Raw genomic sequence first — 49,015 nt, forward strand, 5'->3', positions numbered from 1 at the left:
GCGGGGTCGACGATCTTCGTGGACAGCGTGCCGATCCCGTCGATGGCGACCTCCACCTGGTCCCCGGACTTCAGGTAGACCTGCGGGTCCCGGGCACGGCCCACCCCGCCCGGGGTCCCGGTGAGGATGATGTCGCCCGGGCGCAGGGGCAGGATCGTGGAGAGGTAGGAGACCAGGAACGTCGGGGTGAACAGCAGGTCCCCGATGGAGTGCTCCTGCATCGTCTGCCCGTTGACCCGGGTGTGCAGGGTCGCCGTCGCCGGGTCGAACTCGTCGGCGGTGACCATGACCGGGCCCACCGGGGTGGAAGCCGCCCAGATCTTGCCCTGCAGCCACTCCTTGGTCCGGAACTGATACCCGCGCATGGAGATGTCGTTGGCGGCCGTGTACCCGGCGATGTGGCCGGCGGCGTCGGCCTCGGAGACCTTGTGGGCGGTCTTGCCGATGACCACGACGAGCTCGCCCTCCCAGTCCAGCTCCGGGTCCTCCGCCACGGCCTCCACCGGGTCGCCGGGCCCGGTGAGGGTGTCGGCGAACTTCGCGAACATCGTCGGATGGGAGGGCAGGTCCCGGCCCATCTCCTGGATGTGGCTCTTGTAGTTGAGCCCCACGCACAGCACCTTGGACGGGTTGGGCACCAGCGTCTCCAGCCGGGCGTGGGCGGCCTCGTGGCGCGGCCCGGAGGCGTCGGCCGCGATCTGCCGCCAGTTCTCCTGGGCCAGCAGCGCCCCCAGGTCGGGGTAGCCCTCGATCTCGGTGAAGACCTCACCGTCCAGACGGGCGGCGGTCGTGGACCGGTCGGTGCGCAGCGTTGCAAGCTTCATGGGTTCTGTTCTCCTGGATCGAGGTGTGCGGGTCGACGTACGGGGGTCGGGGAAACGCGGCCCGGGGAAAAGCGGGCCGGGGAACGGGGGTCCGGGGCCGGGGCCGGGGGTGCCGGGTGGAGCGTCACGGGTCCCGGTCGGGCGTGCGGCACGGGCCGTGCCGCGCGCCGGCGGGGTGGTGCTACTTCTCCTCGCCCTCCACGAAGGTGCGGTGGAAGTTCAGCTTCTCGACGATCGGCTGGTCGCCGAACCTGAACAGGTCGAAGTCGGTCTCGGCCTGGATCTGCCACGCGGTCCAGGAGGGCACGACCACCAGGTCGCCCTTCTCCACGTCGCGGACCTCACCGTTGAGGAGAAAACGGCCCCGGCCCTCGAAGACCTGGTAGACGCTGGAGCCGACCTCACGGGTGGTGCGGGTCTGCGTGCCGGGCCGGAAGCGGTGGAACTCGGCCCGGATCGTGGGCATGACGTCCCCACCGGTGGTCGGGTTGACGTAGCGCACCGCCGCGTGCCCGGGCTCCACCGTGGCCGGGTAGCCCTCGTCCTCGATCCGCAGCTGCTCGGACAGGGCCCGGTCGGTGTGCTCCCACCGGTAGGCCCCGATCGGCGAGGACACCGTGTTGCCCAGGCCCGAGAGCGGGCGCAGCCCCGGATGGCACCACAGCCGTTCCCCGCGGGAGAGCTCCGGGGTCGACTCGTCGGTCACCCGGTCGATGCCGAACTCGAAGAACGCCGTGTCCGTGTAGTGCACGAACGGGATGTCCAGCCCGTCGATCCACGCCATCGGCTGGTCGGTCTCGTTGTGGTGGCCGTGGAAGTTCCAGCCCGGGGTGAGCAGGAAGTCGCCCCTCGACATCCGCACCGGGTCGCCGTTGACCACGGTCCACACGCCCTCGCCCTCGACCACGAAGCGGAACGCGTTCTGGGAGTGCCGGTGCTCCGGGGCCACCTCGTGACCGCCCAGGTACTGGATCGCGCACCACAGGGTCGGCGTCGCGTACGGCCGCCCGCCCAGACCCGGATTGGCCAGCGCGATCGCACGGCGCTCCCCGCCACGGCCCACCGGCACGAGGTCCCCGGCGCGCTCGGCCAGCGGCAGGAGGTTCTTCCACTCCCACACGAACGGCACGGCCGCCGACCGCGGAGCCGCAGGCATCAGGTCGCCGATCTCCGTCCACAACGGGATCATGTGCCCCGCCTCGAAATCCCGGTAGAGGGCGTCGAGCTGGGTCTGCTCCTCCGGCGTCGGGGGCGGAACCGTCATCTGCTGGTCATGACTCATGGTGAGCTCCTCGGTACTCGACGTATCGACCGGGCGTCCTCGCCCGACGATGTGATGTGAGTTACCGACGACGCTACGGGACGCCCTCCGACCCCGAAAAAAGTTTCTGCACCCAGGAAACTGCGCCGCTCCCTGTGCCGCGTCCCTCAGCCGAGGTGCTCGGCGATGTCCTGCTCGAGGTCGGTGCGGATGTCGGCGAGCGCCCGCCGCACGCGGTGCTCCCCCAGCACGTCCGCGCGGGCGGCCGGCACGGAGACGGACAGCGCGGCGAGCCCGGTGCCGTCGGGAGCGAGGACGGGCACGGCGACCGCGGTGACCCCCTCCTCGGACTCCTCCCTGTTCACCGCGAACCCGACCTCCTTGACCAGCTGCAGGCTCCGCAGCAGCGCCTCGAACCGGTTGGCGTCCAGGTACTCCCCGACGGTCTTGGCGCTGGCCGTGCGGAAGAGCCGCTCCAGGTCCTCCCGGGAGAGCTGGGCGAGCAGCACCTTGCCGCCGGACGTGGACGCCGCGGGGAACACGGTGCCCCGGCGGTCCCCCACGGTGTCGACGACGGAACTCTCCACCGTGACCAGGAACCGGCTGGTGGTGCCCACCCGGACGATCAGGTTGGCGGTCTCCCCCACGCGCTGGGCCAGCATCTCCACGTAGGGCCGGGCGATCCGGCGCAGTCGTCCGTGCAAAGGGGTCCCCGCGACGGACGCCCCCAGGCCCGGGCCGGGCAGGTAGCGCCGCGAGTCGTCCTGGACCGCGAACCCCCGGTAGACGAGCATCGAGAGCAGCCGGTGGGCGGTGGACGGGGCGACCCCCAGGTCGGCGGCGACGTCCTTCAGCCGCACGCCTCCCGTGTCACGCAGCATCTGCATCAGACGCAGCACGTTGTCCACCGAGTGCAGGGTGTAGGCCGGCGGCGGCTGCTGATCCTGGTTCCGCATAGCAGAAGCCTATCGGGCGATCCTCGGCCCGGACCGCCCGCACCGCGCGCTGCGGGCTTCTTCCGGGGCTCGACACGGCCCCGGGTCGGTTCTGACCCGTGGAACTTTCTTCGTCCCATCGTGTGAGCGGCGTCAAGCTGGTGGTGTCCGTCACACCGGTGCTCGGCGCGGCCCGTCCCCGCCACGAGCTCTCACGACCACCCTGATCCCGCTCGAAAGGAACTGATCACCATGGCACAGTCCACCCAGGTTCTCGTCATCGGAGGCGGCATCGGCGGCTTCGGCAATGCGCTCGCCCTGCTCCGCCACGGCGCCGAGGTCGAGCTCGTCGAGCAGGCCCCGGAGTTCGGCGAGGTCGGCGCCGGCCTGCAGATGTCGCCCAACGCCACGCGTCTGCTGCGCGAGTGGGGGGTGCTCGACCGCGCCGTCGAGACCGGCGTCGCCCCGAGGTACATCGTCTTCAGGGACGCCCTCACGGGGGAGGAGCTGCTGCGCGAGGACGTCACCGGCGAGTACTACGAGCGCTACGGGGCGCCCTACATCGTGGCCCACCGCTCCGACCTGCACCGTCTGCTGATGGAGGAGTGCGAGAAGCTCGGCGTGCGCCTGCACAACAACGTGCGCGTCGAGAAGGTGGAGAACATCGAGGTCGACGGTCGCGCCGTCGCCCGGGCGACGGCTGTCGACGGGCGGGTCTTCGAGGCCGACGCGGTCGTGGCCGCCGACGGCATCAAGTCCGTGGTGCGCGCCCAGCTCTCCGACGACGAGCCCGTCGGCTCCGAGTACGTGGCCTACCGCGGGGCGCTGCCGATCTCGGAGATCAAGCACGCCGGGGACATGGAGGCCGTCGTGGTCTGGATGGGCCCGGAGTGCCACCTGGTGCAGTACCCGCTGCGCCAGGGAGAACTGTTCAACACCGTCGCGGTCTACCGCTCTCCGTCCTTCGCGGCCGGCCAGCTGGTCTACGAGGGTGACGCCGAGCTGCGTGAGGCCTACAAGGACTGTGTGCCCGAGGTCCAGGCCGCCCTCGACAACCTCAGCCACGTGCAGCGCTGGCCCATGTTCGACCGGGTCCCGATCGAGAACTGGGTCGACGGCAACATCGCCCTCGCCGGCGACGCCGCCCACCCGATGCTGCAGTACCTCGCCCAGGGTGCCTGCCAGGCGCTCGAGGACGCAGCCGCCCTCGAGGCGATCGCGGCGCAGTCCGTGTTCGCCGACGCGCAGCACCACGACCCGAGCAAGTGGCACGACGTCTTCACCCGGTACAACGCCGTGCGCCAGCCGCGAACCGCCCGGATCCAGACCACGGCCCGGATCTGGGGAGAGTCCTGGCACCTGACGGGCCCCGTCGAACGGACCGTGCGGAACATGCTGTGGAAGTCCGCGGACCGGCACGGCATCTGGGACTACACCGACTGGCTCTACGGCGAGCAGGACTACACGAGCGGAACCGTCACGACGGCGGACCCGGCCCCCGGCGGGGCCGGCCGGACGCCCTCTCAGTAGCAGGGCGCCGGACCCGCAGAACCGTGCCCGGCCGACGGTCCGACGACCTCGGGCGCCGGCCGCGGGCGCCTCCCGCGGCGCGGACGCGGCCGGACGCGCCGCCGGTCGGCTCAGGTGCCGGCGGGCTCCGCGAGGACGACGTCGGTCTCCACGACCGCGGCGACCCCGGCCGCCAGGAGGTTCTCCACGACGGCGGTGAGCGGATCCATCGCCTCGTCCACCTGGAACTGCACGGGATGGTGGTGGGCCACCAGGGAGAGCAGCTGCTCGAGGGCCCGGCCCGCAGCTGCCTCCCCCGGTGCCCAGCCGAGCATGATGTGGGCCGGGGCGTCCTCCGGCTCGCCGTCGGCGGCCGCGGCGCCGGACACCTCGTCCAGCTCGACCGGCCGGTAGCTCACGGCGAACGCGGAGATCCTTCCGCGCTCCCCCGGTCCCACACCGTCGCGGAGCACGACGGCCCCGAAGGCGTGGGCCGCGTCCGAGAGGAACATCCGGTTGACGCGCCCGACCGGCAGATCGGCCGGTTCGTCCCAGCGGTGGACCGCGCGGTAGAAGTCCCACAGGACGCGTGTGAGCTCCACCGAGCCGGTCGCGAGATCCTCGACGGACTGCGCGGGCGTTCCGTCGGCGTGCTCGCGCAGGGGCAGCGGCGGCAGCGCTCCGGCGTCGACGCGGACCACGCGCGAGACCTGGGCCGTCTCCAGCCCCGCCGCGCGGGCGAAACGCTCCCCCGGCGACCCGGGCGCCACCTTGGTGCGCAGTGCGCGGACACCCGACGGCGCCTGTGCGGCCAGCTCGCGCAGCCGCTCCAGCAGCATGCGGCCGATGCCCTCGCCGCGGCGGTCGGGGGCGACCTCCACCCAGAGCCACAGGCGCCGCGGGTGCAGCGGGGACTCGTAGACGGTCCCGGCCGCGACCGGGATCCCCGAGTCCTCCGCCACGACCGTGCGCGACCACGGGGCGTCGTCGTCGGGCCTCAGGGCGGCGCGGAACGCCGCCGCCTGGGGCGACTCCGGGGCCGGCCACACCTCGAGCAGCCGCAGGTCGTCGTCCTCCCGCCACGGGCGGACGGTGATCGCCCCGGGCATCAGCAGGCAAACTTCCCGGCGAGGTAGGACTTCACCCGGTCGAGGGCCACTCGTTCCTGGGTCATGGCGTCCCGCTCCCGGATGGTCACCGCCTGGTCCTCCAGCGTGTCGAAGTCCACCGTGATGCAGTACGGGGTGCCGATCTCGTCCTGGCGGCGGTAGCGGCGGCCGATCGCGCCGGCGTCGTCGAAGTCGATGTTCCAGCTCCGGCGCAGCTCGGCCGCCAGGTCCCGCGCCCGCGGCGAGAGGTCCTCGTTGCGGGACAGCGGCAGCACGGCGGCCTTGACGGGCGCCAGGCGCGGGTCCAGCTTGAGCACGGTGCGCTTGTCCACGCCGCCCTTGGCGTTGGGGGCCTCGTCCTCGGTGTAGGCGTCCACGAGGAAGGCCATCATGGAGCGGGTCAGCCCGAAGGAGGGCTCGATCACGTAGGGGACGTAGCGCTCGTTCGTCTGCTGGTCGAAGAAGCTGAGGTCGGTGTTGGAGTGCTCGTTGTGCACACCGAGGTCGTAGTCGGTCCGGTTCGCGATGCCCATCAGCTCGCCCCACGGGTTGCCCTGGAAGCCGAACTGGTACTCGATGTCGATCGTCCCGGCCGAGTAGTGGGCGCGCTCCTCCTCGGGCACGTCGAACCGGCGCATGTTGGCCGGGTCGATGCCCAGGTCCGTGAACCAGTTCCAGCACGCCTCGACCCACTCGTCGAACCAGCGTCCGGCCTCGGACGGGTGGGTGAAGTACTCGATCTCCATCTGCTCGAACTCGCGGGTGCGGAAGATGAAGTTGCCCGGCGTGATCTCGTTGCGGAAGGCCTTGCCGATCTGGCCGATGCCGAACGGCGGCTTCTTCCGGGCCGCGGTGACCACGTTGTTGAAGTTCACGAAGATGCCCTGTGCCGTCTCCGGCCGGAGATAGTGCAGGCCCTCCTGGTTGTCGACCGGGCCCAGGAACGTCTTGAGCAGGCCGGAGAACTGCTGCGGATCGGTCCACTGTCCCTTCGTGCCGCAGTTGGGGCAGGGGATCTCCGCCATGCCGTTCTCCGGCGCCCGGCCCTTCTTCTCCTCGAAGGCCTCGAGCAGGTGGTCCTGGCGGGCGCGCTTGTGACAGGACAGGCACTCCACGAGCGGGTCGGTGAAGGTCGCCACGTGTCCGGAGGCCTCCCAGACCGCCTTCGGCAGGATGATCGAGGAGTCCAGGCCGACCATGTCCTCCCGGCCCCGCACGAAGGTCTGCCACCACTCGTGCTTGATGTTCTCCTTGAGCTCGGCGCCCAGGGGTCCGTAGTCCCAGGCCGAGCGGGAGCCGCCGTAGATCTCACCCGCCTGGAACACGAAACCGCGGCGCTTGGCCAGCGTGATGACGTTGTCCAACGTGGTTCTGGGGGCCATGTGGGTTCACTCCGGGTTCTCGCCCGACCGCCGGCTGCGGACGCGCGTGGTGGGTTGGCTCGCTCGGCGGTCGGCCGCCGAGGGTGCGGCCGCCGTCGGCCGCCACGAACGAGGACGCCGCCTGCGACGTCCTCGCCCAGGGTAGTCAATTCCGGCCGGGCACGCCGACCGGCCCGGGGCCGGCCCGTCCCGGCCAGGAGGTCACGACCAGCCCGACCAGGGTGAGCGCCGTGCCGAGCACGGTCAACGGTGCGACGACGGTGCCCGGGGACGGCATCAGCACGTCGACCGCCAGCCCGCCCACCAGCATGCCGGTGACCACTCCGAGGCTGGTCTGCAGAACCCCGATCCACCGGGCGAGCAGCGCACCCGCGCCCACGGCGAGAACGCCGAGCGGCCCACCGGTCCACTGCCACCACGGCCCGGCCCAGGACCACGCGGGCGGATCCGCCGCCGCACGGTGGACGGCCGTCACGGCCCCGAGACCGGCGGCGGCCACGAGGAAGTTGGTGAGCGTCGGGGTGATCGGGGTGCCGGCCGCGGAGCCGATCCTTCCGTTCAGGGCCGTCTGCAGGGGCATCAGCGTTCCCGCGGCCAACGGCAGCAGGACCAGGACGGACAGTCCCTGACCGGCACCGCTCAGCCGGGGGCTCACCGCCACCAGCACCGCCCCGACGACGAGCACCGTGCCCAGCACCCGGCGCCCCGTCACGAGCCGCACCCCGCCGGGACCGACCCCCCACCGGTCCACCGCCAGCCCGCCCACGGACTGTCCCACCACCACCGCCAGGAGCAGCACGGAGACCCCGAGCGTCTCGACGGTGCGGGTCTGGGCGAACACGAACACCGCGCCGACGAGGCCCGCGAGCAGGAACCACCACCGCAGTCCGCCGTCCCGCAGCCCGTCCACGAGCCGCCGCGCACCGTTGCGGCCCCGTCGGGTGAGCACCCCGGCCGCGCTCACCACCACCAGGCCCACGACGACGGCGGTGAACGCCGCCGTGACGGGATCGCCCAGGGAGGTGCCGAGCACGCCGTTGATCCGGGACTGGACGGCCAGGAGCGAGCCGGCCAGCACGGCCAGGACCGGTCCGAGCACGGCGAGGATCCGGGGGACGGGAAGCTCGGGTGCGGGCACGGGCCCAGCCTAGATCGTGTCCCGGCGGTCGCGCCTGGGACAATGGGCCCATGACCCCTCCGCAGCAGCCCGATGCCCACGACGACCTGCCCATCCGCGACGACATGATCCGGCTCGGCCAGGCCCTCAAGCTGGCCAATCTCGCCGAGGACGGCGCCCACGCCCGCGGGCTCGTCGAGGGCGGCGAGGTCACGGTCAACGGCGAGGTCGAGACGCGCCGAGGGCGTCAGCTGCACCCCGGCGACGTCGTCGCCGCGGGCGGCGCCGCGGTCCGGATCACCGCCGGGGGCTGACCGCCCCGTCCCCGAGGACCACGTGGTCGAGGTACTCCCGCACGTGGCCGAGCTCCTGCTGGCTGATGCCGTGGCCCACGCCGGTGTACTGCACCTTCATGACGTCGGCGTGCTCGAGCATCCACTCCGCGGTGGCGTCCACCATCTCCTGCGGGATGACGGGGTCCTGCGGGTCCCGGCCCCAGAACATGCGCAGCGGGCGTTCCCGGAGCCGGTCGTCGGCGAAGAGCCGGTGCTCGCCGGGCACCACGAAGCCGGACAGGCCGACCACGGCGTCGATCTCCCCGGGCATGTGCCGGGCCAGGGAGGTGGCCATGGCCATGCCCTGCGAGAAGCCCAGCAGCGTCGTGCTCGAGTGCTGCGCGGCGATCTCCCGCAGCCACGCGGCCACGGGCTCGACGGCCTCCGCGACGCGGTCCAGGGAGAAGCTCAGGTCCGCGGCCAGGGGGAACCACTGGTAGCCCATCTGGGCCGGCTGCGGCGCACGCACGGACGCCACGCTGAACTCGCGCGGCAGCGAGGGCACGAGCGCCATCAGGTCGCGCTCGTGGGACCCGTACCCGTGCAGGAGCACGAGCAGCGGCGTGCCGGGACGGGCGTCGGCGTCGTTGCTCCAGACGGTGAAGGGGGCGGCGGGTCCGGTGGAGGTGGTGTCCTGGGTCATGGGTCCAGTCTGCCATCCGACCCGCCGGGGGCGGGCGCGCCGCCCGCACGGCCCCGGGCGCGGCCCGGCTGGAGGAGGCTCCGGCCGCGGTCCGACGGCCGTCGCCGTGCGGGCCGGGGGCGGGACCGCCTCAGTCGCCGCGCAGCACGGTCTCCCGCAGGAGCCTCCCCAGCTGCACCGACTCGATGAGGAAGCCGTCGTGCCCGGAGCGGGAGGACAGCGTGTGCCGGCGGACCGTGCCCGGCAGGGCCGCGGCCAGGAGGTCGGACTCGTGGGGCAGGTACAGCCGGTCCGAGTCGACCGCGGCCACCAGCCACTCGCACGAGGCCACCGAGAGGGCCTCCTCGACCGTGCCCCGGCCCCGCGCGACGTCGTGGGACATGAGCGCCTCGTTGACGGCCAGGTAGCTGTTGGCGTCGAAGCGGCCGGCGAGCTTGGACGCCTGGTGGTCGAGGTAGCTCTCCACCTGGTAGCGGCCGCGGCCGTCCGCGTGGGTGCCGATCACCTGCTCGTCCGTCTGGGGGGCCCGGCCGAACCTGTCGTGGAGCTCGGCGGCCGAGCGGTAGGTGATGTGCGCGATCCGCCGGGCGAGTCCCAGCCCGGCGATCGGCGGCGGACCGTCGTAGTAGTCCCCGCCACGGAAGTGGGGGTCCTGGCGGATCGCCAGGTTCTGCGCCTGGCCCCACGCGATCTGCTCCGCGCTGGACTGCGCGCACGCCGCGACCACGGCGCACGCCAGGACCCGGTCCGGGTGGGTCACGGCCCACTCCAGCGCACGGGCCCCGCCCATGGACCCGCCGAGCACCAGGCGCCAGGAGTCGATCCCGAGGACGTCCGCCAGGGCCGCCTCGGCGTGCACGGAGTCCCGCACCGTCACGAGGGGGAAGCGGGAACCCCAGGGCCGGCGCTCGGGGTCCACGCTCGCCGGCGCCGGGGTGGCCGGGCCCGTGGAGCCGTAGCAGCCCCCCACGATGTTGGCGCACACCACGAAGTACCGGTCGGTGTCCAGGGCGGCCCCGGGACCGATCAGCCCCTCCCACCAGCCGGGACTGAGCGCCGCGATGCGCTCGGCCTCCGTGGCGCCGGGGCGCGCCCGGCCGGCGGCCACGTGGGTGTCCCCGGTGAGGGCGTGCTCCACGAGCACGGCGTTGGAGCCGTCCGGGGCCAGGGTCCCCCACGTCTCGTAGGCGAGCCGGACCTCGGGCAGCCGGAAGCCCGACTCGAGCTCCAGCGTGCCGATCTCGGCGTGCCGGGGCACGCCGTCCTCCCGGACGTCGGACCCGGCGTCGGCGCCCCGCACCACCGTCACGCCCGCTCCTGCCCCCTGCACGCGGCCGCGGCCGCGAATCCCAGCTCGAGGTCCGCCAGGATGTCCTCGACGTTCTCGAGGCCCACGGAGAGCCGGACGAAGCCGGGCTCCACGCCGGCGGCCAGCTGCTCCTCCGGCAGCAGCTGGCTGTGGGTCGTGGACGCCGGGTGGATCACGAGCGAGCGGACGTCCCCGATGTTCGCCACGTTCGAGTGCAGCGACAGCGCGTCGACGAACGCGGCGCCGGCCTCGCGTCCGCCGTCGAGCACGAAGCCGACGATCGAGCCGGCCCCGCGGGGCGCGTACTTCCGCGCGCGCTCGTGCCACGGCGAGGACTCGAGGCCGGCCCAGGACACGGAGCGCACGTCCTCGCGCGCCTCGAGCCGGCGGGCCACCGTCCCGGCGTTGGCCACGTGGCGTTCCATGCGCAGGGACAGGGTCTCGATGCCCTGCTCGATGAGGAAGGCGTTGAACGGCGAGATCGCCGAGCCGAGGTCGCGCAGGAGCTGGACCCTGGCCTTGAGGACGTAGGAGAGGTTCACGCCGAACACGCCGTCGGCCCCGAGCGTCTCCGCGTAGACGAGGCCGCCGTAGGACTCGTCGGGCTCGTTGAAGCCGGGGAAGCGCTCCGGGTACCGGCCGTAGTCGAAGTTCCCGGAGTCCACGATCACGCCGCCGATGGCCGTGCCGTGCCCGCCCAGGAACTTGGTCGCCGAGTGCACCACGACGTCCGCTCCCCAGCGCAGCGGCTGGACGAGGTACGGGGTCGCGACCGTGTTGTCCACGATCAGCGGCACCTCGTTCTCGTGGGCGATCCCGGCGACCGTCTCGATGTCCAGGACGTCGTTTCGCGGGTTGGGGATGGTCTCCGCGTAGAAGGCCTTGGTGTTCGGCCGCACGGCGCGCCGCCACGCCTCGGGGTCGTCCGGGTCGTCCACGAAGGTCGTGTCGATGCCGAGCTTGGCCAGGGTGAACTTGAAGAGGTTGAAGGTCCCGCCGTAGAGGCTGGGGCTGGCCACCACGTGGTCCCCCGCTCCGGCGACATTGAGCACGGCGAACGTCGTGGCCGACTGCCCGGCGCTGAGCATGAGGGCCCCGACACCGCCCTCGAGCGCAGCGATGCGCTTCTCCACGACCTCCGTCGTGGGGTTCCCGATCCGGGTGTAGATCGGGCCGAGCTCCGCGAGCGCGAACCGGTCGGCGGCCGCCCGGGCGTCCGGGAAGACGAACGACGTCGTCTGGTGGATCGGCAGCGCCCGCGAGCCGGTGACGGGGTCGGGGCTCTGGCCCGCGTGGATCTGCTGGGTCTCGAACGCCCACCCGGACGGGTTCTCGGGAGTGGGGTGCTGCGCCGGGGAGGCGGTGGACTCGGGCATGCCGTGAGCTCCTTGCGGAAGGTCAGGGGTCCGGTCGCCGACCGTGGTGGTGCGGCCGTTCGACGGCCGGGCACCGGGGACCCGCGCTTGCTCGCTCGCCGGTCGCGAGGAGCCTGGTCTTCACCCAGGGCACCCCACCGCGGTGGAGGGTTGCCGGCCAGCTAGCTGGGGCTTGCACGCTGGCGCTCATGACCTGGACAGCATTCTCCGGATTCGGGCGACGCGGCGTCAAGCCGGGGCCGTTCCCGGCCGTGCGGACACGGCGCGGAACACCCGTCCCGTCGCCGGAACGGACGGCCCGCGACCGATTTGGAGACCAAACTCACACGGTGCCACGATGAGCCCATGAGAGTCGACCACGTGTCCTACGCCTGCCGCCCGGAGGGCCTGGAGGCGACCACCGAGGCCATCGCCGACCAGCTGGGCATCGAGCCCGTCAAGGGCGGTGTGCACCCACGGTTCGGCACCCGCAACATGATTCTCCCGCTCACCGGCCGCCAGTACGTCGAGGTCGTCGAGGCCCTCGAGCACCCGGCCGCCGAGAAGGCGCCCTTCGGACAGGCCGTGCGCGCCCGCTCCGCCGCGGGCGGCGGCTGGCTCGGCTGGGTCGTCGAGGTGGACGACCTCGCCCCCTTCGAGCGGCGGCTCGGTCGCCGGGCCGTGCCCGGCCAGCGCGTGTTCCCGGACGGCCGGGTCCTGGAGTGGCACCAGATCGGCGTGAAGGGCCTGATCGCCGACCCACAGCTGCCGTTCATGGTGCACTTCGACTCCGACCCGCAGATGCACCCCTCCCAGGCCCGGATCACGGACGTTTCGCTCCAGGGCATGTGCATCGCCGGCTCGCGGGACCGGGTCACGGAGTGGCTGGGCGCCCCCGTGGAGACCGCCCTGCAGGACCTCGACGTCGAGTGGCGCTATCCGGACGGGACGCCCGGCCTGCTCGCGGTCGCCTTCGACACCCCGGACGGCCGCGTGACCATCTGAGCGTCCGGGGCGGGCACGTGCGGCTCAGCCCAGGAACCAGGCGGTGCCGACGAACGCCGCGGCGTCGAGCAGGAAGTGCGCGACGACGAGCGGCATGACCCGCCCGGTGCGCCGGTAGAGCTCCGCGAACACGAGACCCATCACCACGTTGCCCAGGAACGGGCCGATCCCCTGGTAGAGGTGGTAGCTGCCCCGGAACAGGGCCGTGACCACCAGCACCACCGGCCAGCGCCACCCGATGCGGGTCAGCCGGTCGGTGAGGAAGACGACCACCACGACCTCCTCGAGGAGCGAGTGGCGCAGCGCCGAGAGCAGCAGCACCGGGACCGTCCACCAGTGCGCGTCGAGACCGGACGTGGTCACCGTGGCCGTGACGCCCAGGGCCCGGCCCGCACCGTAGAGGGCAAGTGTGCCCAGTCCCATGACCAGGAACAGCAGGGCCCCCAGCCCGAGGTCCGGGACCGGCATCCGGGCGTCCAGGCCGACCCGGCGGCGGACGCTGCGCACCGCGCCCGCCGAACCGGCGAGCAGGTACAGCGCGAGCAGGACCGGGACGAGGTCCAGCGCGATGCCCGTGAGCTGGCGGACCAGGTCGAACAGCGGCTGCAGGCTCAACGGCGGGTTCATGGTCGTCCGCGCCTCGGACAGGGGGCCCCGGGCCAGGTCCTCGGACAGCGAGATCACCGCGTACAGGGCCGAGGCGCCCAGCGACACGCCCAGCACCAGGAGGATCTGCACCCACAGGTCGGCGCGGGTCGAGGCGAAGGCGGGTGGACGCGGAGCCCGGTGGGAGGGGGTGCTCATGCCGCCATTCTGGCACCGGGCGCCCGTCGGGCCCGTCCCGGGGAGGAGTCCCGCCGCGCTTCCCTAGGATGGGACCCATGACTTCGCTTCCTCCCCCGACCCGCCGGCAGCCCGTCGAGCGGTCGTTCCACGGCCACGTGTTCTCCGACCCGTACGAGTGGATGCGGAACAAGGAGGACCCCGGGGTGCTGGCCCACCTCACGGCCGAGAACGACCACGCGGAGGCCAGGACCGCCCACCTCGCGGGACTGCGCGAGACGCTCTTCCAGGAGATCCGGGGCCGCACGCAGGAGACGGACCTGTCCGTGCCCAACCGCCGCGGGAACTGGTGGTACTTCTCCCGGACCGTCGAGGGCGGGGCGCACCAGGTCTTCTGCCGCGTGCCGGCGCCCGTCACGGGCGACGTCCTGAGCGACTGGACCCCGCCGGTCGTCGAGCCGGGCGCCACCATGGCCGGCGAGCAGGTGCTCCTCGACGCGAACGCCGAGTCCGCCGCGCACGAGTTCTACTCCCTCGGCAGCTTCGACGTCTCCGAGGACGGGCAGCTGCTCGCGTGGGCGGAGGACGTCACCGGCGACGAGCGCTTCACGCTGCGGATCCGCGACCTCACCACGGGGGTCCTGCTGGACGACGAGATCCCCGGCACGTTCTACGGCTCCTTCCTCTCCCCGGACTCGCGTGCCGTCTACTACGTCGTGGTGGACGAGACCTGGCGGCCCCACCAACTGCGCCGCCACGTCCTGGGCACCCCGGTGGCCGACGACGTCGTCGTGCACGAAGAACCGGACCCCGGGATGTGGCTGGGCGCGGGGCTGTCCGCCGACCGCCGCCGGCTCGTGGTGGAGGCCACCTGCTCCGAGTACTCCGAGGTGCTCCTCCAACCGCTCGAGGACCCCGCGGCCCCGCTGCAGGTGGTCCTGCCGCGCACCGACCGTGTGCTCTACGAGGCCGAGCCGCTGCTGCTCGAGGGCCGGGAGCAGATCCTGCTCACCCACGACCACGAGGCGCCCAACTCACGGGTCTCCCTCATGGACGCCGGGGAGCTGGGCCGCTCCGTCGCGGACGTGGCGCTGCGCGACGTCGTGCCGGCCTCGGACACGGTGCGCGTCAACGGGTGCGCCGTGACGGCCGGCCACCTGGTGGTCTCCGTCCGCGCGGACACGACGCTGCGGGTCCGGGTCCTGCCGTTGGACGGGCTCGGCACGCCCGCCCAGGCCGTCCCCGTGGAACCGGACTTCCCGGAGGAGCTCTACACCGCGGCCGTCACCGCCGCCGAGCACGACGCCCCCGTGGTCCGGCTCTCCTACACCTCCTTCACGACGCCCCCGCGCGTGTACGACCTCTTCGCCGCGGGGGCCGCGGGCGACGACGACGCCCTGCCCCGGGAGCCGCTGCTGCGGCGCGAGGCCACGGTGCTCGGCGGCTACGACCCCGCCGACTACACGGTCGAGCGGGACTGGGCCGCCGCCGCCGACGGCACCCGGATCCCCGTCTCCCTCGTGCGCCGCGCAGACCTCGACCCTGCCGTGCCGGCGCCCGTGCTGCAGTACGCCTACGGCTCCTACGAGCACTCCACCGACCCGGCCTTCTCCGTCTCCCGGCTGTCCCTGCTGGACCGGGGCATGATCTGGGCGGTGGCCCACGTGCGCGGCGGCGGCGAGCTGGGCCGCTCCTGGTACGAGCACGGCAAGAAGCTGCACAAGGCCAACACCTTCACCGACTTCGTGGCGGTCACCGACCACCTCGCGTCCCGCCCGGACGTCGACGAACGGCGGATCCTCGCGATGGGCGGCTCCGCCGGCGGGCTGCTCGTCGGCGCGGTGCTCAACCTGGCCCCCGAGAAGTACTGCGGCGCCCTCGCCGCCGTGCCCTTCGTGGACCCGCTGACCTCGATCCTCGACCCCTCCCTGCCCCTGACGGCGCTGGAGTGGGAGGAGTGGGGCAACCCCATCGAGGACCCGCACGTCTACCGGTACATGCGCGACTACTCTCCCTACGAGAACGTCCGCCCCCTCCCCTATCCGCCGGTCCTCGCGGTCACCAGCCTCAACGACACCCGCGTGCTCTACGTGGAGCCCGCCAAGTGGGTGGCCGCGCTGCGCGAGGCGACGACCGCCGAGCACCCGGTGCTGCTCCGCTGCGAGATGGCCGGGGGCCACGGCGGGGCCTCCGGGCGCTACGCCCAGTGGCGGGACACGGCCTGGGAGCACGCCTGGGTGCTCGACCGTGTGGGGCTGGCCGGTTCCTGACCCGAGCCGCCCGGACCGCCCCGTCCGAGGAGTCGCCAACACCCCACATCCCCACCGAGGGGTCTCGTCTGGATGCCGGGCGGCCCGGATCATGGCGAGACGGGACCCGCCGTGTCACTCGCGACGCGCAACGCGACCCCCGGCGGGCTCAGCGGCGGAAGCGGGCCGGATCCAGGGCGGCCGCGGTCCCCGGAGAGCACCACGGGCCGACGGCGTCCTCGAGCAGCAGGTCCGCGGCCGCGCGAGCCATGGCGCTGCTGGTCTGGAAACCGTAGCCGGACTGCCCCGCCAGCCACAGCAGGCCCGGGACGTCAGGGTCGAAGCCGCAGACGGGCACGCCGTCGGGGCTCTCGGTGCGCAGTCCCGTCCAGGCCCGCACGACCCCTGTGATCCCCAGGGACGTCACGGCGTTGAGGATGGCCACCAGGTCCTCGACGTCCTCGGCGACCGGCAGGGCATCGCACGGCTCGCTCGGCACGGCCTCGCACGGGGAGACCAGGGCCCCGTCCCCGTGGCGCCGGTAGTACCAGCGGTGGTCCGCCGCGACGACCATGGGGTGGTCCGGTGCCAGGGGCTTCGCGAGCCGCACGAGGGCCGCCGTGCGGCGCAGCGGCCGCAGGCCCAGCGGAGCGGCGCCGGCGAGGGAGGCCACTCCGTCCGCCCACGCGCCGGCCGCGTCGACGACCCGCCGGGCGCGGAGCCGGTGCGGGCCGGCCGTGACGGTGAATCCGCCGTCGTCCGCGTCGAGGGCCGTCACCGGCGCTCCCGTGAGAATCCGGACACCGGCCGCCGCGGCGCGGTCGCGGTGCCACGCCACGAGGGCGGCCGCGTCGGTGCGGACCGACGACGTGTCGAGCCGCCCGGCCTGCACCAGCTCCGCCGGGGAGCAGGCCAGCTCGGGGCACAGCTCCACGAGGGCTGCGCGGGAGAGCTCCTGCGTGCCGGGAGCGGACTCCGCGCGCAGCTGGTCCACGGTGCCCACGAGGACCTTGCTGCTGGGCCACGCCAGCGGACGCGGCGGAGCGGGCCGGGGGTCCAGGAGGGCCGCGACCGTGAGCGCGGTGAGCTCCCGCACGGGAGGCGGACCGTAGCTGGGGGTGAGCTGTTCCGCGGAGCGGCCGGAGGTGTGGTGGGCCAGCACCGGCTCCGACTCGGCCAGCACGACCCCGCTCCCGCCGCTCCGTCGGCCGGCCAGCTCCGAGACCAGGGACAGGCCGGCGATGCCGCCGCCGATCACGAGCACGTCGCAGACAGGATCCATGCGCCCATGCTCGCACGCCGGTCCAGCCAGAGGCCGCACCGCCATCGTGCACGCCTGCTCCACCGCGGCTTTTTCCCGGCGCCTGATCCGACGCGTCCACCGTCCGATGCCGCGAGGGGTCGTGTTCCGCTCAGCGGCCCCGCCGAGGGGTCGCATCCAGACAGATTCCGTGCGGTTTTCCGTACAGACGCGACCCCTCGGCGCTGCGGGAGACGGGAGGCGACCCCTCGGCGGGAGACCCGCGGCGAGGAGGAGGCCGCGACGAGCACCCGGGCCGGGGCCCGGGTGCCGCTCAGCCCTGGACGCCGAGCTTCGCCAGGATCAGCTCCCGCACGCGCCCGGCGTCGGCCTGGCCGCGCGTGGCCTTCATGACCGGGCCGATGAGGGCGCCGACGGCCTGGACCTTGCCGGCCCGGACCTTGGCCACGACGTCGGGCATCTGGGCCATCGCGTCGTCGATCGCGGCGGTCAGCACGGAGTCGTCGGAGACGACCGCGAGCCCCCGCGCCTCGACGACCTCGGACGGGGTGCCCTCGCCGTCGATGACGTGCTGCAGCACCTTCTTGGCCAGCTTGTCGTTGATCCGGCCGGCGTCGATCAGCGCGTCGAGCTCCACCACGGTCCCCGGCGTGACGCCGAGCGCCGCGATGTCGGCCTCCTGCTGCTTCGCGATGCGGGCGATCTCGCCCATCCACCACTTGCGGGCCACGGCGGGCGCCGCTCCGGCCGAGACCGTCTGCTCGATCTCGTGGAGCACACCGGCGTTGACGACGTCCCGGAACTCCTCGTCGGAGAAGCCCCAGTCCGCCTTGAGCCGCCGCCGGCGCTCGGCCGGCGGCTCGGGCAGCTCGGCGCGCAGCCGTTCGATCCACTCGGCGTCGGTCACCACCGGCACGAGGTCGGGCTCGGGGAAGTACCGGTAGTCGTCGGCGTCGGACTTCGGGCGCCCGCTCGTGGTGGAGCGGGTGTCCTCGTGCCAGTGCCGGGTCTCCTGCACGATCGTGCCCCCGGCGTCGAGGACCGCGGCGTGGCGCTGGATCTCGTAGCGCACGGCACGCTCGACGGAACGCAGGGAGTTCACGTTCTTGGTCTCCGACCGCGTGCCGAACGTGGTGGCCCCCTTCGGCATGAGGGAGACGTTGGCGTCGCAGCGGACGTTGCCGCGCTCCATGCGGGCGTCGGAGATCCCGAGGTTCTTCACGATCTCCCGGATCGCGGCCACGTAGACCCGGGCGAGCTCGGGGGCCCGGGCCCCGGCGCCCACGATCGGCTTGGTCACGATCTCGATGAGGGGGACCCCGGCGCGGTTGTAGTCGACCAGGGAGAAGTCGGCGCCGTGGATCCGCCCGGCCGTCCCGCCCATGTGCGTGAGCTTGCCCGCGTCCTCCTCCATGTGGGCCCGCTCGATCTCCACGGTGAAGACCGTGCCGTCCTCCAGCTCGACGTCGACGGAGCCGTTCTCGGCGATCGGCTCGTCGTACTGGGAGGTCTGGAAGTTCTTCGGGGTGTCCGGGTAGAAGTAGTTCTTCCGCGCGAAGTGGGAGACCGGGCGGATCTCGCAGCCCAGCGCCAGACCGAGCTTGATCGCCGACTCGACGGCCACGCGGTTGACCACGGGGAGCACGCCGGGCAGCCCCAGCGAGACCGGGGTGACGTTGGTGTTCGGCTCGTCCCCGAAGACGTTGGGGGCGGCGTCGAACATCTTGGTCCGGGTGTTGAGCTCCACGTGGACCTCGAAGCCCAGGACGGGGTCGTACTTCTCGAGGGCCTCGTCGAAGGACAGGACCTCTTCGGTGGTCTGGGTCATCAGCGGGCTCCTCCCCGGACGGGTGCGGCGGACACGGTGGACTCGGCGAGCTCGCGGACCAGTGCGGCGGTGTCCGGCAGGTCCCGCCAGACGGGTCCGCCCCAGCGCTCCTCGAGCAGCGCCTCGAGGCCGGCCGCCGCCCGGTAGAGCCGGGCGTCCTCCCGGGCCGGGGCCATGAACTGGATGCCGACCGGCAGCCCGTCCTCGGGAGCGAGGCCACCGGGCACGGAGATCGCCGGCACGCCGGCGAGGTTGGTCGGGATCGTCGCGATGTCGTTGAGGTACATCTGCATCGGGTCCGCCGACTCGTCCACGGCGCCGCGTTCGAACGCCGTCGTCGGGGCGGTCGGCGAGACGAGCACGTCCACCTGGTCGAAGGCGGCCGCGAAGTCGCGCTGGACCAGGGTGCGGACCTTCTGGGCCGAGCCGTAGTAGGCGTCGTAGTATCCCGCCGAGAGCGCGTACGTGCCCAGGATGATCCGGCGCTTGACCTCCGCGCCGAAGCCCGCGGCGCGCGTGGCGCCCATCACCCGTTCGATGGTCAGCGGGCCGTCCTCGGGCAGCACGCGGTGGCCGTAGCGGACGCCGTCGTACTTCGCGAGGTTCGAGGAGACCTCCGAGGACATGATGAGGTAGTACGCGCCCAGGGCGTACCTGAAGTTCGGGGTCGAGACCTCGACGACGTCCGCGCCCGCGGAGCGCAGCAGCTCGACGGCCTCGTCGAAGCGCTGCTGGACGCCGGGCTGGAAGCCCTCGCCCGTGAGCTCCTTGACCACGCCCACGCGCAGGCCGCGCAGACCGCCGTCGGCGGCACCGGCCCGGGCCTGGGCCGCGAACTCGCCCACCGGGTCGGGCAGCGAGGTGGAGTCCTGCGGGTCGTGCCCGCCGACCACCTCGTGCAGCAGCGCCGCGTCGAGCACGGTCCGGGCCACGGGGCCGACCTGGTCGAGGGACGAGGCCATCGCGATCACGCCGTAGCGGGAGACGCCGCCGTAGGTCGGCTTCACCCCCACGGAGCCGGTCAGGGCCGCCGGCTGCCGGATGGAGCCGCCGGTGTCGGTGCCCAGGGCCAGCGGCGCCTGGAAGGCGGTCACCGCGGCGGCGGACCCGCCGCCGGAGCCGCCCGGGATCCGGGTCAGGTCCCAGGGGTTGCGGGTGTCGCCGAAGGCCGAGTGCTCGTTGGAGGAGCCCATGGCGAACTCGTCGAGGTTCGTCTTGCCCAGGATCGGCATCCGGGCGGCGCGCAGCCTCCGGGTCACGGTGGCGTCGTACGGGCTCATCCAGCCCTCGAGCATCCTGGACGCGGCGGTGGTGGGCTGGCCCTTGGTGACGATGAGGTCCTTGACGGCCACGGGGACGCCGGCGAGGCCCGGAAGCTCCTCGCCTCGGGCACGGGCGCCGTCCACCTCTGCCGCCACGGCGAGGGCCTCCTCGGCATTGACGTGCAGGAAGGCGTTGAGGCCGGTCTTGCCGCGGCCTCGGTCGGCAGGGTCGGCGAGGTCGCCGTCCGTGTCCCGGATGCGGTCCAGGTGGGCCTGGACGGCCTCGACCGAGCTGATCTCCCCGGCGGCGAGCTTCCGGGCGAGCTCGGCGGCCGGGAGGCCGACGACGCCCTCAGGGGTACCGGTGGTGGTCATGCGACTACTCCTCGTCCAGGATCGCGGGCACCTTGAACTTGCCCTCGGCGGCGTCGGGCGCGTTGAGCAGCGACTCCTCGGCGGTGAGGGTCTCGCCCACGACGTCCTCGCGGAACACGTTCTGCAGCGGGATCGGGTGGCTGGTGGCGGGGACGTCCGGGCCGGCGGCCTCGCTGACGGAGGCGACCGAGTCGACGACGAGGTCGAGCTCGTCCGCCATGGACCGCAGCTCCTCGTCCGTCATCTCGATGTGCGCGAGCTTCGCCAGGTGGGCGACCTGCTCACGGGTGATCGCAGACATGCACACTCCTGCTCGTGGTCGGGGTGGTTTCCGGTCCAGTCTAGCCGCGCGCTGCGTCCCTCCCGCGCGGCGGACTGGGGGTGGGAGGGGCCTACGCTGGGAGGACGAACGCCCACCACACAGGAGCATCCCGAGATGGCCAAGAGCACCCCCGCACGCACGAAGAAGGCCCGCGGCGCCCGGAAGGAGCGCGGTGCCCGTCCCGGCAGGGCGACGCGCGCCGTGCAGGCCGCGGACGCGGCGAACGCGTGGCGCCAGCGGATCAGCAAGGACGCGGCCGCGACCGTGGACACGGTCATGGCGCACGTCCAGGCCGTGGCCGAGGACCAGCTCAGGGGGCACGGCGTGCTGCCCGCGTTCCTCGTCACCGCCCGCAAGGACGGCGAGTACGAGCTGGACACCCTGCCGGCCGGGCAGGCCGTGGAGCTCTCCCCCGAGGCCGCTCTGGACGCCCTGCGCGAGAAAGCCGCGCAGCTGCGGGACGAGGTCGTCTGCGCGGCCGTGGCCTTCCCGGTCACGCTGCCGGACCGCTCCGGCCAGACGGCCGTGGCCGTCGAGACGGAGCACCGTGAGGGCGAGGCACTGACCGTGGTCCAGCCGTACCGGCTCAAGGGCGCGGAGCGCTCGGTGAGCTTCGGCGACGCCGTGGTCGAGCCCGCCGAGCGCTGGCTGTGGCCCCAGACCTCCTGACGTCGCCGGCGGCGGGGCCGCCACCGGGCGCGCCCGCCGCCGGGCTCGCGCCCCGGGGCGCCCGCGCCGTACCCCGGGCACCACGAGCGGCACCGCGGACACGACGAAGGGCCCCTCCCGTGCGGGGAGAGGCCCTTCGTCGTGTGCGCGGGCGCGGCGCCCGTGCGGCCGATCCGAGGAGGATCAGGCGGGGAGGTTGAGCACCTGGCCGACGAAGATCAGGTCCGGGTCGGCGATGGTGTCGGCGTTGGCGGCCGCGAGGTCCTGCCAGTTCTGGATGCCGAGCTTGATGGCGATCTTCGACAGGGTGTCGCCGGCCTCGACGGTGTAGGTGCCGGACACGGCGGCCGGGGCCACGGTGGCGGCGGGGGCGACGTACTCGACGACCGGGGCGGGAGCCGGGGCCGGGGCGACGGCCGGGGCGGGAGCCGGGGCCGGGGCCTCGACCGGGGCCGGGGCCTGGACCGACTGCGGGGCCACGGTGGCGGAGCCCATCGGGTTCGCGGAGGGGGCGGCGGAGCCGCTCAGGCCGAGCTTGGCGGAGCAGGCGGGCCAGGCGCCCCAGCCCTGGCCGTCCAGGACGTTCTCGGCGACGGCGATCTGCTGCTCACGGCTGGCGTCCTGCGGAGCACCGGTACCGCCGAAGGCGGCCCAGGTGGACGGGGTGAACTGCAGGCCACCGGAGAAGCCGTTGCCGGTGTTGATGCCCCAGTTGCCGCCGGACTCGCACTGGGCGAGGGCGTCCCAGGTGGAGGCGGGGGCGGCGTTGGCGGGAAGGGCCATGGCGCCGACAGCGGTTCCACCCAGGATCAGGGCGGCGGCACCGCGGCGGACGTTGCGACGAACAGCGGAGGTGTTGGTCATGATGCTCCCTGGGGCCACCTGCGCTCGTTTCCGTCCCCGGATGTCTTCGCGCCGTCGTCTACCCGTCAAGGTGTTGTTGGGTAAGTGCTTACAGGTGTCTGCCCTTCAGACGACGTACGGTGTTACGGCAGCACCCAGCATGAAGTTGTGGAGCGCCCGAGAACTGGCTCGGAGCACACGGGATCCCCGCAGAGAGTTCCCGGGGAAGCTGGTTATCACAGTAGCGTAACGATTTCTGTTCCGCTAGCCCTTTTTCCTTGACGTGATGCAAGACACATGCTTTGTCCAAAGGGGTGCCGGGTCGTGACGAACACCGGCGGTCGAGCACGCCATACCAGAAGGTGCGCTCGGAGAAGCGGAGGCGGACCTCGGGAAGAACGCTTCTTAGGTCACGCTATGGCAACGGTTTTGTCTCGGTCAAGTCACGAGAGGCATCTCACACCCGCCGTGGCCCCCGCGCTGCCGGCCCCTCAGCCCGGAATGCCGCTCTCACGTGCGGTGATCCAGGCCCCGAGGCGCTCCTCCACCGGCACCTCGCCGTCGGCCGGGGAGGGCAGCAGGGGACGCGTCACGAGCGCCCCCGCCTCCTCGGCGATCAGCGCTCCGGCGGCCCAGTCGTGCTCGTGCAGGCCCTGCTCGCCGTATCCGTCGAGCGTGCCGTCGGCCACCATGCACAGGTCCAGTGCCGCCGAGCCCAGCCGGCGCATGTCCGTGTACTGCTGCATGGTGGCGACGAAACCGTCTATCTGGCGCTCCCGCCGGACCGGGTCGAACGAGAAGCCGGTCCCGTAGAGGCGCCCTGGGCGGCCGGGCTCCGGCCCCTCCAGCCGCCGGGTGAGGCCGTCCGCCTCGAGCCAGGCGCCGGCGCCCCGGACCGCGAAGTAGCGGCGGCGCAGGGCCGGCGCGTCCACGACGCCGACGAGCCAGTTTCCCTCGGCGTCGGCGGCGGCCACGGACGTGCAGTAGTAGACGATCCCGCGGATGAAGTTCGTGGTGCCGTCCAGGGGGTCCACCGACCAGCGCACGCCGGAGGGCCGGTCGGGGCGGTGCGTCCCCGACTCCTCACCGGTGACCGTGTCGTCGGGACGGCGGTCCAGGAGCGCGCGCATCACCGCCTGCTCGGCGGCCACGTCGAAGCGGGTCACCCAGTCGCCCTCACCGGTCTTGCCCGAGATGTCGAGCCGGGCGGCGTCGCGTCCCCGCAGGACCTCGGCTCCGGCGGCGGCGGCCGCCAGGGCCACGTCCAGCAGCTCCTCCAGGTGCGCCCCTGTGGGCCCGAGTCCCTCCAGTACGTCGTCGTGCCGTCCCATGCTCACTCCCCGTTCCGTTCCCGTGTCTCGTCCTGGTGACTTTCCCGTGTCTCGTCCTGGTGCCCGTCCGGCGTCCCGTCCCGCCGCTCGCCCTGGGCGTCCTCGCCGGTGGGGAAGGCGGCCGGGCCCTCCGCGAGGAGCCGCTCGAAGCCCGCCTCGTCGAGCACCGGCACCCCCAGCTGCTCGGCCCTGTCCAGCTTCGTGCCGGCGCTCTCGCCCGCCACCAGGAAGTCCGTCCGCTTCGACACCGACCCGGAGGCCTTGCCCCCGCGCACGAGGACCGCCTCCTTCGCGGAGTCCCGGCTGAAGCGCTCGAGGGTTCCGGTGATCACGACCGTGGTCCCCTCGAGGGTACGGGGCACGGACTCGTCCACCTCGTCCTCCATGCGCACCCCCGCGGCGGCCCAGCGTTCGACGATCTCGCGGCGCCAGGGCTCGGCGAACCACTCGCCGAGGGCCGCGGCGATCGTCGGGCCCACGCCGTCGGCCTGCGCGAGGGTCTCCTCGTCGGCGTCCCGGATCGCCTGCATCGACCCGAAGGCCGTGGCCAGTGACCGCGCCGCGGTGGGTCCGACGTGCCGGATGGACAGTGCGACGAGCACCCGCCACAACGGCTGCGACTTGGCCTTCTCGAGCTCGTCGAAGAGCTTGCGCGTGGTGGCCGTGGGCTCGGAGGGCTTCTTCGCCGTGCCCTTGCTCCAGAAGTACGGCACCAGCTCCGCCTCGCCCGTGGGCACGCCCTTCGACTTCTTCTCCCGGCGGATGCGCACGTCCCGCAGGTCCTCGGGCCTGAGGTCGAACAGCTGCGCCTCGCTCGTGAGCGGCGGGTCCTCCGGCTCGTCGGGGCGCGTCAGGGCCAGGGCGGCCTCGTAGCCCAGGGCCTCGATGTCGAAGGCGCCGCGGCCGGCCGCGTGGAAGACCCGCTCCCGCAGCTGGGCGGGACAGCTGCGGGCGTTGGGGCAGCGGATGTCGACGTCGCCCTCCTTGGCCGGGCGCAGCTCGGTGCCGCAGGACGGGCAGTGCGTGGGCATCACGAACTCCCGTTGCGTGCCGTCCCGCAGGGCGACCACGGGGCCCACGATCTCGGGGATGACGTCTCCCGCCTTGCGCAGCACCACCGTGTCGCCGATGAGCACGCCCTTGGCCTTCACGACGTCCTGGTTGTGGAGCGTGGCCATCTCGACCGTGGAGCCGGCGACCCGTACGGGCTCCATGAGCCCGTAGGGGGTGACGCGCCCGGTGCGGCCCACGTTCACGAGGATGTCGAGCAGCTTCGTGTGCACCTCCTCCGGCGGGTACTTGTAGGCCACGGACCAGCGCGGCACCCGTGAGGTGTGCCCCAGCCGGAACTGGGTCCGGCGGTCGTCGACCTTCACCACGATGCCGTCGATCTCGTGGAGGAGGTCGTGGCGCCGGCGACCGTACTCCTCGATGAAGGCGAGGACCTCCTCCGTGGAGGACAGCACTGCGCAGTACGGGCTGACCGGCAGCCCCCACCGCTTCAGCAGGTCGTAGACCTGCGACTGCGTGTCCGCGTGCAGGCCGGTGGCCGCGCCCACGCCGTGGACGAACATGGACAGCCGGCGCCGGGCGGTGACCTGCGGGTCCTTCTGCCGCAACGAGCCGGCGGCGGCGTTGCGCGGGTTCGCGAACGGCGCTCTGCCCTCGGCGACCATGGCCTCGTTGAGCGCGCGGAAGTCGCTCGAGGAGATGAACACCTCGCCGCGCACCTCGACCTCCTCGGGCACGTCCTCACCGGCCAGGACGGCGGGAACGGCGTCGATGGTCCGCACGTTGTGCGTGACGTCCTCGCCGGTCGTGCCGTCCCCGCGGGTCGCGGCCCGCACGAGCTCGCCGTTGCGGTAGAGCAGGTTGACGGCCAGCCCGTCGATCTTCAGCTCCGTCAGCCAGGCGGAGTCCGGGGCGTCCGGCAGGGCCGCGATGGACGCGGTGGTCTTGTCCAGCCAGGCGACGAGCTCCTCGACCGAGAAGACGTCCTCCAGCGAGTACATCCGCGCCAGGTGCCGCACGGGGGCGAAGGCCGCGGAGACCTCGCCGCCGACCTCCTGGGTGGGCGAGTCGTTGGCCACGAGCTCCGGGTTCAGGGCCTCGATCTCCTCGAGCCGCCGGTAGAGCGCGTCGTACTCGGCGTCGGCGAGCGTGGGCGCGTCCTCGACGTAGTAGGCGGTGCGCGCCCGGCGCACGCGCTCCACCAGGTCGGCGTACTCCTCCTTGAGGGCCTCGGGCGGCGGGACCTGGTCGAGGTCCTGGCCGGTGGCGTCGACGGGGCGCTCGTCAGTGCTCTGCTGTGGGCTCACCCGACCATTGTGGCCCACGCGGCGGCGGCCGCCGGCGCACCGGCCCGCCCGGGTCCTCGAGTCCGGCACGGCTCCCGGGCTCCGCGTGGCCCCGGCCCGGGGCGGTCGGGAACCCGGGACGGTCCGGGCCGGGCGCGGTTCGGGCCCCGAGCCGCTCGACGCCGCCCGTGAAGTGCGGGCGGCGGCGCCGCGGGTCCCAGCCGGCGTACTCCGAACGGCGCCAGGCGGGGCCCCGGCCGTCGTCGGAGAACGCGACCGCGACCGTCGCCGGCAGCGGCACGGGAGCGGCGAACTCCACGGTCCAGCGCAGCGGCGTCCCCGCGGGCACCCCGGCCTCGGCGAGCGCCCGGGAGGCGCTGTACATGCCGTGGGCGATCGCCCGCTCCATCCCCAGCGCCCGTGCGCCGGCGGCCGAGAGGTGGATCGGGTTCCAGTCCCCGCTGACCGCGGCGTAGTCGCGGCCGGTGCCCGCCGGCAGCCGCCAGAGCGCGGTGGGGACCGGCGGGTGGAAGTCCCGGCGCGGTGCCTCCGGCACGGGCCCGGGCACACGCACCCCCTTCGAGAGGTAGGTGGAGCGCCCGGTCCACACGGCGTGCCCGTCGGGCCCGGAGAGGCGGGCGACGACGTCGACCTGCGCGCCGGACCGGTGCGGCCGGAGCCGCTCGGCCCAGGCGGTCACGGTGAGCTCCTCCCCCACCGCGACGGGCCGGAGGAGCTCGACCTCGTTGGCCAGGTGGACCATGCCCAGCACCGGCAGCGGGAAGTCGGGCCGCGTCAGCACGCTCATGGCCACGGGGAAGGCGAGGGCGTGCAGGTGGCCGGGGAAGACCTCCGTCCCGCCCGGGCCCTCCCGCAGCGGCGCCCCCACCGTGCGGCAGAACGCCTCGTGGCGGGGCCCCTCCACGCCGACGCCCTCCGCCACGTGCTCCACCGCCGGCAGCGTCGCGGCGGAGGACTCCCGGTCGTGGCGGCGTCCGGGCCGCCGGCCGGTGGGGAGGACCCGGCCGGCCGCGGCCGCCGCCGCGCGCACGTACAGGCGCCCCAGCGACGGGGTTCCGGGCAGGAGCACCCGGTCCCGGCCCGAGCTCACGCCCCCACCAGGTTCTGCCCGCAGACCCGCAGGGTCTGGCCGTTGATCCCGCCGGCGGCGTCCGAGGCCAGGAACAGCACGGCCTGCGCCACGTCCTCCGGGAGACCGCCCTGCTGGAGGGAGTTCAGCCGGCGGGCGACCTCGCGGCGTGCCGCCGGGATCCGGGCCGTCATCTCCGTCTCGATGAAGCCCGGGGCCACGGCGTTGATCGTGCCGCCGCGGGCCGCCACCAGCGGGGCGGTGGCCGCGACCATCCCGATGATCCCGGCCTTCGAGGCCGCGTAGTTGCTCTGACCGCGGTTGCCGGCCACACCGCTGGTGGAGGCCAGGGACACGATCCGGGGCGCCTCGCCCAGGCCCTGCCCCGCGAGCAGCTGCTCGTTCATCCGCAGCTGGGACTCGAGGTTCACCGCGAGCACCGGGGCCCAGCGGGTCCTGTCCATGTTGGCCAGCAGCCTGTCCCGGGTGATCCCGGCGTTGTGCACCACGACGTCGAGACGGCCGAGGCGTTCCCGCGCGGCGCCCAGGAGACGCTCCCCTGCGTGTTCGTCGGTCACGTCGAGCTGGAGGGCGACGGCGTGCAGCTCGTTCGCGAGCGCGGCCAGGGCGTCCCCGGCGGCGGGGACGTCCACGACGACGACGCGCGCGCCGGCCCCGGCGAGCGTGCGGGCGATCTGCGCGCCGATGCCGCGGGCCGCGCCGGTCACGGCGGCGACCCTGCCCCGCAGCGGGGCCTCCCAGTCCGCCGGCAGCGCACCCGCGGCGTCGTCGACCGTCAGGAACTGCCCCGACACGAAGGCGCTGCGACCCGAGAGCAGGAAGCGCAGGACGCCCTGCGCGCTCGGCGCCCCGGCGTCCACCCCTTCCGCCAGCAGCACGCCGTTGGCGGTGGCCCCGCCCCGCAGCTCGTGCCCCACCGAGCGCAGGAACCCGACGACGGCCTGCCGGGCGGCGGCGACGGCCGGGGGCACGTTCCGGGCCCCGGCCGGGGTGGCCGAGGCGGCGCCCGCACCGATCCCCGGCGCGGGCCGGGACACGGTCACGACCCGCCCCCCGGGCGCCAGCGAGCGCAGGACGCCGCCCAGTTCCAGGGCGGGTCCGGTGAGCTCCGCCGGCCGCTCGAGGTCCGTCAGCACAAGCAGCACGGCACCGAAGCGCGTGACGTCCTCGGGGTGCCGGCGGACGTCGAGGTCCCAGCCCAGCAGCGTCCCGGCCACCCGGTCGGCGTCCGGGCCGCCGCCCAGCACCAGCACGGGACCGGGCACCAGCGGGTCCCCGCGGCGGTGGCGCCGCAGCGGCACCGGCGCGGGCAGCCCGAGCCGCCGGGCGAGGGCCCGTCCGGGACCGGTGCGGACGAGGTCGAGATAGGTGTCGGTCATGGGTTCCTCGGTGTGCTGGGGTGTACCGCCGCGGCGTCCGCGGCCGGCGTCCGCGGCCGGCGTTCCCGGCCGGTGGGCCGGCCCTCGGGTCTCACCGGGCCTCGAGGACCGCGGCCACCGCCAGGCCCCCGGCCGCGCACACGGACACGAGCCCCCGCGCGGGGCGGCCGGTGTCCTCGGCCCGTTCGCGCAGCAGCTTGGCGAGGGTGCCCACGATCCGGCCACCGGTCGCGGCGAACGGGTGCCCGGCCGCGAGGGAGGAGCCGGCGACGTTGAGCCGGCTGCGGTCCACCGCGCCGAACGCGCCGTCGAGGCCGAGCCGTTCGCGGCCGAAGCGCTCGTCCTCCCACGCGGCGAGGGTCGCGAGCACGGTGGCGGCGAACGCCTCGTGGACCTCCACGAGGTCGAAGTCCGCCAGGGACAGACCCTGGCGGACCAGGAGCCGGGGCACGGCGTAGGCGCCGCCCATCAGCAGGCCCTCGTCCCCGTGCACGAAGTCGACGGCCGCGGCCTCGACGTCGACGACGTCGGCGAGCACGGGCAGGTGGTGCTCCGCGGCCCAGTCCTCCGAGGCGAGCAGCACCACGGCCGCGCCGTCGGTGAGGGCCGTGGAGTTGCCGGCGGTCATGGTCGCCTCCTCTTCCAGGGAGGTCCCGAAGACGGGCCTGAGCCGCGCGAGCTTCTCGACCGAGCTGTCGGGGCGCAGGTTGTCGTCGCGGGAGAGCCCCCGGAACGGGGTGACGAGGTCGTCGAAGAACCCGCGGTCCCAGGCCGCGGCCAGGTTGCGGTGGCTCGCGGCCGCGAACTCGTCCTGGGCCTCGCGCCGGATCCCCCACCGGGCGGTCGTCAGGGCCTGGTGCTCCCCCATGGACAGGCCCGTGCGCGGCTCGGCGGTGCCCGGTGCCACCGGCTTCAGGTCGGCCGGGCGCAGGCGGGCGAGCGCCCTCACCCTCCCGCCCGTGCTCTTCGCCCGGTTCAGCTCGAGCAGCACGCGGCGCAGGTTCTCCCCCACGACGATCGGGGCGTCGGAGGCGGAGTCCACGCCGCCGGCGATCCCGGACTCGATCTGTCCGAGCCGGATCTTGTTCGCCAGCGTGGAGACGGCCTCCATGCCGGTGGCGCACGCCTGCTGCACGTCGAAGGCCGGGGTGGCGGGGTCCAGCGCCGAGCCCAGCACGGACTCGCGGGTGAGGTTGAAGTCCCTCGGGTGCTTCAGGACGGCCCCGGCCGCGACCTCCCCGATCCGCTCCCCCGCCAGGCCGTGGCGGGCGACCAGCCCGTCGAGGGCGGCCGTGAGCATCTCCCGGTTGGCGGCGGCCGCGTACGCACCGTGGGCGCGGGCGAAGGGGATGCGGTTGGCGCCGACCACGACGGCACGGCGGGCCACACCCGTGCGCTCGGCACCCGTGGGCGTCGTCCGCTCGGCGGTGGGCTCGGGGATCGACTCGGTCACAGGGAACTCCTCGGTGCTCTTGTGATGCTGATCACGTCACCGGCGATGTTACCTGATACCCTGAGTATCGTGAAACGCGATGTCCCCGACCAGACCTCAGCCCCGTCCGCGGACGGTCGTTCGTCCCGCTGGGCCCGGCACCGCGCCCAGCGGCGGCTCGAGCTCGTCCGCTCCGCGCGCAGCGCTGTGGACGAGCTCGGCGCCCAGGCGTCCATGGAGGAGATCGCCACCGCGTGCCGCACCTCCAAGTCCGTCTACTACCGGTACTTCGGGGACAAGGCGGGGCTGCAGCGGGCCGTGGGCGAGTACACCGTGGCCAGGATGCGGGACCGGCTCGAGGAGGCGGCCCGGGCGGCCGGGACCTTCGAGGGCACGGTCCGGGCGATGGTCGCCGAGTACCTGCTGAGCATCGAGCGCTCCGCGTCGGTGTACCGGTTCGTCGTCGCCCTCCCCCCGGAGCCGGGAAGGGGCCGCGCCGAACGCCATCGGCCCGAACGGCCGCGCGGCGAGCGCCCCGGCCCGGACGCGGGCCCGGCCGGGGGGCCGGACCGTCAGCACCTGATCCAGGAGTTCGCGCAGTCCGTCACCGCCCTGCTCGTGGAGGCGCACGTGCGCCTCGCCCCCGCCGAGCACCGCTTGGCGGACCCCGTCCTCGGCTACTGGGCGGCCTCCACGATCGGAATGGTGCGCGGTGCGGGCGAGGCCTGGATGAACACGCCCGAGGGCGTCCGGCGACCGTCCCGGGAGCGGATGACCGACCTCGTCGTGGGCTGGGCCGTCGACGGCCTGCGCCCGCCCGGCGCCCCGGACGCCCCCTCCGGCACCACGGACGCCCCGCCGGAGGCCCGGCCGCACCCGGGCCGCGCCTCCGGCCCCGTCACCGCACCGGTCACCGCCGGGCCACCACGACAGGAGCAACCATGACCACCACCGTCGACCACCCGGTCCCCGGCGGCACCGAGGACGCCGGCACCCCGGCGCCGTCCGTGGACGTCTCCGAACTGGGCCAGGTGCTGCTCGGCCACTGGGCCGACGTCCGGCGCGAGACGCGCCGGATGCTGCTCGACGAGCGGCTGCACGGCCGGGAGGAGCTCGGTCTCCCCGAGCAGCGCGAGCGCGTGCTCGGCCAGCTGCGCCTGCTCGTCGAGCACGGCACGATGAACCGCGGCCTGCCGCGCGAGTACGGAGGCGACGACGACCCCGGCGGCAACGTCTCGGGGTTCGAGGAGTTGCTGCTCGGCGACCCCTCCCTGCAGATCAAGGCGGGGGTCCAGTGGGGCCTGTTCGGCTCGGCCGTGCTCAACCTCGGCACCGAGGAGCACCACCGGCGCTGGCTGCCGGGCATCCACGACCTGCGGATCCCCGGCGTCTTCGCCATGACCGAGACCGGCCACGGCTCCGACGTCGCCTCGATCGGCACGACCGCCACGTACGAGCCCGCCGCGCAGGAGTTCGTGCTCCACACCCCCTTCCGGGCGGCGTGGAAGGACTACCTGGGCAACGCCGCCGTGCACGGCCGGGCGGCCGTGGTCTTCGCCCAGCTCGTCACCCAGGGCGTCAACCACGGCGTGCACGCGTTCTGGGTGGACCTCCGCGACGAGCACGGCGACTTCCTGCCGGGCGTCGGCGGCGAGGACGACGGTCGCAAGGGCGGGCTCAACGGCGTCGACAACGGGCGCCTGCACTTCGACCACGTGCGCGTCCCGCGCACGCACCTGCTCAACAAGTACGGCGACGTCGCCGCCGACGGCACGTACAGCTCGCCCATCGCCAGCCCGGGCCGCCGGTTCTTCACCATGATCGGGACCCTGGTCCAGGGCCGGGTCTCCCTGGACGGGGCTGCCGTCGTGGCGAGCAAGGCCGCGCTGGCCATCGCCGTCCGCTACGGCAGCGAGCGACGCCAGTTCAACGCCTCCTCCGACGTCCAGGAGGAGGTGCTGCTGGACTACCAGCAGCACCAGCGTCGGCTGCTGCCCCTGCTCGCCGAGACCTACGCCATGAGCTTCGCCCACCAGGAGCTGCTGCACCGGTACGACGACGTCTTCTCCGGCCGCGAGGACACCGACGAGAACCGGCAGGACCTCGAGACCCTGGCCGCGGCGCTCAAGGCGCTGTCCACGTGGAGCGCCCTCGACACCCTCCAGGAGTGCCGTGAGGCGTGCGGCGGCGCGGGGTTCCTCACGGAGAACAGGCTGACCTCGCTCCGCCACGACCTCGACGTCTACGCGACGTTCGAGGGCGACAACACGGTGCTGCTGCAGCTGGTGGCCAAGCGCCTGCTCTCCGACTGGGCGGAGGAGTTCCGGCACGTCGACATGGGCGTGATGGCCCGCTACGTGGCCGGCAGGGCCGCCGAGGCCACCTACCACCGGTCCGGCCTGCGCAAGCTGGGCCAGACGTTCCGGGACACCGGCGACATGCGCCGGTCCGTGAACGCCCTGCGGGAGGAGTCCGCCCAGCACGCCCTGCTCGCGGACCGGGTGGAGACCATGGTCGCCGAGCTGGCCGAGGCCCTGCGGCCCACCGCCCGGCTGCCCCGCGAGGAGGCCGCGGACCTGTTCAACGAGCACCAGTACGAGCTCATCGCCACGGCCCGGGCCCACGCGGAGCTGCTGCAGTGGGAGGCCTTCACGCGGGGCCTGCGGCAGGTCGAGGACCCGGGAACCCGCACGGTCCTCACCTGGCTGCGGGACGTCTTCGGGCTGCGGCTCGTCGAGAAGAACCTCGCGTGGTACCTCTCCTACGGCCGGCTGTCCATGCGCCGCGGGCGCAGCCTCGACCAGTACCTCAACCGGCTGCTCGCCCGCCTGCGGCCGCACGCGCTCGACCTCGTGGCGGCCTTCGAGCTCCAGCCCGAGCACCTGCGCGCCGAGATCGCCACGGGGGTCGAGGCCCGGCGCCAGGAGGAGGCCTCCGCCCACTACCGGCGGCTGCGCGCCTCGGGGCACGCCCCCGTCAAGGAGGGCGCCTCCCGGAAGGAGTCGGTGACCTCCGCGGCCGGGGCACCGGGCGAGAAGAGCCCCGGGCAGCAGCAGAGGGAGAAGCGGGAGCGCCGGCCGGCGAGGCCCTCCCCGAGGCCCTCGTCGCGGCGCGCCGGACATCCGGACCCGCAGGCCGGGCGGGCCCCGGGCCCCGCGGCGGGGACCCGTCCCGGCACCGGCACCGCTGCCGGCTCCCCGCCGGGCACCCAGCCCGCCACGGAGCCGGCCACGGTGCGGGCGGCACGCCGTCATGCCCGATGGCTCGAGCTCAGGCCCCTCAAGAAGGCGGCGAAGCGCACCGCACGCGCGGCGGCAGCCCCGGACGAGGAGCGCACGGTGTCCCAGGAGGCGTGACGCCGGGGCCACCCGCGGCGCCGTGCGCGGGCGGCCCGGCCCGTCAGCCCCCGGCGGGCACGGAACCGGCCAGCACGTCGTCGATCTGGCCCATGGCCTGCCGCATGCCCTCCTCCATGCCCATCTCGAGCATCGTCCGGAGCTGATCCGCGCTCTCGAAGGTGGAGAACGTGGTCATCCGGGTGCGGCCGCCGAGGTCCTCGAGCGTGACGACCGCGTGGGTCGCGCCCAAGGAGGTGTCGGGTTCCCCGTGCTCGTCGGCGAAGCCGTCGTCGAACTCCAGCCGGTGCGGCGCGTCGACGGCCGTGATCGTCCACCACCCGGGGGCCTTCTCCCCCTGGGGACCGGTCATGTGGTAGCGGCACCGCCCGCCCTCCCGGAACTCGTGCTGCTCGAAGGTGGCGGGCCACCCGGGCGGCCCCCACCAGCGCTCGAGCCGGCGCGGGTCCGCCCACACCTGCCAGACCTGTTCGACGCTCGCGTCGAACTCGGCGACGAAGGTGAGGCTCAGCGCCTCCACGTCCTTCTGCACATCGATCACCGGCATGTCGTGCTCCCTTCCTGTTCGGCCCCCGGGTCCCCGGGAGGCGTCTGCCCGGCGAGGAGCCCGTCGATCCGGCGGGCCCTTCCGCGCCAGAGCTCCTCGTAGGCGTCCAGCAGCCGGCCGACGCGGCGCAGCGTGTCCACCTCGGCGTGGACCACCTGCTCCCGGCCCCGGCGCTGCTTGCTGACGAGCGCCGCCCGCTCCAGCACCGCGACGTGCTTCTGCACGGCCGCGAAGCTCATCGCGTAGTGCCCGGCGAGGGCGGAGACCGACTGCTCCTGCCGCAGCACCCGCGCGACGATGTCACGCCGCGTCGCGTCGGCCAGCGCCCGGAACACCCGGTCGACCTCGTCGTCGGTCGGCCCATTTTTTACAACCATTTGGTTGTAGATTACGTCGCCCGGGCCTGCAGGGCAAGACGCCTCCCGCCGTCCCCGGGCTCAGTAGAGCGCGGCCGCGCCGGTCAGGTGGCGGTGCAGGCCGTGGGCCACGAGCGTGTTGCCCAGCGCGTTCAGGTGCCGGAGGTCGTCCGCGACGACCGAGCGCGGGGGCAGCCCCCACGCCAGCCACCGGCGGTCGGCGGCCGAGGCGCCGATCCGCCAGGGCTTCAGCGGCGGCAGGGACCACAGCCCGGGGTCCCGCAGATCGGCCATCGTGTCGTAGTACCGCCCCCCGTACTCGTCCCGGTAGGCCGCGTTGACGGCGTGCACCCCCTCCCACCCCGCCGTGCCCGGCCGGTCGGCCGCGGTGAGCCAGTGACCCATCACCACGGACGTGGCCGGCTCGACCCCCCAGGCCGCGCGGGTGTCGGCGACGACCCCGTCGTGGTCCGCGATGTTGTTCTTGCCCGTCCACAGCAGGTGCACGTGCCCCCGGTGGATCCCCTCCAGCGCCGTGTGCCACCGCGCGGTGGACCCGGCCGCCACGGTGATCTCCGGCCCGGGCACCTCGCGGCGGAGCACCACGGCGCTCTCGCCCCGTGCGACCGCGCGGATCGTGCAGGGGATCCCGAGGACGGTGCCCGGGATCGGGAGGTGGACGGTCGGCACCCGGCCGTCCGCGGTGTCCACGACCACCGTCCCCCGCTCCGGGAACCGCCCGGGCCCGTCGCCGGAGGCCAGCCGCGGCAGGTACGGGTGGCCGTGGCTGCGCATCGCCAGGGTCTGCGACGACGTGTCACCACTGACGGCCCGCGAGGTCCCGGGCGCCTCCAGCAGCTGCGACAGCAGGTCCTCGATGCGCACCGCGGGAAAACCCCGGGGGCGGTCCCGGTGCAGCGCGCTGGCCGCCGAGGATGAGCCCCACAGCACGAACGGTCGGCGGCCGGCCGCCCACCCCGACAGGGTGCCGCCGAACGCCCCCGAGGCGGCGATCACCAGCCCCGAGAGGACGAAGGAACGGCGCGAGACGACCATGCTGTCAAAGGTAAACAGGCCTGGTGGGAGCCGGATTGTTGTGACCGTTAACGACGGTCCCCTCTTGAGGGGACGCGACTTCCGAGGGGACGCGACGCCCGCCGCCGATCCCGCGCCGTCAGAAACCCGGGGCGAACTCCCCGGGCCGGACCGCGTCGGCGACGATCACGGTGACGTTGTCCCGGCCGCCGGTGCGCAGGGCCGCCTGCAGCAGGACGTCGGCGGCCTCCTTCGGGTGGGGCACCGCCGTGAGCACGCGGGCCATGTGGGCGGGGCTCAGCTCGTTGGTCAGCCCGTCGGAGCACAGCATCAGCCGGTCCCCGTGCCGGGCGGGGATCACCCACACGTCCGGCTCCCACACCTGGCCGGTCCCGAGGGCACGGGTGATCACGTTGCGGCGCGGGTGCACGAGCGCCTGGGCGGAGGTGATCTGGCCGATCGACACCAGGTACTGCACCTCGGAGTGGTCGACGGTGAGCTGCTCGATCTCGGGCGCGCCGTCGGTGCCGACCGCACCCGTGCGGTGCCCGGGCTCGAGCAGGCGGTAGGTGCGGGAGTCGCCCGTGTTGAAGACGATCCACAGCGGGCGACCGTCGATCTGCACGAGCCACACGCCCGTGATGGTGGTGCCGGCCCGCCCCTCGCACGCCTGCTGGATGTGCCGGTCCGCCTGCCACAGCACCGATCGCACACGGCGCACGGCCTCGATCGCCGCGTTGGGGACCTCGGGGTCCAGGCGGAGCTCGCGCTCCACGGTGGCCCGGAACCGGGCGATGTCCAGGGGCGGCTCGGGCTCCTCGACCTCGAAGTCGTGGAAGTCCTCGAGCGTGAACAGCGGGGACGCGCCGAGCGTGCGCACGGCGAGGGCGCTGGCGACCTCCCCCGCCTCGTGGCCGCCCATCCCGTCCGCCACGGCGCACATGCCGGCCGTCACGACGAGCGCGTCCTCGTTGGTCTCCCGGCGCAGGCCCCGGTCCGTGGTCGCACCGGCGCGGATGACGAGGGGCTCGCTCATTCGAAGTCGACCTCGAGCCCGGGACCGGCGCCCTGGGAGAGCGCGACGGGCTGGACGTCGCCGAAGCCGCGCACGTTGCGGGTGGCCTGCGGGAGCAGGATGAAGCGGTCGTCGCCCGAGAGGACCGAGGCCGTCGAGGCGTCCACCAGGACCGAGCCGGGATCCGTCAGCGCCACGAGCCGGGAGGCCAGGTTGACGGTCGGCCCGTAGATGTCGCCCAGCCGGGGGAGGACACGTCCCCACACGAACGCCACGCGGGCCTGGGGCAGCTCGGGGTCGTCCCGGATGGCGCGGGCCAGGGCCAGGGAGATCATGGCCCCGCCCTCGGGGGTCTCGGCCAGGAACATGACCTCGTCCCCGATGGTCTTGATGAGCCGCCCGCCGCCCACGGCGATCACCTCGGCGCAGCGGTGCTCGAAGCGCTGGACGAGGTTCGCCAGCGTGCGCTCGTTCATCTGCCGGGACAGGGACGTGTAGGAGACCAGGTCGGCGAAACCCACGCCACGGGCCAGCGGCAGGATCGAGGACGCCCCGTCGTCGTCGGTGGGACCGGTCCCGGTGGAGCCGTCCGGGCGCTCGACCCGCATCGCGAGCCGCTGCACCGCGGCGTTCATCTGGCGACGCCACGAGTAGACGAGGAGGTTCTCGACCGCGTCGATGAGGTCCGGGAGCAGGTGCAGCAGCTGGCGCCGGGCCGCGGCGTCGGTCATGTTCTGGTGCACGACCATGTCCTCGACGAGCGCCTCGACCTGCCACACGACCATGCGGTCGGTCATCTGCCCGATCGAGCGGACGAGGGACAGCGCGGCCTCCTCGGTCACCTTCTCCTCGAGCACCATCGTGGACAGCACCCGCAGTGCCTCCGAGTCCTGCTCCGTGAACCAGACGTCCTCGTCGGTCAGGTTCGGGAAGCCGAGGGCCCGCCACACCTTGCGCGCCGACAGCAGGGACAGCCCGCCGCGGCGGGCCGCCTCGCGGCGCCGCAGGGCCCGCGCCGAACCGAGCAGGGTCCGCTCGAGGGCCTGCACCGCGGCCTTCGACTCGTCCGATCGGTAGAGGTTCGCCTGGACGGGGTTGTGCAGGTTCAGGTTCAGCTGTTCCGTCTGGGGGCCGAGCGCCGGCTCGCCCCCGGTCTCCGAGTCCTCACTGGCCACGCGTCACTCCTGTTCCTGGTGGACGGTCCGTCGTCCGCGCGGTCGGCGCGGGGGGACGGACGGGTCCGGACGTGGCGCCACGCCCGCGTCCCGCCCCACTCTAGTGGGCGGGAACGCGGGTGCACCCCCGGCGGGTCCGGAGAATCCGGACGGGCGCTCGTCGTCGGCGGCGCGCCGGATCAGCTCCGCGAAGCGCCGGGCCTCGGGGGCGTTCTCGAGCCGCAGCCCGCCGAGGGGCCCGAAGTCCGCGACCACCCGCCCGTCGCGACGGCCGAGGGACGGGCCGCGCCCGCGGTCCACGTCGACCCGCCACAGGTGGTTCAGGGGGAGGGCCACGGTCCGGCGGCCACCGCCGGGCCGCAGGAGCACGAGGTGCCGGGTCGTGAGGACGTACCGGGTGCGCCACCAGCGCAGCAGGGGCAGCAGGCACCGGCGCAGCACGACCCAGCCGGCCACCACGAGCAGGGCCAGGTCCAGCCCGGCGTGCACGGTGAGCCACGGCTCGGCCGCGGGCCGCCAGCGCAGCTCCAGCACGCGCTGGCCCAGCGAGAGGACGAACACGGTCAGCAGCAGCACGAGGAAGGGGCGCACCAGGCGTGCGCCGTGCGCCCGCGTCGAGACGATCACCCGCTCGCCGGGCTGCAGCGCGGGCCGGCCGGGCACGCTCAGACCGTCCCCGCGGGACCGGGGCCGGGTGCCCGGCCGGGGGCGTGGCGCAGGTGGACGACGTCACCGGCCGTCACCTCGTGCTCGGCGTCCCCCCGGTCGCGCAGCAGCAGACCGCCGTGCTCGCCCAGGCCCACCGCGGTCCCGGTCAGCGGCCCGTGCCCGCCGGGGAGCTCGGCGCGCACGGGCCGGCCGAGGGTCTCCATCCGTCCGGCGACCCGCGTCCGGAGCGGCCCGCCGGCCCCCGTGGCGGCGGCCGGGTCCGCGCAGAACTGCCGGTAGACGGGGACGAAGGCCCCCAGCACGGCCACGAGCACGTCCGGCCGGGCGAGGTCGCGGCCGGTGGCGCGCCGGAGCGAGGTGGCCGTGGCCACGGGCAGCTCCTCCTGGGCGACGTTGATCCCGGTGCCCAGCACGATCGCCGGGACGGGGCCCGGAACGAGGCTCGCGAGAACGCCCGCGATCTTGCGGCCGTCCACGAGCACGTCGTTGGGCCACTTGATCCGGGCACCCGCTCCGGCCAGGTCCTCCAGGGCCTCCACGACGGCCTCGGCCATGAGCAGGGTGAGCCACGGCAGGTGCCGGTCCGCCACCGGGCGGCCGTGCCGGTCCGCCGGGCGCAGCAGGACGCTGAACGTCAGGGCGGTGCCGGGCTCGGTGGTCCAGACACGGTCGAGCCGGCCGCGCCCCGCGCTCTGGTGCCCGGTGACCACGAGGGAGAGGTCCGTCCACGGCGGGCCGCCGTCCGGCGTCCGGGCCGCCACGGCGTCGCCGAGGTGCTGGTTCGTGGAGCCCACCTCGTCCAGGACCTCGACGCGGCCGAGCCCCAGACCCTCCAGCGCGGCGCGGACGGCGGGGGCGTGCAGGTCGGCGGCACGGAGGTCGGGCACGGCGCTCCTCGGGTCGGCGGTGCGCGGCGGCGGGGCCGGGGTGCTGTCCGGCCGGGTGCCTCCCGCGTAGGGTCGGGGTCGTCACCACAGTAGTAGCCGCCCCGCCCGGGAGCCCCCTGGACGGACCGCGGCACCGATCCAGGAGTCCTCCGTGAACGCAGCAGAGCACCGCACGACCTTCGCCGTCACCTACGTCTACGGCGGCCCCGCCGACGTCCTGGCCGCCCGGCGGCCCGAGCACCGCGAGTACCTCGGCGGACTGGTGCGGCAGGGGTCGATCCTCGCGTCCGGGCCCTTCGACGACGACGGCGCCGCGGGGGCCCTGCTGATCTTCAGCGCGCAGGACGCCGCCGAGGTCGAACGGCTGACCGACGAGGACCCGCTGGTCCGCCACGGCGTGGTCACGGAGCGCACCGTGCGCCCCTGGAAGGTGGTCCTCGGCCACGTGGGCTGAGCGGGCCGGGCGCCCGGGCGGCGGTCCGGGAATTTGTAGGTGTCCTACAACGGGGAGCCCCCGGCGCGCGGACTAGAGTGATCAGGTCCCCTGCCCGTCCCGGTCCGGATCCACCGCGCCGGGCGCGTACCAGACCACGAGGTGCCATGACCCACGACCTGACGACCACCGCCGGCAAGATCGCCGACTTCCACGACCGCCGGGCCCGTTCCGAGGCCCCCGCCGGTCAGGCGGCGATCGACAAGCAGCACGGCCGGGGGAAGAACACCGCCCGCGAGCGCGTCGAGATGCTCCTGGACGAGGGGTCGTTCGTGGAGTTCGACGCCCTCGCCACGCACCGCTCGACCGCCTTCGGCATGGAGTCCAAGAAGCTGCCGGGCGACGGCGTCGTCAGCGGCTACGGAACGGTGGACGGGCGCCTGGTGGCCGTCTACTCCCAGGACTTCGCCGTCTTCGGCGGGTCGCTCTCCGAGGTCAACGGGCAGAAGATCGTGAAGGTCCAGAAGTTCGCCCTGCGCAACGGCTGCCCCGTGGTCGGGATCAACGACGGCGGCGGGGCGCGCATCCAGGAGGGCGTGGCCTCCCTGGCGATGTTCGCCGACATCTTCAACATGAACGTCCGGTCCTCCGGGGTGGTCCCGCAGATCTCGCTGATCATGGGGCCGTGCGCCGGCGGCGCGGCCTACTCCCCCGCCCTGACCGACTACATCGTGATGGTCGACAAGACCTCGCACATGTTCATCACCGGCCCGGACGTGATCAAGACGGTCACGGGGGAGTCGGTCGACATGGAGACCCTGGGCGGGGCCCGCCAGCACAACACCACCACGGGCACCGCGACGTACCTCGCCGAGGACGAGCAGGACGCGTTCGACTTCGTGCACGAGCTCCTGGAGTTCCTGCCCGCGAACAACCTGCAGGAGGCGCCCCTGCTCGACCACGACCAGGAGGACGAGGTCACGGACGAGGACGAGGCCCTCGACACCCTGGTCCCGGACTCCGCCAACCAGCCCTACGACATGCGCGCGGTCATCGAGGCCATCGTCGACGACGGCCACTTCCTGGAGATGCAGGCCCTGTACGCCCCCAACGTCATGATCGGCTACGCCCGGATCGAGGGGCACACGGTGGGCGTCGTGGCCAACCAGCCCCTGCAGTTCGCGGGCACCCTGGACATCGCCGCGTCCGAGAAGGCGGCCCGGTTCGTGCGCCACTGCGACGCGTTCAACGTCCCGATCCTCACGCTCGTCGACGTGCCGGGCTTCCTGCCCGGCACCGACCAGGAGTTCAACGGCATCATCCGCCGCGGGGCCAAGCTGCTCTACGCCTACGCCGAGGCCACCGTGCCGCTCGTGACGCTGATCACGCGCAAGGCCTACGGCGGGGCCTACATCGTGATGGGCTCCAAGAAGCTCGGTGCGGACATCAACCTCGCCTGGCCCACGGCGCAGATCGGGGTCATGGGCGCCCAGGGCGCCGTCGAGATCCTCTACCGCAGGGATCTCAAGGCCGCGGCGGACAACGACGAGGACGTCGACGCGCTGCGCACCCGGCTCGTGCAGCAGTACGAGGAGGGCCTGCTCAACCCGTACCAGGCCGCGGAGCTCGGCTACGTCGACGCGGTCATCGCCCCGTCCGAGACCCGGGTGCAGGTCCTCAAGGCCCTGCGGGCGCTGCGCGACAAGCGTGCCAGCACGCCCGCCAAGAAGCACGGGAACATCCCGCTGTGAGCGCCCGGCCCGACGGCCCCGCCCTGCGCTTCGTGGCCGGCAACCCCACCCCGGAGGAGATCGCCGCCGTCACCGCGGTGCTGCTCGCCCACCGGCGCGAGGAGCAGCCGGCGGCAGGGGCGGCGCCGGGACGGCGGGACCAGTTCCGCCGGATGCGCCTGGGGCTGCGCCTGCGCCCCGGCCGCGGAGCCTGGCGGGGGACCCAGCCCGAGCAGTGAGCCGGCCGCCGGCCACGAGTGCGTCGGGGCCCGGCGCTAGGGTGGCGGCATGAGCACCGCAGGACCCGCCCCCACGCCTCCTGCCGGGCCCGCCCCCTCGCCGGCCGCCCCGGTCCACGCTCCCGCGCCGCTGGGCACCGGTCGGCGCGCGCCCACGGACGTCGACGTCGTGGCCGAGCGCTGGTTCCGCCGGTCCATGGAGCTGGACCCCGCCCAGGCCACCGTGCACGGCCTGCCGGGTCACGAGACCGAGTACCGGGACTTCGGCCCCGAGGGGCTGGAGGCCTGGACCGACGCCGCCCGCAGGACCCTGGCGGAGCTGGCGGTCGTGAGCCCGGTGGACGACGTCGACCGGATCACCGTCCACGCGCTCGACGAACGTCTCGGGCTCGGTCTCCTGCTCCACGAGGAGGGGCTGCGCGGCTGGACCGTCAACAACATCTCCTCGCCCGTCCAGGAGATCCGGGAGGTCTTCGACCACCTCCCCCAGCACTCCGCCGAGGACTGGGCCCGCATCGCCGGGCGGCTGCGCAACGTGCCCGACGCCGTCGACTCCTGGGTCCGCGGCCTGCGCCGTGCGCGAGCCGCCGGCCGCTCGGCCTCCGTGGTGCAGCTGCGCACCGCCGCCCGGCAGTGCCGCGACTACGCCGCTCCCCGCGGGTACTTCGACCGGCTGGTGCGCAGCCCCCGGGCTCCGGAGGGCCTGCACCGCGAGCTCGCCGAGGCGGCGGGAGCCGCGCGCGGGGCCTACCAACGGCTCGCCGACGTGCTGGAGAAGGAGCTCGCCGCGGACGCGCCGCACTCCGACGCCGTGGGGCCCGCGGTCTACGGGCTGCGCCTGCAGGAGTCGCTGGGCGCGGTCCTGGACCCCGTGACCGTCTACGCGTGGGGCGTCGAGCAGCTGCGCACGGTCGTGGCGGAGCAGGAGATGCTGGCCCGGCGCATCGCCCCCGGGGCCACGGTGGCCCAGGCCATGGCGGCCCTGGACGCGGATCCCGCGCGGCAGCTGCACGGCACCGCCGCGCTGCAGGCCTGGATGCAGGAGCTCTCCGACACCGCCGTGGAGGCTCTCGCGGACACGCACTTCGAGCTGACCCCGCCCATGCGCCGGCTCGAGGCGCGGATCGCCCCCACCCACGACGGCGGGATCCGGTACTCGATGCCCAGCGCGGACTTCTCCCGGCCCGGCCGGATGTGGTGGTCCGTGCCCGAGGGCGCCTCGACCTTCACCACGTGGGAGCAGACCACCACCGTCTACCACGAGGGCGTGCCCGGTCACCACCTGCAGTTCGCCACGGCGCTGGCCAACTCGGGAGAGCTCAACACCTGGCGGCGGATGGGCCTCTGGGTGCCCGGACACGGGGAGGGCTGGGCGCTCTACGCGGAACGGCTCATGGGCGAACTGGGATTCCTGGACGATCCCGGCGACCGGATGGGCATGCTCGACGCGCAGCGGCTGCGCGCCGCCCGGGTCGTCTTCGACGTCGGCTTCCACTGCGGGTTCCGGATCCCGCCCGAACTCGGCGACGCCCTCGGCGGGGCCCGGCCCGGCCACGTGTGGACCCCGGAGGACGGGTGGCTGTTCCTGCGCGCCAACATCGTCATGCAGGACCCGATGCTGCGCTACGAGTGGTTGCGCTACATGGGCTGGCCGGGGCAGGCGCCGTCGTACAAGGTGGGCCAGGAGCTCTGGGAGCAGGCCCGCGACGCCGCCCGCGCCGCGGCGGGTCCCGGGTTCCGGGTCAAGGAGTTCCACACCCGGGCCCTGCGGATGGGCTCCGTGGGGCTCGACACCCTGCGGTACGCGCTCAGCCTGTGATCCGCCGGCCGGGGAACCTGCCCGTCCGGCGTCCCGGCGTGACCGCTCGCGGGCGCGGAGCGCGCAGCGCGGCCCCCCGACGGCGGCGGGACCGTATCCTGGGACGGTGACTCCCCGCCTCGTCCTCGCCTCCCGCTCCCCCGCCCGCACGAAGCTGCTCTCCGACGCGGGGATCGGGCACGACCGGCTGGTCTCCGCCGTGGACGAGGACGCGGTGGTCCGGGAGCACGGCACGACCGGGGCCGAGGAGACCGCCATGCTCCTGGCCCGGGCCAAGGCGGAGGCGGTGGCCGCGCTGCCCGAGGCGCAGGACGCCCTCGTGATCGGCTGCGACTCGGTCTTCGAGCTCGGCGGCGAGGTGCACGGCAAGCCCCTGGACGCCGCGACGGCGACCGCACGGATCCGCGCGATGCGCGGACGCTCCGGCGTGCTGCACACGGGCCACTGGCTCGTGGACACGCGGGACCCCGCGGCCGGCGGCACGGGCTTCAGCGGCGGCGCGCCGGCCGCCGCCGAGGTGTTCTTCGCGCAGATGTCCGACGACGAGGTCGCCGCCTACGTCGCCACCGGTGAGCCGCTGGAGGTCGCGGGGTCCTTCACGATCGACTCCCGGGGAGCGGCCTTCGTCGAGCGCGTGGAGGGGGACGTGCACGCCGTCGTCGGCCTGAGCCTGAGCACGCTGCGGACGCTGCTGGCCCGCACGGGAGTGGGGATCCACCAGCTGTGGAGCCCCCCGCAGCGGACCGCGGCCGGGCCTTTGTAGGACCCCTACAGAAACCGCGCCGCATTTCCGGACCATCGCGGGGCGGTTGGGCGAATGCTGCCGCCGGGGAATACAGTGCATCCGAGGATTTCGACAAGGAGTGACACGTGACGATCAACAGCCCCGCGGACGGCGACACCCGCCCCATCACCAAGGTGCTCGTCGCCAACCGCGGCGAGATCGCGGTGCGCGTGATCCGCGCCGCCCGGGACGAGGGCATCGCCTCGGTGGCGGTGTACGCGGAACCCGACCGCGACGCCCTGCACGTGCGCATGGCCGACGAGGCCTACTCGCTCGAGGGCTCCACGGCGGCGGACTCCTACCTCGTGGCCGAGAAGATCCTCGAGGTCGCGGCCCGCTCGGGCGCCGACGCCGTGCACCCCGGCTACGGCTTCCTCTCGGAGAACGCCGACTTCGCGGTCGCCGTGCTCGAGGCCGGCCTGACCTGGATCGGCCCGCCGCCGGCCGCCATCGCGAAGCTGGGTGACAAGGTGGCCGCCCGGCACATCGCCGAGAAGGTGAACGCGCCGCAGGTCCCCGGCACCACCGACCCCGTGTCCTCCGCCGAGGAGGTGCTCGCGTTCGCCGACGAGCACGGTCTGCCCCTGGCGATCAAGGCCGCCTTCGGCGGCGGCGGGCGCGGCATCAAGGTCGTGCGCGACCGGGAGGACATCGCCGAGCTCTACGAGTCGGCCGTGCGCGAGGCCACGGCGGCGTTCGGCCGCGGGGAGTGCTTCGTCGAGCGCTTCCTCGACGCCCCCCGGCACGTCGAGACGCAGTGCCTGGCCGACGCCCACGGCAACGTCGTGGTCGTCTCCACCCGGGACTGCTCGCTGCAGCGCCGCAACCAGAAGCTCGTGGAGGAGGCCCCCGCGCCGTTCCTGACGGACGAGCAGAACCGGCTGCTCTACGAGTCCTCGAAGGCCATCCTGCGGGAGGCCGGCTACCAGGGCGCCGGCACCTGCGAGTTCCTGGTCGGCCGGGACGGGACCGTCACCTTCCTGGAGGTCAACACCCGGCTGCAGGTCGAGCACCCCGTCTCCGAGGAGGTCACGGGCATCGACCTGGTGCGGGAGCAGTTCCGCCTGGCCCGCGGCGAGGCCCTCGGCTACGACGACCCCGAGGTCCGGGGCCACTCGATCGAGTTCCGGATCAACGGGGAGGACCCCGGGCGGCACTTCATGCCCTCCCCCGGCACGATCTCGCGCCTCGCCCTCCCGACCGGGCCGGGGGTCCGCGTGGACTCCGGCGTGGAGGCCGGCGAGACGGTGGGCGGGAGCTTCGACTCCATGCTCGCCAAGCTGATCGTCACCGGAGCGACCCGCCGGCAGGCGCTCGAGCGGTCCCGCCGCGCGCTCGAGGAGCTGCGCATCGAGGGGATGCCCACCGTGGTGCCCTTCCACCGCGCCGTGGTCCGGGACCCGGCCTTCGCCCCGGAGGAGGGCGCGCCGTTCGCGGTCCACACCCGCTGGATCGAGACCGAGTTCCACAACACCGTCCCGCCGTTCGAGGGCGTCCCCCACGCCGGCCCGGAGGCGGAGGAGCGCCAGTCGATCGTCGTCGAGGTCTCGGGCAAGCGCCTCGAGGTGGTCCTGCCCGCCTCGGCGGGAGCGGCCCGACCCAACGGCACGCCCACCAAGCCCCGCAAGGCCCGCTCCGCGCGGGGCGGCTCCGCGTCCGCGGCGAGCGGTGACAGCCTGAGCTCGCCCATGCAGGGAACCATCGTGAAGATCGCCGTCGACAACGGCGACGAGGTCGCCGAGGGGGACCTCGTGCTGGTGCTGGAGGCCATGAAGATGGAGCAGCCGCTGACCGCCCACAAGTCCGGCACGGTCTCCGGGCTGGCCGTCAGCCCCGGGGACTCCGTCTCCGCCGGCACGGTCCTGGCCACCATCTCCTGACCCGCTCCGCCCCCGGCCCCCGATGAGCCCCCGTCCGGCCGCCCGATGCCTCGTCGACCTGTCGGCCCAGGCACGGTTGCGCGGCGGTGCCCCCGCCGGGCCGCCGCGGCTGCGGATCCTCGCCTGCCCGCCCTCGGGCGCGGCGGCCGGCTACTGGCGCTTCCTCGTCCGGGCGGACGTCCACGTGCTGGGGGTGCAGTACCCCGGGCGGGAGTCCCGCTTCCGGGAGCCGGCCGCGCCGTCGCTCGGGGCGCTCGCCGCGGAGGCGGCGGCCTCCGTGGCCGCCGCACCGTGGGCCGCCTCGGACGTGCCGCTCGTGGTCCTGGGGCACAGCATGGGCGCGGCCGTCGCGGCGGAACTGGTCTCGGCGCTCGAGCACGAGCACGGCGTGCCCGTGGCCCTGCTCGCCCTCTCGGCGAAAGCGGCCCCGGCCACCGCCGAGCGGCCCGGAACCTCCCCGGCCTCCGACGACGACGCACGGCTGCGCGCCGCGCTCGACCCGGACGCCCCCGGCGCGGACGAGGCCCTCGTCCGGTGGCTGCGCGGCATCGGCGGCACCCCCGAGGCGGTCCTGGCGAACCCGGAGCTGCTCGCCCTGCTGCTGCCGGTCCTGCGGGCCGACCTGCGGCTGTCGATGTCCCACGACCGTCTGCCCGCCCCGGTCCGGTCACCCCTGCTGCTGCTGCGGGGGGCCGAGGACGCGACCGTCGACGCCGCCGCCATGGACGGGTGGCGTGCCCTGACCGCCGGGCCCGTGGAGCACCGCGAGTACCCCGGCGGCCACCACCCGCTCGCCGCCGCGCGGGACCGCCTGCTCGACGACCTCGCGGCCTGCGCCCGGCCGGCCGGGCCCCGCCGGGCCGGTCCACGGTGACGACACCGCGGCGGCCGGGCGGCGGACGGCGCGGCGCCGGGGGCGGGCCCCGGTGAACGCCGCACCCGTGTGGGGCCGGCCCGCCCCGCCGCGGCGGGCCGCCGACGTGCAGCTCGTCCACGCCCTCGTGCCCGACCTCGTGCCGTGGGCGCGCACCGTCGCGGACGAGTGGCTGGACCCGGACGAGCTCCGGCGCCGGGACGGCTTCGCGCGAGAGGCGGACCGGGAGGCATTCCTCGCCCGCCGGTGCCTGCTGCGCGCGGTCCTGTCGGAGCGGCTGGGCACGGAGCCGGCGGCGGTTCCGCTGGGACCCGCCCCCGGGGCGGCCGGGCGGCGCGGCCGCCCCGGTGTCCCCGGGCTGCACTTCTCCCTCGCCTCCAGCGGCGGGCACGTCCTGGTCGCCACCGGCCCGCGGGAGCTCGGGATCGACGTCGAGCAGGTCCCCGCGCCCGAGGCCGCCGCCCGGATGGCCCGGGTGCTGCACCCCGCGGAACGCCGCCGGATCGCGTGGACCCGGCGCTCGCGCCGGCCCGCGGTCGTCGCGCGCGTGTGGGCGCGCAAGGAGTCCCTGCTCAAGGCCGTGGGCACCGGGCTCTCCCGGGACCCGTCCCTGGACCGCGTGGGCGCCGGCCGCCGGCCGGCCGGCCCCCTGCCCGGCTGGCGGATCCTCGACCTCGCGCTCGGCCCGGCCGGGGAGGACGTCCGGGCGGCCCTGACCGTGCGCGAGCGAGGCCCGGCCCGGTATTCCACGATCTGAGACGAGTGGCCGCCATCCGGACGGGAGGCCTAGCCTGGTGGGTCTGACCACACCCGTTGCGACCACCGAGGTTCCCCCCATGCCCTCCTCCGCCACCGGGCAGGACACCGCGTCCTCCCGCGCGCTCCCCCTGACCGCCCCCGTGCCCCGCAGCCGCGTCGTCCTGGCGTCGCTCGTGGGCACCACGATCGAGTTCTACGACTTCTACGTCTACGCGACCGCCGCCGTCGCCGTCTTCCCCGCGCTGTTCTTCACCGGCCAGGACGAGACCGCCAAGCTGCTCGCCTCCATGGCCACGTTCGCCGCGGCCTTCGTCGCCCGCCCGATCGGCTCCGTGATCTTCGGTCACTTCGGCGACCGCATCGGCCGCAAGGCCACCCTCATCGGCGCCCTGCTCACGATGGGCGTCGCCACCTTCCTCATCGGCCTCCTGCCGACCTACTACTCGATCGGCATCTGGGCCCCGCTCGTCCTGACGATCCTCCGCTTCTGCCAGGGCCTCGGCCTCGGCGGCGAGTGGTCCGGGGCCGCGCTGCTGGCCACCGAGTACGCCGAGGAGGGCAAGCGGGCGCGCGCCGCCATGTGGCCGCAGCTCGGCGCCCCGTTCGGCTTCATCCTCGCCAACGGCTTCTTCCTGGTCCTGACCCTCGTGATGGGCTTCGTCTCGGTCGCCGAGCAGGGCACCGCCCACCCGTTCCTCACGTGGGGCTGGCGCATCCCGTTCCTCGCCTCCGTGGTCATGGTGGTCGTGGGCCTGTGGGTGCGGTTCAAGCTCGAGGAGACCCCCGTCTTCCAGAAGGCCCTGGACCAGGGCGAGAAGGTCCGCACCCCGCTCGTCGAGGCCTTCCGGACCTCGTGGCTGCAGATCGTCCAGGGCACGTTCATCATGCTGGCCACCTACATGCTCTTCTACCTGATGACCGCGTGGATCCTCTCCTACGGCATCGGCAGCCCCGACAACGGCGGCCTCGGCATCCCCTACCGCGACTTCCTCGTGCTGCAGCTGCTCGCCGTGCTGCTGTTCGCCGCGACGGTCCCGGTCTCCGGGTGGGTCGCCGACCGCTGGGGCCGGCGCAGCTCGCAGCTGGTCGTCACCTCGGCCATCCTGGTCTTCGGGCTGAGCTTCGGTCTCATCATGGACCCGGCGGCGGTCGGCACCGGCGAGGACGTCAGCACGGTCCGCGTCCTGTTCTTCCTCGCGGTCGGGATGACCCTGATGGGCCTGACCTTCGGCTCGATGTCCGCGATCCTGCCCGAGCTGTTCCCCACCAACGTGCGCTACACCGGCTCCGGGGTGGCGTACAACGTGGCCTCGATCCTCGGCGCGGCCATCACGCCCTACGTCGCCGTCTCCCTCAACGCCGGCTACGGCGTGGGCTCCGTGGGCCTCTACCTGACCTTCGGCGCGGTGCTGACCCTCGTGGCGCTCTGGTTCTCCCCGGAGACCAAGGACGTCGACATGGCCCACGTGGTCACCCGCCGCTGAGCCGCGGTCCGGCGGGGCCCCGGCGGGCCCGCCGGACACCGGCGAGG

Annotated in this window: 43 protein-coding genes and 1 riboswitch; of the genes, 16 read left to right on the forward strand and 27 right to left on the reverse strand. The window is 73.9% G+C overall.

Features of this window, described 5'->3' with window-relative positions; translation table 11 throughout:
- From ACH9EU_RS14930 to ACH9EU_RS14940, 3 genes are all read right to left on the reverse strand, one after another.
- The coding region (locus ACH9EU_RS14930) for a fumarylacetoacetate hydrolase family protein (protein ID WP_396413863.1) at positions 1–824 on the reverse strand (824 nt) is incomplete at its 3' end.
- A gap of 181 nt (positions 825–1,005) precedes the next feature.
- On the reverse strand, positions 1,006–2,106 hold the full coding sequence (locus tag ACH9EU_RS14935) for a cupin domain-containing protein (protein WP_396414702.1): 1,101 nt from the start codon (positions 2,104–2,106) through the stop codon (positions 1,006–1,008).
- A gap of 146 nt (positions 2,107–2,252) precedes the next feature.
- Positions 2,253–3,041, reverse strand: coding sequence for an IclR family transcriptional regulator domain-containing protein (locus ACH9EU_RS14940; RefSeq protein ID WP_396414703.1), 789 nt, complete (start codon positions 3,039–3,041; stop codon positions 2,253–2,255).
- Positions 3,042–3,272: 231 nt separating this feature from the next.
- On the opposite strand from ACH9EU_RS14940, the gene ACH9EU_RS14945 reads away from it, so the two are divergent.
- Positions 3,273–4,550: an FAD-dependent oxidoreductase gene (locus ACH9EU_RS14945; protein WP_396414704.1), complete on the forward strand. Its 1,278-nt coding sequence runs from the start codon at positions 3,273–3,275 to the stop codon at positions 4,548–4,550.
- Between the two features lie 110 nt (positions 4,551–4,660).
- On the opposite strand, the gene ACH9EU_RS14950 is transcribed toward ACH9EU_RS14945, so the two are convergent.
- The 3 genes from ACH9EU_RS14950 to ACH9EU_RS14960 all read right to left on the reverse strand — a co-directional run bounded on the left by ACH9EU_RS14950 (position 4,661) and on the right by ACH9EU_RS14960 (position 8,158).
- Positions 4,661–5,638, reverse strand: a complete 978-nt coding sequence (locus ACH9EU_RS14950) for a GNAT family N-acetyltransferase (protein ID WP_396414705.1) — start codon at positions 5,636–5,638, stop codon at positions 4,661–4,663.
- Complete coding sequence (locus tag ACH9EU_RS14955; protein WP_396414706.1) at positions 5,638–7,020, reverse strand: glycine--tRNA ligase; 1,383 nt, start codon at positions 7,018–7,020, stop codon at positions 5,638–5,640. Before ACH9EU_RS14955 ends, ACH9EU_RS14950 begins: the two co-directional genes overlap by 1 nt.
- A gap of 145 nt (positions 7,021–7,165) precedes the next feature.
- Positions 7,166–8,158 (reverse strand): DMT family transporter, encoded by a 993-nt coding sequence (locus ACH9EU_RS14960; protein ID WP_396414707.1) that lies wholly within the window; start codon positions 8,156–8,158, stop codon positions 7,166–7,168.
- Positions 8,159–8,208: 50 nt separating this feature from the next.
- Here ACH9EU_RS14960 and ACH9EU_RS14965 point away from each other — a divergent pair, with 50 nt between their 5' ends.
- Positions 8,209–8,451, forward strand: a complete 243-nt coding sequence (locus tag ACH9EU_RS14965; protein ID WP_396414708.1) for an RNA-binding S4 domain-containing protein — start codon at positions 8,209–8,211, stop codon at positions 8,449–8,451.
- On the opposite strand, the gene ACH9EU_RS14970 is transcribed toward ACH9EU_RS14965, so the two are convergent.
- The 3 genes from ACH9EU_RS14970 to ACH9EU_RS14980 form a co-directional block, all read right to left on the reverse strand.
- Positions 8,435–9,115, reverse strand: coding sequence for an alpha/beta hydrolase (locus ACH9EU_RS14970; RefSeq protein ID WP_396414709.1), 681 nt, complete (start codon positions 9,113–9,115; stop codon positions 8,435–8,437). The genes ACH9EU_RS14965 and ACH9EU_RS14970 overlap by 17 nt on opposite strands.
- Positions 9,116–9,245: 130 nt before the next feature.
- Positions 9,246–10,424 carry a homoserine O-acetyltransferase MetX gene (metX, locus tag ACH9EU_RS14975; RefSeq protein ID WP_396414710.1) on the reverse strand — a complete coding sequence of 393 codons (1,179 nt, stop codon included), beginning with the start codon at positions 10,422–10,424 and terminating at the stop codon, positions 9,246–9,248.
- A complete protein-coding gene (locus ACH9EU_RS14980; protein ID WP_396414711.1) occupies positions 10,421–11,800 on the reverse strand; it encodes a bifunctional o-acetylhomoserine/o-acetylserine sulfhydrylase in 1,380 nt (459 codons plus the stop codon). Before ACH9EU_RS14980 ends, metX begins: the two co-directional genes overlap by 4 nt.
- 78 nt (positions 11,801–11,878) lie before the next feature.
- Positions 11,879–11,994, reverse strand: a riboswitch (SAM riboswitch).
- Positions 11,995–12,145: 151 nt separating this feature from the next.
- Between ACH9EU_RS14980 and ACH9EU_RS14985 the strand changes: the two genes are divergently transcribed.
- Positions 12,146–12,784: a VOC family protein gene (locus ACH9EU_RS14985; RefSeq protein WP_396414712.1), complete on the forward strand. Its 639-nt coding sequence runs from the start codon at positions 12,146–12,148 to the stop codon at positions 12,782–12,784.
- A gap of 24 nt (positions 12,785–12,808) precedes the next feature.
- Here the strand turns inward: ACH9EU_RS14985 and ACH9EU_RS14990 are convergent, their stop codons facing one another.
- A complete protein-coding gene (locus tag ACH9EU_RS14990; RefSeq protein WP_396414713.1) occupies positions 12,809–13,588 on the reverse strand; it encodes a CPBP family glutamic-type intramembrane protease in 780 nt (259 codons plus the stop codon).
- A 77-nt stretch (positions 13,589–13,665) separates the two neighbouring features.
- On the opposite strand from ACH9EU_RS14990, the gene ACH9EU_RS14995 reads away from it, so the two are divergent.
- Positions 13,666–15,837, forward strand: coding sequence for a S9 family peptidase (locus ACH9EU_RS14995; RefSeq protein ID WP_396414714.1), 2,172 nt, complete (start codon positions 13,666–13,668; stop codon positions 15,835–15,837).
- Positions 15,838–15,985: 148 nt separating this feature from the next.
- Here the strand turns inward: ACH9EU_RS14995 and ACH9EU_RS15000 are convergent, their stop codons facing one another.
- The 4 genes from ACH9EU_RS15000 to gatC form a co-directional block, all read right to left on the reverse strand.
- Positions 15,986–17,098, reverse strand: a complete 1,113-nt coding sequence (locus ACH9EU_RS15000; protein WP_396414715.1) for an FAD-dependent oxidoreductase — start codon at positions 17,096–17,098, stop codon at positions 15,986–15,988.
- Positions 17,099–17,390: 292 nt separating this feature from the next.
- Positions 17,391–18,905 (reverse strand): Asp-tRNA(Asn)/Glu-tRNA(Gln) amidotransferase subunit GatB, encoded by a 1,515-nt coding sequence (gene gatB, locus ACH9EU_RS15005; RefSeq protein WP_396414716.1) that lies wholly within the window; start codon positions 18,903–18,905, stop codon positions 17,391–17,393.
- Positions 18,905–20,542, reverse strand: coding sequence for an Asp-tRNA(Asn)/Glu-tRNA(Gln) amidotransferase subunit GatA (gene gatA, locus ACH9EU_RS15010; protein ID WP_396414717.1), 1,638 nt, complete (start codon positions 20,540–20,542; stop codon positions 18,905–18,907). The genes gatB and gatA overlap by 1 nt, the downstream gene beginning before the upstream one ends.
- Before the next feature lie 4 nt (positions 20,543–20,546).
- Positions 20,547–20,843: an Asp-tRNA(Asn)/Glu-tRNA(Gln) amidotransferase subunit GatC gene (gatC, locus tag ACH9EU_RS15015; protein WP_396414718.1), complete on the reverse strand. Its 297-nt coding sequence runs from the start codon at positions 20,841–20,843 to the stop codon at positions 20,547–20,549.
- 135 nt (positions 20,844–20,978) lie between these two features.
- On the opposite strand from gatC, the gene ACH9EU_RS15020 reads away from it, so the two are divergent.
- Positions 20,979–21,533, forward strand: a complete 555-nt coding sequence (locus ACH9EU_RS15020; RefSeq protein ID WP_396414719.1) for a hypothetical protein — start codon at positions 20,979–20,981, stop codon at positions 21,531–21,533.
- Positions 21,534–21,716: 183 nt separating this feature from the next.
- On the opposite strand, the gene ACH9EU_RS15025 is transcribed toward ACH9EU_RS15020, so the two are convergent.
- The 6 genes from ACH9EU_RS15025 to ACH9EU_RS15050 all read right to left on the reverse strand — a co-directional run bounded on the left by ACH9EU_RS15025 (position 21,717) and on the right by ACH9EU_RS15050 (position 29,935).
- Positions 21,717–22,397 carry a transglycosylase family protein gene (locus ACH9EU_RS15025; protein WP_396414720.1) on the reverse strand — a complete coding sequence of 227 codons (681 nt, stop codon included), beginning with the start codon at positions 22,395–22,397 and terminating at the stop codon, positions 21,717–21,719.
- A gap of 470 nt (positions 22,398–22,867) precedes the next feature.
- Positions 22,868–23,707 carry an inositol monophosphatase family protein gene (locus ACH9EU_RS15030; RefSeq protein WP_396414721.1) on the reverse strand — a complete coding sequence of 280 codons (840 nt, stop codon included), beginning with the start codon at positions 23,705–23,707 and terminating at the stop codon, positions 22,868–22,870.
- 2 nt (positions 23,708–23,709) lie between these two features.
- The gene (gene ligA / locus ACH9EU_RS15035; protein WP_396414722.1) at positions 23,710–26,025 is read right to left on the reverse strand and encodes an NAD-dependent DNA ligase LigA; all 2,316 of its coding nucleotides are present in this window, start codon (positions 26,023–26,025) and stop codon (positions 23,710–23,712) included.
- Positions 26,003–27,115, reverse strand: a complete 1,113-nt coding sequence (locus ACH9EU_RS15040; RefSeq protein WP_396414723.1) for a MaoC/PaaZ C-terminal domain-containing protein — start codon at positions 27,113–27,115, stop codon at positions 26,003–26,005. The genes ligA and ACH9EU_RS15040 overlap by 23 nt, the downstream gene beginning before the upstream one ends.
- Positions 27,112–28,494, reverse strand: coding sequence for a 3-oxoacyl-ACP reductase (locus ACH9EU_RS15045; protein WP_396414724.1), 1,383 nt, complete (start codon positions 28,492–28,494; stop codon positions 27,112–27,114). Before ACH9EU_RS15045 ends, ACH9EU_RS15040 begins: the two co-directional genes overlap by 4 nt.
- 91 nt (positions 28,495–28,585) lie before the next feature.
- Entirely contained in the window at positions 28,586–29,935 is a 1,350-nt protein-coding gene (locus tag ACH9EU_RS15050) for an acetyl-CoA C-acetyltransferase (RefSeq protein WP_396414743.1), read from the reverse strand.
- Between the two features lie 81 nt (positions 29,936–30,016).
- Between ACH9EU_RS15050 and ACH9EU_RS15055 the strand changes: the two genes are divergently transcribed.
- Together ACH9EU_RS15055 and ACH9EU_RS15060 are read left to right on the forward strand one after the other, a co-directional pair.
- Complete coding sequence (locus tag ACH9EU_RS15055; RefSeq protein WP_396414725.1) at positions 30,017–30,871, forward strand: TetR family transcriptional regulator; 855 nt, start codon at positions 30,017–30,019, stop codon at positions 30,869–30,871.
- Positions 30,868–33,282 carry an acyl-CoA dehydrogenase family protein gene (locus ACH9EU_RS15060; protein ID WP_396414726.1) on the forward strand — a complete coding sequence of 805 codons (2,415 nt, stop codon included), beginning with the start codon at positions 30,868–30,870 and terminating at the stop codon, positions 33,280–33,282. Before ACH9EU_RS15055 ends, ACH9EU_RS15060 begins: the two co-directional genes overlap by 4 nt.
- 43 nt (positions 33,283–33,325) lie before the next feature.
- On the opposite strand, the gene ACH9EU_RS15065 is transcribed toward ACH9EU_RS15060, so the two are convergent.
- The 7 genes from ACH9EU_RS15065 to ACH9EU_RS15095 form a co-directional block, all read right to left on the reverse strand.
- Positions 33,326–33,829, reverse strand: coding sequence for an SRPBCC domain-containing protein (locus ACH9EU_RS15065; protein ID WP_396414727.1), 504 nt, complete (start codon positions 33,827–33,829; stop codon positions 33,326–33,328).
- Positions 33,820–34,206, reverse strand: coding sequence for a metalloregulator ArsR/SmtB family transcription factor (locus tag ACH9EU_RS15070; protein ID WP_396414728.1), 387 nt, complete (start codon positions 34,204–34,206; stop codon positions 33,820–33,822). Before ACH9EU_RS15070 ends, ACH9EU_RS15065 begins: the two co-directional genes overlap by 10 nt.
- Before the next feature lie 60 nt (positions 34,207–34,266).
- On the reverse strand, positions 34,267–35,241 hold the full coding sequence (locus ACH9EU_RS15075) for a hypothetical protein (protein WP_396414729.1): 975 nt from the start codon (positions 35,239–35,241) through the stop codon (positions 34,267–34,269).
- 118 nt (positions 35,242–35,359) lie between these two features.
- The gene (locus ACH9EU_RS15080; RefSeq protein ID WP_396414730.1) at positions 35,360–36,256 is read right to left on the reverse strand and encodes a protein phosphatase 2C domain-containing protein; all 897 of its coding nucleotides are present in this window, start codon (positions 36,254–36,256) and stop codon (positions 35,360–35,362) included.
- On the reverse strand, positions 36,253–37,410 hold the full coding sequence (locus ACH9EU_RS15085; RefSeq protein ID WP_396414731.1) for an adenylate/guanylate cyclase domain-containing protein: 1,158 nt from the start codon (positions 37,408–37,410) through the stop codon (positions 36,253–36,255). Before ACH9EU_RS15085 ends, ACH9EU_RS15080 begins: the two co-directional genes overlap by 4 nt.
- A gap of 3 nt (positions 37,411–37,413) precedes the next feature.
- On the reverse strand, positions 37,414–38,073 hold the full coding sequence (locus ACH9EU_RS15090) for a PH domain-containing protein (RefSeq protein WP_396414732.1): 660 nt from the start codon (positions 38,071–38,073) through the stop codon (positions 37,414–37,416).
- A gap of 2 nt (positions 38,074–38,075) precedes the next feature.
- Positions 38,076–38,966: a biotin--[acetyl-CoA-carboxylase] ligase gene (locus ACH9EU_RS15095; RefSeq protein ID WP_396414733.1), complete on the reverse strand. Its 891-nt coding sequence runs from the start codon at positions 38,964–38,966 to the stop codon at positions 38,076–38,078.
- 151 nt (positions 38,967–39,117) lie between these two features.
- Here ACH9EU_RS15095 and ACH9EU_RS15100 point away from each other — a divergent pair, with 151 nt between their 5' ends.
- The 9 genes from ACH9EU_RS15100 (at position 39,118) to ACH9EU_RS15140 (ending at position 48,968) form a co-directional block, all read left to right on the forward strand.
- The gene (locus ACH9EU_RS15100) at positions 39,118–39,420 is read left to right on the forward strand and encodes a YciI family protein (RefSeq protein WP_396414734.1); all 303 of its coding nucleotides are present in this window, start codon (positions 39,118–39,120) and stop codon (positions 39,418–39,420) included.
- Positions 39,421–39,566: 146 nt separating this feature from the next.
- On the forward strand, positions 39,567–41,150 hold the full coding sequence (locus tag ACH9EU_RS15105) for a carboxyl transferase domain-containing protein (RefSeq protein ID WP_396414735.1): 1,584 nt from the start codon (positions 39,567–39,569) through the stop codon (positions 41,148–41,150).
- Complete coding sequence (locus ACH9EU_RS15110) at positions 41,147–41,368, forward strand: acyl-CoA carboxylase subunit epsilon (RefSeq protein WP_396414736.1); 222 nt, start codon at positions 41,147–41,149, stop codon at positions 41,366–41,368. Before ACH9EU_RS15105 ends, ACH9EU_RS15110 begins: the two co-directional genes overlap by 4 nt.
- A 49-nt stretch (positions 41,369–41,417) precedes the next feature.
- Entirely contained in the window at positions 41,418–43,187 is a 1,770-nt protein-coding gene (locus tag ACH9EU_RS15115; protein ID WP_396414737.1) for a DUF885 domain-containing protein, read from the forward strand.
- 106 nt (positions 43,188–43,293) lie between these two features.
- Positions 43,294–43,950: a Maf family nucleotide pyrophosphatase gene (locus tag ACH9EU_RS15120; protein WP_396414738.1), complete on the forward strand. Its 657-nt coding sequence runs from the start codon at positions 43,294–43,296 to the stop codon at positions 43,948–43,950.
- 107 nt (positions 43,951–44,057) lie between these two features.
- Positions 44,058–45,851 (forward strand): ATP-binding protein, encoded by a 1,794-nt coding sequence (locus ACH9EU_RS15125; protein WP_396414739.1) that lies wholly within the window; start codon positions 44,058–44,060, stop codon positions 45,849–45,851.
- A gap of 22 nt (positions 45,852–45,873) precedes the next feature.
- Entirely contained in the window at positions 45,874–46,725 is an 852-nt protein-coding gene (locus tag ACH9EU_RS15130; protein ID WP_396414740.1) for an alpha/beta fold hydrolase, read from the forward strand.
- Between the two features lie 52 nt (positions 46,726–46,777).
- Positions 46,778–47,482 (forward strand): 4'-phosphopantetheinyl transferase superfamily protein, encoded by a 705-nt coding sequence (locus ACH9EU_RS15135; protein WP_396414741.1) that lies wholly within the window; start codon positions 46,778–46,780, stop codon positions 47,480–47,482.
- Positions 47,483–47,561: 79 nt separating this feature from the next.
- Positions 47,562–48,968 carry an MFS transporter gene (locus ACH9EU_RS15140; protein ID WP_396414742.1) on the forward strand — a complete coding sequence of 469 codons (1,407 nt, stop codon included), beginning with the start codon at positions 47,562–47,564 and terminating at the stop codon, positions 48,966–48,968.
- The last annotated feature ends 47 nt before the right edge of the window (positions 48,969–49,015 follow it).

The sequence above is a fragment of the Kocuria rhizosphaerae genome (genome assembly GCF_044462265.1).
Taxonomy (GTDB): domain Bacteria; phylum Actinomycetota; class Actinomycetes; order Actinomycetales; family Micrococcaceae; genus Kocuria; species Kocuria rhizosphaerae.

Excerpts from the sequence above, each read along its gene's own strand:
- ACH9EU_RS14935 (WP_396414702.1), bottom strand. The coding sequence starts at position 2,106 with ATGAGTCATGACCAGCAGATGACGGTTCCGCCCCCGACGCCGGAGGAG.
- ACH9EU_RS14940 (WP_396414703.1), bottom strand. The coding sequence starts at position 3,041 with ATGCGGAACCAGGATCAGCAGCCGCCGCCGGCCTACACCCTGCACTCG.
- ACH9EU_RS14945 (WP_396414704.1), top strand. The coding sequence starts at position 3,273 with ATGGCACAGTCCACCCAGGTTCTCGTCATCGGAGGCGGCATCGGCGGC.
- ACH9EU_RS14950 (WP_396414705.1), bottom strand. The coding sequence starts at position 5,638 with ATGCCCGGGGCGATCACCGTCCGCCCGTGGCGGGAGGACGACGACCTG.
- ACH9EU_RS14955 (WP_396414706.1), bottom strand. The coding sequence starts at position 7,020 with ATGGCCCCCAGAACCACGTTGGACAACGTCATCACGCTGGCCAAGCGC.
- ACH9EU_RS14965 (WP_396414708.1), top strand. The coding sequence starts at position 8,209 with ATGACCCCTCCGCAGCAGCCCGATGCCCACGACGACCTGCCCATCCGC.
- ACH9EU_RS14970 (WP_396414709.1), bottom strand. The coding sequence starts at position 9,115 with ATGACCCAGGACACCACCTCCACCGGACCCGCCGCCCCCTTCACCGTC.
- ACH9EU_RS14980 (WP_396414711.1), bottom strand. The coding sequence starts at position 11,800 with ATGCCCGAGTCCACCGCCTCCCCGGCGCAGCACCCCACTCCCGAGAAC.
- ACH9EU_RS14985 (WP_396414712.1), top strand. The coding sequence starts at position 12,146 with ATGAGAGTCGACCACGTGTCCTACGCCTGCCGCCCGGAGGGCCTGGAG.
- ACH9EU_RS14990 (WP_396414713.1), bottom strand. The coding sequence starts at position 13,588 with ATGAGCACCCCCTCCCACCGGGCTCCGCGTCCACCCGCCTTCGCCTCG.
- ACH9EU_RS14995 (WP_396414714.1), top strand. The coding sequence starts at position 13,666 with ATGACTTCGCTTCCTCCCCCGACCCGCCGGCAGCCCGTCGAGCGGTCG.
- ACH9EU_RS15000 (WP_396414715.1), bottom strand. The coding sequence starts at position 17,098 with ATGGATCCTGTCTGCGACGTGCTCGTGATCGGCGGCGGCATCGCCGGC.
- gatB (WP_396414716.1), bottom strand. The coding sequence starts at position 18,905 with ATGACCCAGACCACCGAAGAGGTCCTGTCCTTCGACGAGGCCCTCGAG.
- gatA (WP_396414717.1), bottom strand. The coding sequence starts at position 20,542 with ATGACCACCACCGGTACCCCTGAGGGCGTCGTCGGCCTCCCGGCCGCC.
- gatC (WP_396414718.1), bottom strand. The coding sequence starts at position 20,843 with ATGTCTGCGATCACCCGTGAGCAGGTCGCCCACCTGGCGAAGCTCGCG.
- ACH9EU_RS15020 (WP_396414719.1), top strand. The coding sequence starts at position 20,979 with ATGGCCAAGAGCACCCCCGCACGCACGAAGAAGGCCCGCGGCGCCCGG.
- ACH9EU_RS15025 (WP_396414720.1), bottom strand. The coding sequence starts at position 22,397 with ATGACCAACACCTCCGCTGTTCGTCGCAACGTCCGCCGCGGTGCCGCC.
- ACH9EU_RS15030 (WP_396414721.1), bottom strand. The coding sequence starts at position 23,707 with ATGGGACGGCACGACGACGTACTGGAGGGACTCGGGCCCACAGGGGCG.
- ACH9EU_RS15045 (WP_396414724.1), bottom strand. The coding sequence starts at position 28,494 with ATGACCGACACCTATCTCGACCTCGTCCGCACCGGTCCCGGACGGGCC.
- ACH9EU_RS15060 (WP_396414726.1), top strand. The coding sequence starts at position 30,868 with ATGACCACCACCGTCGACCACCCGGTCCCCGGCGGCACCGAGGACGCC.
- ACH9EU_RS15065 (WP_396414727.1), bottom strand. The coding sequence starts at position 33,829 with ATGCCGGTGATCGATGTGCAGAAGGACGTGGAGGCGCTGAGCCTCACC.
- ACH9EU_RS15070 (WP_396414728.1), bottom strand. The coding sequence starts at position 34,206 with ATGGTTGTAAAAAATGGGCCGACCGACGACGAGGTCGACCGGGTGTTC.
- ACH9EU_RS15075 (WP_396414729.1), bottom strand. The coding sequence starts at position 35,241 with ATGGTCGTCTCGCGCCGTTCCTTCGTCCTCTCGGGGCTGGTGATCGCC.
- ACH9EU_RS15080 (WP_396414730.1), bottom strand. The coding sequence starts at position 36,256 with ATGAGCGAGCCCCTCGTCATCCGCGCCGGTGCGACCACGGACCGGGGC.
- ACH9EU_RS15105 (WP_396414735.1), top strand. The coding sequence starts at position 39,567 with ATGACCCACGACCTGACGACCACCGCCGGCAAGATCGCCGACTTCCAC.
- ACH9EU_RS15115 (WP_396414737.1), top strand. The coding sequence starts at position 41,418 with ATGAGCACCGCAGGACCCGCCCCCACGCCTCCTGCCGGGCCCGCCCCC.
- ACH9EU_RS15130 (WP_396414740.1), top strand. The coding sequence starts at position 45,874 with ATGAGCCCCCGTCCGGCCGCCCGATGCCTCGTCGACCTGTCGGCCCAG.
- ACH9EU_RS15140 (WP_396414742.1), top strand. The coding sequence starts at position 47,562 with ATGCCCTCCTCCGCCACCGGGCAGGACACCGCGTCCTCCCGCGCGCTC.